This window comes from Vreelandella venusta, from assembly GCF_007989605.1.
GTDB classification, from domain to species: domain Bacteria; phylum Pseudomonadota; class Gammaproteobacteria; order Pseudomonadales; family Halomonadaceae; genus Vreelandella; species Vreelandella venusta.
In genome coordinates, this window is the sequence record NZ_BJUL01000011.1 from 1 (window position 1) to 57,671 (window position 57,671).

Consider the following 57,671-nt stretch of genomic DNA (forward strand, 5'->3'; position numbering starts at 1 on the left):
GAACCTCCGACCCCCTGATTCGTAGTCAGGTACTCTATCCAGCTGAGCTACGGGCGCTTAACAGTTTTTAACATCGTTTTCGCGAACAAAAACATAGTAACATCAATTGCTTACTCATTTCAAGTTGGCGCGCCCGGGAGGATTCGAACCTCCGACCCCCTGATTCGTAGTCAGGTACTCTATCCAGCTGAGCTACGGGCGCTTATCCAAATTGATGTTACTTTATGCAGTTGGCGGAGAGAGAGGGATTCGAACCCTCGATAGGGCTATAAACCCTATACTCCCTTAGCAGGGGAGCGCCTTCAGCCACTCGGCCACCTCTCCTTAACGGCACGGCGCGAATATTACCGATTCTGATGGTAGCTGTCCAGCCCTATGCCGATTTTTTTTCGCACCGCCCCGTAGTTACCGCTTAAACGCCCAGTAGTAGACGCAACACGGATAACCATTTACTCAGATTCACTTTCGCTGTTGCGTTCACGCTGAATGCGCTGGTAAATCTCTTCACGGTGAACCGCGACGTCTTTTGGCGCGTTGACACCAATACGTACTTGATTCCCCTTCACACCTAACACTGTAACGGTGATCTCATCACCTATCATCAGTGTTTCGCCGACACGGCGGGTTAGGATGAGCATGGCTGATCTCCTTCTCAGACGTTTTATACAACGGGATGTGTCCGCTCGAAGCGGCACCACTTTATTATGCGGCATGGTGCCGCCGCCACCAATGGCTCAAGCTCCTATGACACCTTAACCTCCCGTTGAAAGAAAGCTCACCACCACACGGCAGCAAGTACCCTTCAGCGTAGAAGGTTTAGTGCGCAATTGTTATTCGGATTCGATATCAGCTTTATCTAAACCAAATGCCTTGTGTAGGGCATTAACCGCAAGTTCCATATGCTTTTCATCAATAACGACGGAAATTTTAATTTCCGACGTGGAAACCATACGGATATTGACGTTTTCGTCGGCCAAAACACGGAACATTTTAGAGGCAACACCGGCGTGAGAGCGCATACCAACACCCACTAGCGATACTTTGGCAATATTGTCATCGCCACGCAGCTCACCACCACCCAAATCAGGAATTACCGTCTCTTCAAGCAACCTTTTGGTCGCTTTGTAATCACCTTTGGCAACGGTAAAGGTGAAGTCAGTGTAATCCCCAGCAGGTGCCACGTTTTGCACAATCATATCGACTTCGATATTGGCATCGGCAATAGGACCAAGAATACGCGACGCGACACCTGGCACATCAGGCGTATTCAAAAGGGTTAATTTGGCTTCATTTTTAGTAAAAGCGATACCGGAGATTAGCGGTTCTTCCATAGCGTCCTCGTCTTGGTCTGCGTCTGCAACAATTAGGGTGCCGGGGCCGTCTTCAAAGCTCGACAGCACGCGAAGTGGTACGTTGTACTTACCCGCAAATTCGACGGCGCGAATCTGTAGCACTTTGGAGCCCAGGCTTGCGAGTTCAAGCATCTCCTCTACGGTAATAGTCTCAAGGCGCTGAGCCTTGGAACACACGCGAGGGTCTGTGGTGTAAACACCATCAACATCGGTGTATATCTGACACTCATCAGCACCCAGTGCTGCTGCAAGCGCAACGCCCGTTGTATCAGAACCACCACGCCCAAGCGTCGTAATATTGCCGTCTTCATCGACGCCCTGGAAACCAGCCACAACGACCACTTTGCCTGTATCAAGATCAGCTTTTAGATCATCGGTTTCAATACGCCGAATACGCGCCTTGGTGTGGGCGCTATCGGTGTGAATGCCGACTTGGGCACCCGTATGAGAAGTAGCTGAAACACCTATCTGCTGAAGTGCCATTGCCAGCAGTGAAATGGTCACCTGCTCGCCCGTCGAGAGCAGCATATCCATTTCACGCGGCGCTGGGTCATCATTGATTGCGTTTGCCATGTCCGTCAGGCGGTTGGTCTCTCCGCTCATCGCGGACACCACCACTACCACTTGGTGGCCTTGTTCGCGAAAGCCTTTAACCTTTTCCGCCACGGCCTTGATACGGTCGACAGAGCCCACAGAGGTACCGCCGAACTTCTGTACGTATAATGCCATATGCCGTTTTTTCCTATAGGTTCGGGAATGGAGAGTGAGTATTGTTATTGCTATTTAACAAAAAGCCGGTAGCAAATAGTGCCACCGGCCTTTGTAATTAGCTAAGCGTATTTTCCAGCCAAGCCGGCACGCTGCTTAATGCTGCTGGCAAGGCATCGGGTAAACTTCCACCCGCTTGAGCCATATCCGGGCGACCACCACCTTTGCCGCCCACTTGCGAAGCGACATGATTGACTAATTCACCCGCTTTTACGCGGCCAGTTAAGTCTTGGGTAACCCCAGCAATCAGGCTCACCTTACCTGCCGCCGTATCCGCAACTCCCAGCAGGATAACGCCTGAGCCAAGCTTGTTTTTCAATTGGTCAAGCACGCCACGCAACTCTTTACCGGACACCCCCTCAAGCTGAGTGGCCAGTAACTTAACGCCGTTGATTTCTTGCACTTGGCTAAGCATGTCGCTGCCCGCAGCGCTTGCCAGCTTCGCTTTAAGTTGCTCAAGCTCTTTTTCTAGCGCGCGGTTACGCTCAACCAGCGAATCAACTCGAGCTTCCACTTGCTCGGGTTTGGTTTTTAGTCGTTCGCCAAGTCGCTGAACACGAGCTTCCTGCTCACGGAAGTAAGCCAGCGCGTTTTCACCGGTAATCGCTTCAATACGACGCACGCCAGAAGCGATACCCACTTCGCTCACCACATGGCAACAACCAATGTCGCCACTGCGGTTCACGTGAGTACCACCACACAGCTCGATAGAGAAGTCGTCAGCACCAATGGTCAGCACCCGTACGCTATCGGCATACTTAGCTTCAAATAGCGCGGCCGCCCCTTTTGCCTTTGCCTCTGCGAGACTCATCTGCTCAGTTTTGGTCGGCGCATTCGCTAAGATCTGCTCATTTACCAGCCGTTCTACTTCCGCTAATTGCTCTGCGGTCATCGGCTCGAAGTGGCTAAAGTCAAAGCGCAGGCGCTCTGCATTAACCAGCGAGCCTTTCTGCTGAACGTGGTCACCCAGCACCATACGCAGTGCTTTATGCAGCAAGTGAGTCGCCGAGTGATTACGGATGGTGGCACCACGCAAACTGGCATCCACCTCGCCTCGCACGTTAGCGCCGACGCTCAGCGTGCCATCGACCATAATCCCTTGGTGAAGGTGGTGGCCACTCTGCTTCTGCGTGTCGGTCACCTGGAAACGACCGCCATCAACGTATAAGTAGCCGGTATCCCCCACCTGACCGCCCGACTCACCATAGAATGGCGTACGGTCTAGTACAACGGTGCCTTTTTGACCAGCTTCCAGGGCCGCTAACGCATTACCTTCGCTATCCACGATAGCAGTAACCGTCGCTTGGTCGGCCAGATGGTCGTAACCGGTAAACTGGGTTTCACCCTCTAGATCAATAGCAGCGCTGTAGTCAGCGCCAAACTGACTGGCCGCACGCGCACGTTCACGCTGCGCTTCTAACTCGCGCTGGAAGCCGGCTTCATCCAATGTGACTTCGCGTTCACGGCATACATCCGCCGTCAGGTCGAAGGGGAAACCGTAGGTGTCATAAAGCTTAAAGACGGTTTCGCCGGGCAGTACGTCGCCTTGTAGTTCTTCAAGCGCCGCATTCAATAGCCCCATACCGTGGTCCAGCGTGCGCGCAAACTGCTCCTCTTCTTTAAGCAGCACGCGGGCAATTTGTTCACTCGCTTCACGCAATTCAGGATAGGCGTCGCCCATCTCAGTATCTAGTGCGGTTACCAGCTTGTGGAAAAACGGCTCGGCAGCTCCCAGTTTATGCCCGTGGCGAATCGCACGGCGAATAATCCGACGTAGCACATAGCCGCGCCCTTCGTTGGAAGGCAGAACGCCGTCTGCAATCAAGAAGGCACAGGAGCGAATATGGTCGGCAATCACGCGTAATGAAGGCGTAGTAGTGTCACCATGGCCTGTCGCTTCAGCAGCCGCTTTCAGTAGATTTTGGAACAGGTCGATCTCGTAGTTGGAGTGAACGCCCTGCATAACGGCAGCCACCCGCTCCAAGCCCATTCCCGTATCGATGGAAGGCTTAGGCAGCGGGTTCAATGTTCCTGCGGCATCGCGATCGAACTGCATGAACACCAAGTTCCAGATTTCGATGTAGCGATCGCCATCCTCTTCAGGGCTGCCAGGCGGGCCGCCCCATACTTCAGGACCATGATCAAAAAAGATTTCAGAGCTGGGGCCACAAGGACCGGTGTCCCCCATTTGCCAGAAATTATCTTCATCAAGCTTTGAGAAACGTTCAGGGTCAATGCCGATCTCATCTTTCCAGATACGCTCTGCTTCGTCGTCACTGATATGCACCGTTACCCAGAGCTTCTCTTTGGGCAGTCCCAGGGTTTCCGTCAGAAATGTCCAGGCAAAGCGAATGGCATCACGCTTAAAGTAGTCACCAAAGCTGAAGTTACCCAGCATTTCAAAAAACGTGTGGTGACGCGCCGTGTAGCCAACGTTATCTAGATCGTTATGCTTACCGCCAGCACGCACGCAGCGCTGGGCTGACGTAGCGCGCACATAGGGTCGCGGGTCACGGCCAAGAAAAACATCTTTGAAGGGCACCATGCCTGCATTGGTGAAGAGCAGCGTCGGGTCATTGCCCGGCACTAGAGAGCTGGTGGGCACAATAGTATGCCCCTGCTTTTCAAAAAAAGATAAAAAGGCCTGTCTGATCTCTGCGCTTTTCATAGGGTATCCGTGACAAGAAAGCATGATGCCCCAGGGCGCTATCGCCGCCACCCGCTGGGGTCGCAAAAGGAGCATTATAACGCAGTTGTCAAACGACTAAAGCCGCAGTTAGCGACAGAACTAAAACAGAGGGTGAAAAAACACCCGGAGAAGGCTTGTATAAGGGAAGTTACAAGCAAGACAATGCGTAGCGGATTTGCTCAAAATTAAAGCCGCGCGTGGCGAGAAAGCGCTCGCGTTTAGCACGCTCTTTGGGAGTATCACCTGGCGAGGAAAAGCGCCTAGACAAGGTATCGTGAGCTAGCTCAAACCAATCTACGGCTTCGCGCTCTTCTACTGCGGCAAAAGCCGTCGTTAACGTTTCTTGATCTACGCCCCGCTGGCGCAGCTCCCCCTTAATACGAATACCCCCTTGTCCACGAAGAATCCGTGAACGTATAAAGCTTTCGGCAAAACGTTCATCGGACTGTAAATTTTGCTCTTCTAAGCGATCCAGGCAGGCATCAATTTCATCGGGCTGAAATGATTTTTGCTGCAACTTGCGCGCTAGCTCAGCGCGAGAGTACTCACGCCGAGACAGCATTTGAATCGCCACTTCACGCGGCGTTAACTCACTACTGGGGGGGAACATACTGTTCTCTCAACGGTTAGAAGAGTGCGTCTATTCGCTCACTGATCAATGGCCAATTGGCGTCTTTTTCGGACACGACGGTGGGCGACAAAGGCCACTCGATCGCGAGGCGCTCATCATTATAGCGCAAACCGCTTTCAGCCTCGGGATGATAGGCCGCCGACACCAGATAACTGACTTCAACAGCGTCGCTCAGCGTCTGAAAGGAGTGCGCAAAGCCTGGCGGCACATAAAGCTGGTACCGATTGGTCTCGGTCAGCTCGAACAGTTGATGGTGCAGGTAGGTTTCGGAGTCTTCACGAATATCCACAATAACGTCAACAATGCTCCCCCGGAGGCAGCGCACCAGCTTGGCTTCCGCGTGCGGCTTTCGCTGGTAATGCAGCCCCCGCAGAGTACCTCTTTTGGCTGAGAACGAGGTATTCTGCTGTACAAAATCGCCCAGCAAACCATGGCGCTCAAACTCAGCGCGGCACATCGTTCGGGCAAAAAAGCCCCGTTCGTCACCATGAGCCTCAAGCTCTATCAGCTTGGCATCCTTGAAGTTCGTTTGATGAAATAGCATGGCTTACTCCACAGAAGTAGCGGCGGTGCCAGATAGCGGATCCAAGGCAAACATGGCTTCTTGTTCAGCATACAGACGATCGATCAAGCGCAATGGTGGAATAAGCACATCATCGAAGGTTAGTGCCGCGTCCTTTTCGACACGGCCAACCACCTGACACCCCAGCGCTAGACCGATAGGTAGTAGCCGTTCACGCCGTATCACCTCTATGTTTTCAGCCACGCCGTAGACTTCGAAGCCTCCAAGCTCCTCAATTTGATCGCCCGCATGCAAGGTTTTCTTGGCCATCGCGATCACCCCCACCCTTGGGCCACCTAAAGGAGATAAAACCGGGTCACGGAACAACACTGCTCGCGCAACGGACGTGGGCACTTCAAAATGGCAAAGGTGATAAGGCGTTGAAAAGCAGTAATACGGCCCCTCGCCCATTTTATAAAGCTCGAGATAATGCCGTTGACGGGGGTTATCAATGGCGCCCAGCACGAACACCCCCGGCCCCGGCCGTGCCCCAACAACGTAATCCACCAGCCCTGGCCCTGCCGAATCCAGAGAGGATTCAAACGCCGATATCGTCTCCTCGATAGGTACCAAGGGGCCACTAGGCACGCCAGCGGAAAAATCAGGACCGAGCATGCCGCGTTGAGCAACTCGCATACCGGTTCCATTGGCGACAATCGCCTGTTCAAACGAAATTTTGGTGCCATCGGCAAAAGACGCCACCATCGCCGCCTTCTGCCCCCAGCGTTTAGCAAAACTTTCCTGGGTAGCCGGATTGCGATAAGGGTCATGCAGCCCCTTGATGTTGCCACACAGCACAGGCTTGATGCCCAGACCGGCGACGAAGCGATAGAGATTCATCTGCACGCCAGGCTGGTCGCCATCGGCAAAACTATAGATAACGCCTGCCGCATCAGCCTTCGCTTTTAAAATAGGGCCGATCGTCCCGTCGAGTTCCGCGTTCATTTGGATGACGTCTTTACCACTTTCAAGTGCCGCCAGCACAACATGTGCAGCGAACTCCAACGAGCCGGTCACTTCAATGATCGCATCCAACCCTTCCGCGCGAGCAAGAGCCACGGCATTCTCAGTAACTGCCGCTCGCCCCGCAGCAATCGCCATCTCAAGTTCCTGCTGAGTGTCGCAGGCGATTGGTTCAATATCGACTTGTTGATAGACCTTGACCGCTGCATCAAGATGACGATTGGCAATAGCGCAAAGACGCATCCCCACTGTTGCCGTCATAATCTGCAGGCCAATCCCCTTCGCTTGGAACCCCGCCCCTATCATTCCGACTCGAATGGGGTTGCCTTGAGCCTCTCGCTTGGCAAGTGCTGTATCAACAATGATCATCGGTGATTCATTCCTTCCAAATCTTCCAGGGGGCTCCTTCCGACCAAGCAGCCTCAAGCACCATTTTGTCCCTCAAAGTATCCATGCTTTGCCAGTATCCGTTGTGATGGAAGTATCCTAATCTGCCCGCTTTAATCATTTGCTGCATAGGCTCGTTTTCCCATACAGTCTGACTATCGTTAATCGTCTCAAAGACTTCCGGGTCACAGACAAAAAAGCCGCCGTTGATCAGGCCACCATCGATTTCTCCCTTTTCGCGAAAGCCCTCCACCTGATGGTTGCCTTCCTGCAAGCGCAGTGCACCATAGCGGCCCGGCTGCGTGACTGCCGTCAGGGTGCACCAATTTTTTGAGGCCAGATGAGAATCGATCAGCGCGGTAATATTCAGGTCGCTCAGCCCATCGCCATAGGTCAAGCAGAAAGGCTCATCCGCCAGTAAATGCATGGCCTTCTTAAGCCGCCCACCTGTCATGGCATCGGCGCCGGTATCCAATACGGTGACTTTCCAGTCATCATTCACGCTTTGAAGCCAGTCTACTTTGCCTGTTTTCAGGTCGATGGTGTAATCGGTTCGATTACCGCGATAATTGAGAAAGTAGTCGCGAATATACTCAACCTTATAGCCCCCCAGCACGACGAAGTCCTTCAGGCCGTGGTGGGCATACATTTTCATGATGTGCCAAAGAATTGGCCGCCCCCCTACCTCCACCATAGGCTTTGGACGAACCGTCGTTTCTTCACTCAAACGTGTGCCAAACCCTCCCGCAAAAATTGCAACTTTCATGATTTAGCCTCCATTGCAGGCATCTAAGTAACTAAGGAAGAGCCAAGCTAATCAGTGGGGTACTCCATTACGAATTTGCCAATTTAGACTCTCGGACAGGCGACCCTCGTCGATATGCGCTTGTAGCGCATGCAGACGCACATAGCGTGAAGTTCGGAATTGGGCATCAGTAAACTTCATGCCTTTTAGTCCGTTAACTACCCCCATTATCGAATCCAAAAGTGTCATTTTTGGCTGATGTTCAGGTGCTAGCCTAGCGAACAGGCTGAAATCTACTTGATAGGAACGGCTGTCCGCCGGTGCTTGGGTATTGATACTCAGAGTGGTGCCGGGAATTGCTTGGGCAACCGCTGCCGCCAGATCCCGTATCTGGTGGTTACGTTCATTAGAGCCGGTATTGATAGTGAGGATACGTCCCCCATTTTCGGGCTTACGCTGTATCGCCCAACTAATGGCTCTTGCCATATCGGCGACATCGATCAAGGGCCGCCAGGGCGACCCATCGCTAAGCACGGTAATATGCTGCTGGCTAAGCGCGCAGGCGACAAAATCGTTGAGCACTAAATCCAGGCGCAGACGCTGCGACATTCCACAGGCGGTCGCAAAGCGTAAACTAGTAATCACCATGTTCCCTTCGATGCCCGTCAAGGCTTCTTCTGCCGCAATTTTCGAACAGGCATAGGCGGTGACCGGAGCGACAGCATCTGTTTCACAACGCGGCGCACCAACAGCAACGCCATAAATACTGCAACTCGATGCAAACACGAAGTTTTCCACTCCTGCTTGAGCCGCTGCCTTGGCCATGGCTACCGTAGCGTATTGATTGACGTCAGCTGTGACAGCAGAAAAACGATCTCCCATAGGATCATTGGAGATAGCGGCTAGCTGAACCACGGCCGTGTAGCCCGCAAAAAAGTCAGCGGAAATATCCCTAACGTCGCCCAAAAACTGTTGGGCGAGATAACGCTCAGGAAGAAAATCAGCTCCCGTGAGACAGTGCGCGAAATAGGCATTGTCGTAACCATCAAGAGTGGCAGATGGATAGCGTGCGGCTAGTTCTCTTACTAATACAGAGCCGACGTATCCCATATTGCCTACGATTAAAATTTTCAAAGGATCACCTATTATTTAGCATCAGGTCATCAGAGCGCCAAGCGTTACCACGATCCTTGCTTAAAGCTTTTTAAGCTTTCATCCTGTTTTTTTCTTTAAGCTTTCTTTATCTGGAATCAGCTGATCTAACAGCCACGTGGAAGTTTGCTTCTTTTCGATAGGCGTATCTGCGGCCTCAGGCGCAGGATAAAACCACAAACTCTCCAACATTCCATGCAAAACTATATTGGCCTTACGGACTTCGCCTCTAAACAACAATATAAAAAACAACCGAAAAACTCGATAAACCTCCGAAACCATAAGGTATCGATAATGTGGAAAGTGACGATATTTACGGGCGATATAAATTTTATTTCTAATAAAGTGTCGATATAATTTCAAGCGCGCCGGATTATTTTCAGTGAGAATGCTAATAGGACCATTTTCTTGACGTAAATGCTGCACCTTACTCATACCTACAACGTAGCCGGGGTTATCTTGCGTAACTCTTAAGGTAAATTCGCTGTCTTCCCCCCATATGAACATTGCGGTAATTGGTAAACCATGCTCTGCCAAGGTAGCTCGCGGCAGCAGTATTGAAACGAAAGTAGCACGATGCACCGCCACGACACCTAGTTCAAGCAGCTCATGCCAGTCGCGATAACCAATAACATTTTTCAAAGGACTTATAATAGGTGTATTAGTAACCAAACCATTTTCAGTGAAAGCCTGGGAGAGAAGAAAAGCTGGTGTTTTTCCTTTATCTTTAAGCGTTTCATTAGCTAATAGCAAGAAGTGAAGTGCATCCGAATCGGGTATGACATCATCATCCATGGTCCAAATAAAATCAGCACCCTCTTGATAGGCGAGGCGCATACCTGCATTAAATCCCCCAGAGGCGCCAATATTATCCTTCAGAACATGCACCATAAGACCAGGGTAATTACTTTCGGACAACATCTTTTGGGTACCATCACTGCTTGCATTATCAATGACGATGACACGATCACAAGAGCGGCACTGGGAATATACTGCATCGAGACATCGCTTCAGTAGTTCCTTTCGATTATAAGTAAGGATTACCGCGAATACTTTATGCATAGCACATTATCCCCAAAGATGAACTTTTTCTTAGCACGACAAATATTAGCCTTTAAAATTAACCAACAGGCTATCCATCGTATTAAAAGTTTTATCTCATTATTTTTATAATTCTATAAATATCCCCTAACCACAATAATCAAAGTTTCGCCGTAGAAACGTAGCAGTCGTAGAAACTTAGCAGCCGTAGAAACGTAGCAGCAACGGCGACCAGCCACGGTTACACTTTGAAACCTTATGAAATTAAAATTTACATTTAAAAAATAAGCGACGTGTTTTTTTCTGTCAAGCACATGAACGGATCAAAAGTCTAGTTTGCAGTACCATTTTTCTCATTTCAGAAAAGCAAAAGGGGCACCTTTTTAGGCACCCCTTTTTTCATGCTAAAAATATAGGCTAAGCCCATCGCTACGCTTAGCTTGCTACTACTCGGCAGCAATCTCATCAAGCTGAAAAGGTTTTCGCCGCAACTTGCCCGCTAGTTCAGCGCGAGAGTATTCGCCCTGAAATAGCAACTGAATCGCCACTTCTCGTTGCGTCAACTCACCGCTGAAAGAAAACATGTCGTTTAATTAACAGCTTAGAGAACAGCAACATAAAGAGACTTACAGCAAATCATCATCACTCTCAGCGGCGACATCTACCTCTGGGGCTTCTTCTTTTTTTGCATCCGGCGGAGCAAGCAGTTGCGCTCGGATTTGCGCTTCAATTTCTTCCATGGTTTCAGGATGCTCTTCTAAATACTGAGCTGCATTGGCTTTGCCCTGGCCAATTTTTTTGCCTTTGTAGCTATACCACGCGCCCGCCTTGTCTACCAAGCTGCACTGGACGCCTAGGTCAATAACCTCGCCCGCATGGTAGATCCCCTTACCGTAGAGGATTTGGAACTCAGCCTGACGAAATGGCGGCGCCACTTTATTTTTAACTACCTTCACTCGGGTTTCGTTACCAGTGACTTCGTCACCCGATTTTACGGAGCCTGTACGCCGGATATCCAGACGCACGCTGGAATAGAATTTAAGCGCGTTACCGCCGGTCGTGGTTTCGGGCGAACCAAACATCACACCGATCTTCATGCGGATCTGGTTGATAAACATCACTAAACAATTAGCGTTTTTGATATTACCGGTAATTTTACGCAATGCCTGAGACATTAAACGTGCTTGCAGACCAACGTGGGAGTCGCCCATTTCGCCTTCGATTTCAGCACGCGGCGTTAATGCAGCCACTGAGTCGATCACGATCACATCTACCCCGCCGGACCTTACCAACATGTCGGTAATCTCCAGCGCTTGCTCACCAGTATCGGGCTGGGAAACCAGCAAGTCGTCGAGATTAACTCCGAGCTTTTCTGCATAGCTTGGGTCCAGAGCGTGCTCTGCATCGACGAACGCACAGACTTTGCCCTGCTTTTGCGCCTGCGCAATGACTGACAGGGTCAGCGTCGTTTTACCTGATGACTCGGGGCCATAAATTTCACATACGCGCCCAAACGGCAGCCCGCCGATACCAAGCGCAATATCAAGCCCCAATGAACCGGTGGAAACAGACGGCATTATCACGCGCGGGGCATCGCCAAGGCGCATAACGGTTCCCTTACCAAACTGGCGATCAATCTGGCTAAGTGCAGCATTTAGCGCTTTGGTGCGGTTGTCATCCTGAGCCATGCAGAAATTCCTCATCACAAACTGTATAATTAGACAGTAGTATGCCAAAGATTAGCGGCTAAACAAATCCTCAGCACCATATTTAATGGTTATTTCTTTTCACTGTCGCTGGCCTGAGCCATTAAGCGCGCAACTAGGCCTGCCAAGGCTTCACGTACGGCTTGCTCACGTACCGCTTGTCGATCACCATGAAAGTGGAAACACGCTGCCTGTTGGCTTTCTGCACTGCCCCAGGAAAGCCATACGGTACCCACAGGCTTCTCTTGGCTACCACCATCAGGGCCAGCCACGCCGCTGACGGCAACCGCTAAATCAGCCCCGCTTGCTAAACAAGCACCTTTGACCATTGCATTGACTACCTGTTCGCTGACCGCGCCATGGGCTTCGATAAGCGCCTCGGGCACATCCAACATGCGTGTTTTAGCCGTATTGGAGTAGGTTACATAACCCGCTGTAAAATACGCAGAGCTACCTGCCACAGAGGTAATTGCGCTAGCGATGCCACCGCCTGTACAAGACTCCGCAGTAGAAACTTCAACCCCAAGCTGCTGACACAGCCTTCCCAATCGTTGAGCAAGCAGTGATAGGTCAAGATTCTTCAGGCTTGAAACGCTAGGTGCCATGGTGACTCCTTCATGTGAGACCTCAGTTCAGCGTAGAATACCGTGTTTAACTTTCTCAAAGAAATTGCTCAAAGAAATTGCGCAAAGAAGTCGTTTAAAGTAACTGCCAAAGAACATGTCGCAAGCTGAAACTGCTTGCGCAACGCTCAACCAGGACACCCATGTCACAGGCCAGCCCCGCTCATACGCCAATGATGGCGCAGTATCTTAAGATCAAACGCGATCACCCCGAGGTACTTCTGTTTTACCGAATGGGGGATTTTTACGAGTTATTTTTCGATGATGCCAAGCGCGCCGCAATGTTGTTGGATATCACCCTTACCCAGCGCGGTCAGTCAGGCGGCAAACCAATTCCTATGGCAGGTGTGCCCTACCATAGCGCTGAGGGCTATTTAGCCCGTTTGGTATCAGCCGGTGAATCCGTCGCTATTTGCGAGCAAGTCGGCGACCCTGCCACCAGTAAAGGCCCCGTTGATCGACAAGTAGTGCGTATTGTCACCCCAGGCACGCTTCACGATGAAGCCTTGCTGGATGCTCGCCGAGATAACGTACTGGTCGCCGTTGCGCCTGGCAAAGACGGCTGGGGCCTTGCATGGCTGGAGCTCTCCAGTGGGCGCTTCAATGTCCTGGAAGTAGAAAGTGAAGCCGAGATGCTGGCAGAACTGACTCGCCTGTCGCCTGCCGAACTGTTAGTACCCGAAAGCTTAACCCTGCCCGACGCATGGTCACAAAAGCGCAGCCTACGACGCCAAGGAGAGTGGCTGTTTGACTTAGACAGCGCCACGCGCAGCTTATGCGATCAGTTTGAAGTCCAGGATTTACGCGGCTTTGGATGTGCGCACTTAACCAGCGCCCTCATCGCCGCGGGCGTACTGATTGATTACGCCCGAGATACTCAACGTTCACGACTGCCCCACGTAACGGCCATTAGTGTCGAAAATCGTGATGATGCCGTAGTGATTGACGCGGCCAGTCGACGTAACCTGGAAATTGACATTAACCTCGGCGGCAACAGCGATAACACCCTGGCCAGCGTACTAGACACCTGTACCACCGCAATGGGTTCACGGTTACTAAAGCGCTGGCTTAACCGCCCACTGCGCCAACGTAATGTTGTGGAAGGACGTCACGCGGGCGTAGCGCTGCTCTCTATTGAAGCAGCCTACCTACCGCTACGCGATACATTGAGCGATGTAGGCGACGTCGAGCGCATCCTGGCCCGCGTCGCCCTGTATAGCGCGCGCCCCAGAGATTTGGCGCGCCTGCGCGACGCCCTGGCAACGCTACCTGCACTTGAGCAATTACTAAGCGAAATTGATAGTGGTAGCGCTATCGATGGCCTGAAACCTCACATTCGCCCCTACCCGGAAATAGCCGATACCTTAACTCGCGCACTGGTTGAAAACCCGCCGGTAGTCATTCGCGATGGCGGCGTAATTGCGAACGGCTTTGACGCCGAGCTAGATGAACACCGCGGCATGGCTGAAAATGCCGGTGACTACTTAGTGCAGTTAGAGCTTCGCGAGCGCGAACGCACTGGCCTGGCCAATTTGAAAGTCGGCTATAACCGGGTTCATGGCTACTTTATTGAACTACCTCGCTCTCAAGCTCAGCAGGCACCCGCCGACTACATCCGTCGTCAAACACTAAAAAATGCTGAACGCTTTATTATTCCGGAACTTAAAGAGTTTGAAGATAAAGCACTTTCAGCCAAGTCCAGGGCCCTCACGCGAGAGAAATGGCTCTACGAGCGCCTGATGGGCGAACTCAACGCAGTGCTTCACGCCCTGCAAAGCACCTCGCGGGCATTGGCTGAACTTGACGTGCTCTGCGCCTTTGCCGAGCGTGCAGAGGCACTCAATTGGGTAAGGCCCCAGCTACAAGATGCCACTGGCCTTAGAATTACTGCTGGACGGCATCCCGTGGTCGAACATGTCAGCGATACACCGTTTGTACCCAACGATGTCACGCTAACACCTGATCAACACATGTTGATTATCACCGGTCCCAACATGGGCGGTAAATCAACCTATATGCGCCAGACCGCACTCATCGCGCTGTTGGCGCATAGCGGCAGCTTCGTACCCGCTGATAGCGCTGAAATAGGCCCTGTAGATCGTATCTTTACCCGTATAGGCTCGTCAGATGATCTAGCGGGGGGGCGCTCTACATTTATGGTAGAAATGACCGAAACCGCTAATATTCTGCACAATGCTACCGAGCATAGCTTGGTATTAATGGACGAAATTGGTCGTGGCACTAGCACTTTCGACGGCCTTTCACTGGCCTGGGCAAGCGCTGAATACCTAGCCGACGCAAAGGCACTCACCCTGTTTGCCACGCACTATTTTGAAATGACCGCACTACCGGAACAGGCCGAAGGTGTGGCAAACATTCACCTAACAGCCACCGAGCACGGCGACAGCATCGTATTCATGCACCGCATTGAAGCGGGTCCTGCGAGCCAGAGCTATGGCTTACAGGTAGCCCAGTTGGCAGGTGTTCCCAGCCATGTGATCCGTAGAGCCCGTGAGAAGCTAATGGCCCTAGAGCAGCGTGATGTGGATGAGTTACAGCGCCCAAGTGGCGTTTCCGCAACACCGCAACAAAACGATTTGTTCGCCAGCGCTCCGCACCCCGTGGTGGAAGCGTTAGACAAGGCCGATATAGATGATTTAACACCCCGCGAAGCGCTAGCGCTGCTATATCAGTGGCGAGAGCTGCTGTAATGGTATGAAAAGGAAAGCCATGAGCGCTTGCCGCCGCGTAAGGGCACCACTAGAATGTCGCCCATACTGTTTTATATTATAAGAAACGGCCGATTTATAACCATTAACTATTGACCACGACCGGGAAGCTCCCGGTCCCGCAAGAGGGATAGCAAGATGACGTTTGTCGTTACCGAGAACTGCATCCAGTGCAAATACACCGACTGTGTTGAAGTCTGTCCGGTCGACTGCTTCTACGAAGGCCCCAACTTCCTGGTCATTCACCCAGACGAGTGTATTGACTGCGCCCTGTGTGAACCGGAGTGCCCCGCAGAAGCTATCTTCTCAGAAGATGAGCTACCGGATGGCCAAGAACAGTTTATAGAGATTAATGCCGAATTAGCCGATGTATGGCCGAATATTGCTGAGAAAAAAGACCCGCTGCCCGATGCCGAAGAGTGGGATGGCAAAACAGGTAAGCTGGAAAAGCTAGAGCGCTAATCCTATAAGCCGCACATTTCCGGACCAGCGTTCGCGCTGGTTTTTTTTGTGTGCCACGCGCTGGGCGCACAAAAAAAGGCGGCCCGTAGGCCGCCCGCTCCAAGCACTTCCTCTGACCACTCCCTGTGTCAAACTCCTCAGATACAATCCTTGCCAGAGCCCACATCACTGTGTCACCTAGCGTATCTGACCTGCATCCCGTTGCATCCTGCCTGAAGCATCCTTGCCTCCCCTGTCCTGAATGCATTGTGGCAGAAAGCCGTTACAACTCAAGCAGACCAAAACGGCAACAGGCGAACCACTGCGGCTCGCCTGTTATCAAAAAACCAATAAAAATCAAAAATATAACCAAAAAAAGAGAAGGCATTTGAGCGATTGGCACCGGCATTTGTAAGATATCTCTTACAAAATCTTGAGACATCTCTTACACGCCGGCACCCATTTTCGCTTACTGTCCTTTAATGGCTTTCAAGCCGGGGTACGCCACATCGCCCAATTCCGCTTCGATAACAAGCAGGCGGTTATATTTCGCGACGCGGTCGGAACGGCACAGAGAGCCCGTTTTAATTTGGCCAGCACAGGTGCCCACTGCCAAATCGGCAATCGTAGTATCTTCAGTTTCGCCACTACGGTGTGAAATAACCGCAGTAAAACCAGCATCTTGGGCCATTTTGATCGCATCCAGCGTTTCAGATAGCGAACCAATCTGGTTAAATTTGATTAGAATTGAATTACCAATTTGCTCGTCGATACCACGCTTAAGAATCTTGGTATTGGTAACAAACAGATCGTCGCCAACCAGCTGTACTTTATCGCCCAACTTGTCAGTCAATGCCTTCCAGCCTGCCCAATCTGATTCATCCATACCATCTTCGATGGAAACGATCGGATAGTCCGCACAGAGGCCCGCCAGGTAATCGGCAAATCCTTCAGCATCGTAGCTTTTGCCTTCGCCGGAAAGGTTGTACTGGCCATCTTTATAGAACTCGGAAGAGGCACAGTCTAGCGCCAAGGTAACGTCTTTACCCAGTGCATAACCGGCATCAGCAACAGCTTGCTTAATGACCGCTAGGGCATCTGCATTAGATGCTAGATTGGGGGCAAAACCGCCTTCGTCACCCACGGACGTAGAAAGGCCTTTAGCAGACAGTACTTTTTTCAGCGCGTGGAAAATTTCCGCCCCCATTCGCAGGCCTTCGCGGAAGTTTGCCGCGCCTACTGGCTGTACCATGAATTCCTGGATATCAACGTTATTATCGGCGTGCTCACCACCGTTAAGAATGTTCATCATCGGCACCGGCATGCTGTACTGACCCGGCTGGCCATAAAGCTCGGCAATATGCGCATATAGCGGCACACCTTTAGCGTTAGCAGCGGCTTTAGCAGCAGCCAGCGACACCGCTAGAATGGCATTCGCCCCCAGATTCGCCTTATTTTCAGTGCCATCTAGGGCTAGCATTGCGTCGTCCAGCCCACGCTGATCACGCGCATCCATTCCTAACAACGCACCACTGATTTTGCCATTCACGGCCTCAACGGCTTTTAAAACGCCTTTGCCAAGGTAGCGTGTCTTGTCGCCATCGCGCAGCTCGAGCGCTTCGCGGGAGCCTGTAGAAGCACCGCTTGGCGCACATGCTTCACCTACGGCGCCACTTTCCAGACGAACCATGGCCTGAACGGTCGGGTTGCCGCGGGAATCAAGCACTTCTAGTGCGCTGATTTCAACAATTTTGGTCATAACAGTATCCTTTGGTTGTCAGTCTAATGGATGATTGTGGGTCCAATGTATACCATATTTGCTGGCGCGGTTAACGAATGGTCAAAGGCGTAAACCCTTTCACCAAGGCGTCTAACTGCGAAAGCTGAGTCAAAAATGGCTCTAATTGATCTAATGGCAGTGCGCAGGGTCCATCACACTTAGCGTTATCTGGATCAGGGTGAGCTTCTAGGAAGATCCCCGCCAAACCAACGGCCACCCCCGCACGAGCCAACTCTGCCACTTGAGCACGACGACCATCGGCACTGTCCGCACGGCCACCAGGGCGCTGTAAGGCGTGGGTGACATCGAAGAACACCGGGTAACCGGTCTGTTTCATATCCCCAACACCCAGCATATCCACCACTAGGTTGTTGTAGCCGAAGCTGGTACCACGCTCGCATAGCATCAGACGGTCGTTACCAGCTTCCTGAAACTTGGTAAGGATATGACGCATTTCGTGGGGTGCTAGAAACTGTGGTTTCTTGATATTAATCGCCGCACCGGTATTGGCCATCGCCACCACTAGATCGGTCTGACGGGCAAGAAACGCTGGCAGTTGAATAATGTCAGCGACTTCAGCCGCAGGCTCTGCCTGCCAGGGCTCATGAACGTCAGTAATGATGGGCACGCCATAGCGCGCTTTAATATCCGCTAGAATCTGCAAACCTTTTTCTAGCCCAGGCCCACGGTAAGAGTGGATAGAACTACGGTTTGCTTTATCAAAGCTTGCCTTAAAAACATAAGGCATCCCGAGCTTTTGCGTCACATCAACGTAGGCCTGTGCCACCTCATCAGCAAGCGTCGCCGACTCCAGCACATTCATGCCGCCTAATAACATTAGCGGCAAAGAATTGCCGGCGGTTAGGCCGGCAACGTTAATATGACGCTCTGGAAAGGATGATTGAGAAGTCGAAGCCATGTTATTCGCTCTCCCTCTTATTCCTGAGTCGTTGTATGAGCGCGCGTACGTGCCGTTTTGTGCTCTAAGGCAGCATTAACAAACCCAGAGAACAGCGGGTGCCCGTCACGTGGTGTCGAAGTGAATTCCGGATGGAATTGGCACGCCACGTACCAAGGGTGGTCAGCCAACTCAACGACTTCTACCAAGGACTGATCGACGCTCTTGCCAGAAATGACCAGGCCTGCCTGCTCTAACCCATCAACAAACTGGTTATTGACTTCAAAGCGGTGGCGATGACGCTCGACAATCTCATCAGCACCGTAGGCTTCGCGAGCTTTGCTGCCGGATTTCAAGTGACAGACCTGACCGCCTAGACGCATGGTGCCGCCTAAGTCAGACGCGGCGTCACGCAGCTCGATCTTACCTTCAGCGTTAATCCACTCGGTAATCAGGCCCACCACCGGGTGCTTGGTGTCGTGGGTGAATTCTGTTGAGTTAGCGTCTTTCCAACCAGCCACGTTGCGGGCAAATTCGATGACGGCTACCTGCATACCCAAACAAATACCCAGGTAGGGAATGTTGTTTTCACGCGCGAACTGAGCGGTAAGAATTTTGCCTTCCACACCGCGCTCACCAAAGCCGCCAGGTACCAGGATGGCATCTTTGCCAGCTAACCGCTCGGTACCGTGACGCTCGATATCTTCGGAGTCGATATAGTCGACATTGACCTTAATACGCCCTTGAATGCCTGCGTGAATAAGCGCTTCGTTAAGCGACTTATAGGCGTCCAGCAGCTCCATGTATTTACCGACCATGGCAATGCTTACCGACTTCAGCGGATTCAATTTGGAATCCAGCACCTTGACCCATTCGGAAAGGTCGGCAGGCTCTGCTTCCAGGCGCAGCTTATCGCAAACAATATCGTCCAGACCGTGCTCGTGCAGCATCAGCGGAATCCGATAAATAGTATCGGCATCCTGCAACGGCACAACGGCACGCTCTTCCACGTTAGTGAACAGGGCGATTTTACGGCGCTCACTCTCTTCTAACTCTACTTCGCTACGGCAAATCAAAATATCCGGCTGGATACCAATCGAGCGTAGCTCTTTGACACTGTGCTGAGTCGGTTTGGTCTTGGTCTCGCCTGCCGTCTTGATATACGGCACCAGCGTCAGGTGCATGTAAATCGCCCGACTAGCGCCAAGCTCACTACGGATCTGGCGAATAGACTCTAAGAATGGCAGCGATTCAATATCACCCACCGTGCCACCGATTTCTACCAGCGCCACATCAAAGCCTTCACCGCCAGCATAGACGCGCTGTTTGATTTCATCGGTAATATGCGGGATGACCTGAACGGTACCGCCCAAGTAATCACCACGGCGCTCTTTGCGCAGTACATTCTCGTACACGCGCCCCGTCGTGAAGTTATTCCCTTGGGTCATTTTGGTGCGAATAAAACGCTCATAGTGCCCTAAGTCCAAGTCCGTCTCGGCGCCATCTTCGGTGACGAACACCTCGCCGTGCTGGAAAGGACTCATGGTGCCCGGATCCACGTTGATGTAGGGGTCGAGCTTGAGCATGGTGACCTTAAGGCCGCGGGCCTCTAGAATCGCCGCCAGCGAGGCCGACGCGATGCCCTTGCCAAGAGAGGACACAACGCCGCCGGTCACGAAGATATATCGTGTCATGGAAAACCTGTCGAAACGTGATCAAAAGGCGTAACAGAAAGCCACACCAGGATGGGATGACAGAATAGCAGAGTACGCCTAAAGGCTCAATTTGAACTGCAGGTGGCAGAGGGGCGAAGACGCCCCTCACTATCAAAACTAAACGCCTAGGTAATCCAAAATCCCCTCAGCAGCCTGGCGGCCTTCGTAAATCGCGGTGACCACTAGGTCAGAGCCGCGCACCATATCGCCACCAGCAAAAATTTTCTCGTTGCTGGTTTGGTAAGCGTACTGGCCATGCTCTGGCGCTTTTACGCGATCACGCTCATCGACCTGAATGTTGGCGCTATCGAACCACGGTGCAGGGCTTGCCTGAAAACCAAACGCTACCACGACTGCGTCGGCGGCAATAATCTCTTCAGACCCAGGCACGACTTCAGGACGGCGACGGCCATTTTCATCGGGCTCACCCAAACGGGTACGCACGACCTTAACTCCTTCGACCTGCTCTTCTCCCACCACCGCAACCGGCTGACGGTTGAACAGAAACTCAACGCCCTCTTCTCGCGCATTAGCAACTTCACGACGGGAACCGGGCATGTTTTCTTCATCACGGCGATAAGCGCAGATCACGCTGTCGGCGCGCTGGCGAATAGAGGTGCGATTACAATCCATCGCCGTATCACCACCGCCAAGCACTACCACTCGTTTACCTTCCATCGAGATAAAATCGTTAGGATCTTTTTCAAAGCCTAAACGACGATTCACGTTGGCAATTAGGAAGTCGAGCGCTTTATACACGCCAGGTAAATCTTCGCCAGGGAAGCCACCTTCCATGTACTTGTAAGTGCCCATCCCCAGGAAAACAGCATCGTATTCCTGCAGCAGCGTATCGAATTCGATGTCGGTACCAATTTCGGTATTCAGACGAAACTCGACGCCCATCTCTTCAAAAACAGCGCGCCGACGCTCCATGACGTTCTTTTCCAGCTTGAACTCTGGAATACCAAAGGTGAGCAGACCGCCAATCTCGGGATATTTATCAAACACGACGGGCTTGACACCGTTACGTGCCAGAATATCAGCGCAACCAAGGCCCGCAGGCCCCGCACCTACGATGGCGACCTTCTTATCGGTCCACTCCACCTTAGACATATCCGGGCGCCAACCCATCGCAAACGCGGTGTCGGTGATGTACTTCTCTACCGACCCAATGGTCACCGCACCAAAGCCATCGTTCAGCGTACAGTCGCCTTCACACAAACGATCTTGTGGGCACACGCGGCCACACACTTCCGGCAATGAGTTGGTTTTATGCGAAAGCTCGGCTGCTTCAATAATATTGCCTTCCACCACTAGCTGAAGCCAGTTGGGAATGTAGTTATGTACCGGGCACTTCCACTCGCAATACGGATTACCACAGTGCAAGCAACGGTGTGCCTGACTCGCCGCATCGGTGGGCTTAAAGGGTTCATAAATTTCAGCGAACTCTTTTGACCGTGTGTGTGCGGCTTTTTTCTGTGGGTCTTGGCGACCCACATCAACAAACTGGAAATCGTTATTTAAACGGTTAGCCATGATTTCTCTCCTCGAAGCGTAGACTCTGGCGGGTTATTCCGGCTGACGCCGAGATTGATTCAGCAAACTACCCAAACTTGCCGCTTTTGGCTTAACTAGCCAGAAGTGGCGCGCGTAGTCGCCGAAGTCTTCCAGAATCGCCGCACCTCTAGCGGACCCTGTCGCCGCAACGTAGGCTTCGATCATTTCACGCAAATGACGGCGATACGCTTCCATCGCTTCGGTATTGACCCGGTGAATTTCGACCAGCTCGTGGTTGTACTTGTCCACAAAGGTACGGTCTTCATCCAATACGTAAGCAAAACCACCGGTCATGCCCGCGCCAAAGTTAACACCCGTTTCACCCAATACGCAGACCAACCCCCCAGTCATGTATTCACAACAGTGGTCACCTGCACCTTCAATCACAGCAGTCGCGCCAGAGTTGCGCACGGCAAAACGCTCACCCGCAGTACCTGCAGCAAACAGCGTGCCGCCTGTCGCACCATACAGGCAGGTGTTACCGATAATGGCGGTTTTATGGCTTTCAAACTGGCTAACCTTGGGCGGCACAATCACAATGCTGCCGCCGTTCATGCCTTTGCCCACGTAGTCGTTGGCATCGCCCTCGAGATAGAGATTTAAGCCACGGGCGTTCCACACCCCGAAACTTTGCCCAGCCACCCCGGTAAAGCGCGCAGTGACCGGAGCGGATTCCAGGCCATCTTCACCGTAGCGTTTGGCAATTGCGCCAGAGCTCAATGCACCTACGCTGCGGTCGCAGTTAGTAATAGTGAAGTCAAACTCACCTCCAGACTGGCTTTCAATGGCCTCTTTCAGTGCTGCCAACACTTCCTGGTTCTTAGCACCCGGGTCATGGGGCACATTACGACTCACCTTACAAAACTGCGGTGCATCTGCAGGCACAAAATCATTCGAAAGCAGTGGCGCTAGATCCAATTTACGCTGAGCAGCTGTGTTGCCTTCCAACACTTCAAGCAAATCGGTGCGACCAATCAGATCTGTCAGCTGGCGCACCCCTAACATCGCCATCAGTTCACGCACTTCTTCAGCAATAAAGCGGAAGTAGTTTTTCACCATATCGACAGTGCCGCGGAAGTGCTCACCACGCAGGAAGTCATCTTGCGTTGCTACGCCGGTGGCGCAGTTATTCAGGTGGCATATACGCAGGAACTTACAGCCCAATGCCACCATCGGCGCAGTACCAAAGCCAAAGCTTTCAGCCCCCAAAATCGCCGCCTTAACGACATCAAGCCCCGTTTTGAGACCACCATCAGTCTGCAGGCGAATCTTATCGCGCAGGCCGTTAATACGTAGCGCTTGGTGCACTTCAGGTAACCCAAGCTCCCAAGGAGAGCCCGCGTGCTTGATAGAGGTCAATGGGCTTGCCGCGGTACCACCGTCGTAACCAGACACAGTGATCAGATCTGCATAGGCCTTCGCCACACCAGTGGCAATGGTGCCAATGCCTGGCTCAGAGACCAGTTTCACGGAAACCTGGGCATCTGGATTGACTTGTTTGAGATCAAAAATCAGCTGCGCCAAGTCTTCAATCGAGTAAATATCGTGGTGTGGAGGCGGTGAAATCAGCGTCACACCTGGCACCGCGTAGCGTAGCCGGGCAATCAACTGGTTCACTTTACCGCCTGGCAACTGGCCACCTTCACCGGGCTTGGCACCCTGGGCAACTTTGATCTGCAGTACTTCCGCATTGACCAAATAGGCCGGAGTAACACCGAAGCGGCCAGAAGCAATCTGCTTGATTTTCGAACTACGGATGGTGCCGTAGCGGGCAGGGTCTTCACCACCCTCGCCAGAGTTGGAGCGCCCGCCCGCCTCGTTCATCGCTTGGGCCAACGCCTCATGAGCTTCCGGAGACAGCGCGCCTAGCGACATCCCTGCGCTATCAAAGCGCGGAATCAACGCCTCAACCGGCTCAACATCCTCTAATGGAATGGGCGTTGCAGCAGGTTTGAGCTGCAGCAAATCACGAATAGTGGCAACCGGACGCTCGTTGACCAACTGAGCAAATTTTTTCCACTTTGCGTAGCTGCCTTCTTGCACCGCCGCCTGAAGCGACTTCACGACATCAGGGTTGTAGGCATGATATTCGTAGCCATGCACATACTTCAGCATACCGCCTTGAGAAATGCCTTTGCGGGCAATCCAGGCATCCTTGGCCAGTAACTCCTGCTGCATTTGCAGCTCAGCAAAGCCAGCGCCCTTAATCCGGGATGCCATGCCGACAAAGCAGGTCTCCATAATCTCGTCGGATAGCCCCACCGCTTCGAACAGCATAGAGCCACGGTAGGAAGCTAACGTTGAGATACCCATCTTCGAAAGAATTTTGAACAACCCTTTCTGCAGACCTTTGCGGTAATTCTCGCGAGCATCGGCAGGGTTGCCTGTTAGCTCACCAGTGCGATGCATATCGGCCATAACCTGATAAGCGAGCCACGGGTACACTGCCGTCGCGCCCACACCAAACAGCACGGCCATTTGATGGGCATCCCTTGCATAGCCGGTTTCCACCACAATGTTGGCATTCGGCCGCAGCGCCAAACGACCAAGATGAGAGTGAACAGCCCCCACCGCCAACGCTGCCTGAATGGGCAACTGCCCTTTTGGAAGGTCAGCATCGGTCAACACCAAAATCACCTTGCCCGCTTTTACCTGCGCTTCAGCTTCTCGGCAAAGTAAAGTCACTGCCTGCTGCAGACTAGTGTGCTCCGGGTCGTAGCCGAGCGACAGCGTGTGGCTAGCGAAGGCAGGGTCATCCTGACTGACCAGCGCCGTAAATTTACGAGGAGATAGGACAGGCGTTGTCAAAATCAAACGGTGGGCATGCTCAGGCGTTGCCTTAAAGACGTTCAGCTCCGCACCACAGCAGGTCTCCAGCGACATAACAATCGCTTCACGAAGAGGGTCGATCGGCGGATTGGTCACCTGGGCAAACTTTTGACGGAAGAAATCAGTTAATAGACGTGGGCGACTAGACAGCACCGCCATGGGGGTATCATCACCCATCGAGCCAACCGCCTCCTGACCACTTTCTGCCAGCGGGCGCAGCACCTGATCACGCTCTTCAAAGCTCACCTGGAACATTTTCTGCTGAACATTAAGTGCGTCAGTGTCCATTGTCTGGAAACGCGCAAGCTCAGTCAGCGCTGACTCTAGGTAATTAGCTTCCTGCTTGAGCCAGCGCTTGTAGGGGTAAGCCGACTTCAGGCGATTATCAATATCCTGGGTGTGCAGCACTTCACCGGTCTGAGTGTCTACCGCCAGCATCTGGCCTGGGCCAACGCGGCCCTTAGCGACAACGTCCTCAGGGCGATAACCATAAGTGCCAATCTCAGACGCTAGCGTAATGTAGCCATTCTTGGTAATCACCCAGCGTGCTGGGCGAAGGCCGTTGCGATCCAGCATACAAACAGCTTGGCGACCGTCAGTCATTACCACACCGGCCGGACCATCCCAAGGTTCCATGTGCATGGAGTTGTATTCATAGAACGCGCGCAATTCGGCGTCCATGGTCTCAACGTTTTGCCAAGCAGGCGGCACCATCATGCGCACCGCACGATGTAGCTCCATACCGCCAGTCAACAGTACTTCCAGCATGTTATCCATGCTTGAGGAGTCTGACCCGGTGGTATTAACAATTTCCTCAAGCTCAGCAATATCAGGCAGGCGCTCATTAACAAAGTTGGCTTTACGCGAGTTTGCCCAGCCGCGGTTGGCCTCAATCGTATTGATCTCGCCATTATGCGCCAATAGACGGAATGGCTGAGCCAACGGCCAGCGCGGCGCAGTGTTCGTAGAGAAACGCTGGTGGAACACGCAAATGGCGGTTTCCAGACTTGGGTCATTTAAATCTTTATAGAATGCCGGCAAGTCTTCCGGCATAACTAAGCCTTTATAGGAAACAACTTCCGATGAGAGCGAAGCAACATAAAAGTCTTCATCGCTACGTAGCGCTTGCTCTGCATAACGGCGCGCCATAAACAGATCGACGTCGAAGCGATCACTGCTTAAATTTCCGTTACTAGCCGGCTGAACAAACAGCTGCTCAATTCGCGGTAGACAGTCCAGCGCCATCGGACCACATACGCTCGAATCAGTGGGCACTTCGCGCCAGCCCAATACCTCTAAGCCACGGCTGCTTAGTTCGCGCTCAAGGGTTTCTTTAGCATGAGCGGCACGTGCATCGTCATCTGGCAAAAAGATAACGCCTACAGCAAAACGCTCGCCAAGCTCCTTATCAAGCGCTTGCTTCGCGGCAGCGCGCATGAATTGCACCGGCATTTTCAGCAGCAAGCCGCAACCGTCACCGGTTTTACCGTCGGCCGCAATACCGCCGCGATGGGTCATGCAGGTAAGTGATTCAATAGCAGTTTTCAGCAAGTCGTGACTGGCCTGCCCTTCCATATGGGCAATAAGGCCAAAGCCACAGTTATCGCGAAACTCGCCAGGCTGGTGAAGACCTCTATTCATGGGCGTGCCCCTAGTCAACGTATATTTATTTAGCAGCTTTTTCATGTTATGGTAGCGGGTTTTTCTTATTTTTTTATCCATTACAGCCCATCAAAAACAGGGCATTTCCCGCTTTCACTGCATCAAGAAAAGGTCACTCAGCATAGCGATTTGCCTGCGTGTAGCGCAATCACTCAAAACCCGCCAACCCTTAAAAAACCTTGTCAAATCGTGCATTTGCATTCGAAGACAATTAAAAAACATATTAACTTCAACCACTTGCAAACCAGCTAAACGATATTTAAACGATAAAATTTAATAATTAGACTTTAGTCTCGATTTGTCGAAAAAACCCATGCCGATAGCGCATAAGGCATGCTGATTACATACAGAATGATCATCACTTAACGCCAGACAACAAAAAACCCACGCGATGGTGGGTTTTACGTGCAGCTTTGTTTGTTAAAACTATTTAGCCATGCGGCCCCTCAAGACTGCTTATCCATACGGGCTGCCATATAGGCTGCCGATTGTTTATCTATATGGCCTATACGCCTATATGGCCTATACGTTTCGATATTTAGATTTAGCCGCGCGGATAGTGGTGAAGTAGCTCACGCAGCACATCAGGCGGCGTAGCATCACTGACGCAGGCATCACCCAGGGCATTGAGCAGCACCAAACGTAGACGAGTATCGATATTCTTCTTGTCCAACTTCATGCGGGCTAAAAAGTCTTCTACCGACATTCCGGCAGGCGCGGCTAGTGGTAGTCCAGCACTTTCGACAACCGCTTTAGCACGCGCGAGTGCATTGCTATCAATCCAGCCAAGCTGATGCGAGAGCGTTGCTGCCATCGCCATGCCTGCCCCAACGGCTTCACCATGCAACCAATTGCCATAACCTTGATGAGCTTCAATCGCGTGGCCAAACGTGTGCCCCAAGTTCAGCAGCGCACGAACGCCCTGCTCAGTCTCATCATCCGCCACAATGTCGGCTTTAATCTGGCAACTTTGAGCAATCGCTTCAGCAATCACCGCAGGTTCAACACTTCGCAGCGCCTGCATATGCTCTTCTAACCAACTTAGGAAGCGTTCATCACGGATTAATCCATACTTGATCACTTCAGCCAGACCTGCAGACAGCTCCCGGCTAGGCAGTGTGGCCAAGGTGTCGATATCTACGATCACGGCTTTTGGCTGCCAAAAAGCGCCAATCATATTTTTACCCAGCGGGTGATTAACGCCGGTCTTCCCGCCCACCGAAGAGTCTACCTGGGATAGTAACGTAGTCGGCACCTGAACAAAGGCAACGCCACGTTGATAAGCTGCTGCCGCATAACCAACCATATCGCCAATCACACCGCCCCCTAAGGCAATCAGCGTACAGCGACGATTGAAGCCTGCCTCTAACAGCGCATCCCAGATCCGGCTTACCTGCTCGATGGTTTTATATTGCTCCCCGTCAGGCAGCACTACCGTGCGAATATCTAAATGACTAGGCAGACCAGCACAAAGCGTTTCTAAATAAAGCGGTGCGATAGTCTCATTGGTGACGACCATCACCTGCTGACCCGCGAGATAAGGCTCCAGCATATTGGCGCGCTTTAGCAGCCCAACACCAATATGAATCGGGTAACTACGCTCCCCCAATGCGACGGTTAACGTACGCTGAGCACTTGTCATTTCAGTCATTGTGATACCTTTTTACTTTGAGCCCGCGCAATTTCCAGAGGGTCCACCATGCGATGGACACGACGCAGAATTTCGTTAACCACCGCACGAGGGCTGCGCCGATCCGTGCGCACCGTAATATCCGATGTCGCTCGATACAGCGGATCTCGTGTGGCGAACATGTCGTTTAGCACCTGTTCACGATTATCACACTGTAATAGCGGTCGATTTCGATCTTTGGCGGTGCGCTTCAGTTGCTGGTCAACGGTGGTCAGTAAATAAACCACGGCGCCTCGCTCCCGCAGAGCCCGTCGATTCTCTTCGCGCAGCACCGCGCCACCGCCGGTAGCTACTACCACGCCGGACAGCTGAGTGAGCTCGTCAATCATCTGACTTTCGCGCTGACGAAAGCCGGGTTCACCTTCAACGTCAAAAATCCAGGGGATATCCGCACCACAGCGGTCTTGTATAGCGTGATCGCTATCAAAGAACGAGCGTGACAACTCAGCCGCGAGTAAGCGGCCTATTGTGCTCTTGCCAGCCCCCATGGGGCCAATTAAAAAAATATTGGGTAACTCTTGCATCAGCGAACCGCCAAACCATCATCAAGTAGTCGTGGAGTAATAAAGACCAATAACTCTACCTTTTCATTGCTCTCTTCGGTATAGCGGAACAGCCGCCCCAGCCAAGGAATATCTCCTAGCAGCGGTGTTTTCGCTATTTGACTCAACTGCTCTGTTGTCAAAATACCGCCTAATACCACCGTTTGCCCATTATCGACCAGTACTTGGGTCTCTATCTGGTTGGTATCAATCGGCGGTTCACCGCCAAATTCCCTTTCCCGGAAGCTATCGTTTTTAATCACTAAATCCATAATGATGCGGTTATCCGGAGTAATTTGTGGCGTCACCTCCAAGGAAAGCTCGGCCTCCTTGAACTCTGTATCTGGGTTTCCCTCTGTATCTACACTCTGAAAAGCACGCTCTTCACCTTGCCGAATAATAGCGGTTCGTTGGTTAGCTGTGATCACTCGGGGCTGAGATATCGTCTGGCTTTTGCCCTCACTCTCCAACGCGCGCAGCTCAAGGTCTAGCAGAACATCCCCCGATAGATAACCAAAACTAACCCCTGTGCTGGCGGCCGCCGTTGAGCCTAGGTCTACAGCAAGACCACCCTGGGCACGATTAATGCCGTTAGGGTTAATGTTACGTCGAGAAAACGTACCATCATCATTTTCTAAAAAGCCGCGAGTGCTCGACACACCCCAGTTAATCCCCAGCTCCTGGGACGCCGTATCCCGGGCAATGACAATTCTTGCCTCAATTTGCACCTGACGGACGGCGACATCCAAGCGATCCAAAGTAGCGATAATAGCGCGCACCTGCTCTGCCGTATCTTGTACCAGTAGCATGTTAGTACGCTGATCAATACTAATTCGCCCCCGGTCGGTTAACAGCCCAAAGCCGTCGCCGCCACGCAACAGTTGAGCTAGGTCTTCGGCGCGGGCATATTTTATTTCAACAAACTCAGTGACCAACGGTGCAAGCGTTTGGCGCTGGTTGCGAGCTTCTATCTCTTGTCGTTCAAGAGCCGCTAGCTCGCTGGCAGGCGCCACAACGATCACATTACCCTGCTCTCGGCTTGCCAGCCCTTGGCTTTGCAAGATCAGCGCTAGCGCTTGATCCCAGGGAACATCGTTTAAGTTAAGCGTAATGCGTCCGGAAACGCTATCACTGGCTACTAGGTTCAGGCCAGTAAACTCTGCCAGGGTAGTCAGCACTGCACGCACTTCAATATCTTGAAAATTCAGGCTTAGCCGCTCTCCAGTGAAAGACATTCCCTGCTGTTCTGGCTGTTGTGTAACTTGGCTTACTGGCTGCACTTCAATCGTTAACGTACGCCCATTTTGCGATGAAACCATCGCGAAAGGGCCGTTAGTGTGCAGCTCCAGCCGCACATCACGGTCCCCAAGATAAGGGGTAATACGGCTAACCGGCGTCGCAAAATCGGTGACATCGTAAACCTGGTTAAACGCATTAGGCAGCACCACATTACGCAGCTCCGCTATAACGCTCCCCCCACTGCCTTCACGCACATGAGTAACCACACCGGCACGATCAAATGTAACCTCTAGACGTCCGGCACCATCGCCTCCACGCCGAAAATCAAGATTTTCAACACGCGGCCCCTGGAGAGACTCGGAAGTCTGGATAGCGTTAGCCGCTTGAGGTGTCGACGATACAGAACCACCTGATGCTAGGGTGACTATTAACTGTTCACCAATCGCTCGCGCCGTATAACCAAGGGGCGCATTCGAATCAACCACGAGACGCGTCCGCCCACTGCCTTCTAACACCGTCACTTGTTCAACAATACCACTACTAACGACGATACGGCGTTGGGCAATCGCACTTTGTGTCTCTGCCAAATCCAGCGCTAAACGAGGAGGTGCATCTAGTCGATAGCCGCTTAGCTGGGCTACGCCGCCACTGAACTGCAGCACTAGCTCTACGTCACCATTATTGGTGTGGCGCACATCGACATTAGTAAGCAGCGATGCCATACAGACCGATGGCACGACCATAATTAATAACAGCAAGGTTCGACAACATATAGCAGCCATAAGCGATATCCATATCTGATAGCGAGTGAACAAGCTATTCTTCAAGGGTGAGCGTTATCTGGCGCTGTTGCCACCCTTGCTGAGGGCTAAAAACACGTTCAACAATAGTGATTCCCTGGGGGCCAATCTGGTTAATAAGACCGTGGTTAGTGCCTAAATAATCACCCTCTCGAACGCTAATCACCTCCCCCTCGGGAGGCTCGATCAATGCAACCTGCTGCTCCCCCATACGCAGCGTACCCACTAAACGCAATGACTGGAGTTGGAAACGTTCCAAAGGCTCTTGAGCGCGCGGCTGATCAGGAGCAAGCTCGCCCATTGCCTGCGCCACTGCTAATACGTTTTCGCGCACTTCCTGAGGCGCCAAGAAGGGACTGCGCGAATCACTAAAGCGATATTCAAGCGACTGATGCGCTGGCAACGTCTCCATCACCTCGGGCGCTTTCCCATCAGCAGCATGACGTATGTCTGCAAGGGTTTGATCTAACTGCCCTAGCTGAGGGTCGCTGCAGCCAGCCAGGCCAGCAATACATAGCAGGACGACCAAACGCTTCATGGCGCAGCCTTGTTGCTGTAGGTGCGTGCAAGCAGCGACATCCGTAACATGTTGCCACCCTGAGCAGCAGGCACTAGGGTTAAATCATGCTGGGTAATAATCCGCGCCAAATCGCTGATATCCGCAACAAAGTGTGCCAAAGCATGGTAATCACCGCGCACCTGTATATCCAAAGGGTGCTCAATATAGTGCGTGTTAATCACCGTAGGCCGCAAACGGATAGTTTCAATGGTAAGTCGATTCTCAATAGCAGCGTCACTGATACTATCTAGTAAAGAAGGAATTTCTGCGCTGGTAGGCAGCATCGCCTGCATTTGCACCATTTGATCTTCAAGGATAATCAACTGGCTGCGAATGTCCGACAGAGAAGCTGCTTCAGAAGCCTTACGTCGATACTCACCCAACAGACGCTCCTCTTGTCGCTGCTCTGCTGCCAGCGAATCGCGAACCTCACTCACCAGCCACCAGTTGATACCCAGTAGAGCAACTAAAAAAACAAGTAATGCTATTAGGGCTTTAAGCAGCCAGGGCCACCCACCCGCTTCTTTGATATCCAACGTCTGCCATTCAACGTTTCGCAAGTGCAGCCAGCTATTTTTAATGCTGTCACGAATAGACGTCATGGCGCTTTCTCCATGGAAACAGCTTCTTCAGGAGACAGTTGTCTTACCTCAAACTGAAAAACACGCAGACTGCCATCTTGGCCACTAGCAACTTCAGAAAATAGCGGTACGTCCAACCCTGGAATAGCTGCAATTTGGCGTAGTTGCTCAGAGACCTGGCGTTCATTGATGGCAACTGCTGAAAGTCTAACTCGCTGACCGCTACGAGACAGGCGCTGATAGACAACCCCATCCGCGACGCTAGCGGCAATATCGTTAAACAGCCTTACTGTACTTATGCGTTCGTTGTTAAGCATGTGAAACAGCGTCAGCTGCTCTTCCAAACGCTCAATATCGCCTTGGTAGCGTCGTACATCAGCGATTTCATTGCCTAGCTGCTCAATACGAGTAGAGATATGGGCATTACGCTGTTGCTGGGCAGCTAACTGCTGCTGGTAGAAGTGCAACACCACAACACCAGATGCCACGCCCAGCAGCAACACAAACAACATAACGCTATAAAACTGTCGCGTCTGTCTCGCTCGCCACCCCTCGCGCCAGGGTAAAAGATTAATATTAATGCTCATTGGCTAACTCGCATCGCTAACCCACCCGCCGTTAGCATCGCTGGGGCATCATTATTTAACGCTTCTTCACTTAGCCGTTTGTTAATGCGCAAACGTTGAAATGGGTTAGCAATACTTACCGACATGCCACTATCATCAGCAATACGCTCAGCGAGGCCTGGAATGACACTTGAACCACCCGCGAGTACCGTATGTTGTACTTCATGCTGACGACCGACAGTGTAATAAAGCTGCAGCGAGCGTCTCCCATGCTGTACCAGCGTGTCTAGAAAAGGAGTGAGCACTTTCTCTTGGTAGTCGTCTGGAAGACCGCCACGCTTTTTAGCAACTCCGGCCTCAGCGATGTTCATGTGATAATAGTCGCGGATGGCCTCTGTTAGCTGGCGTCCACCAAACGCCGTATCACGGCTATAAACAATGTGCCCACCCCGCACGACATGGAAAGCGCTCATATTGGCCCCGATATCGAATAGCCCTACACAAGCAGCTGGATCATTTTCCACACTTGATTGCCTGCGCAGTTCGGCCAATACGCGCTCTAGAGCGAACGTCTCTACATCGACAGCGACAGGCTCTAGTCCCGCACGCTCTAGCGTTTCGGTCAACAGAGTCACGTCTTGCTGACGACACGCGACTAAAACAACTTCTTGCTGGCCTTCATCGAAAGGAGCAGGACCTAGGCACTGAAAATCAAACGCCACCTCACTGAACGGAAAGGGAATATAGCGGTCAGATTCGGCGATTATGCGCTCTTCGATTTCCTCTTCGCTTAACGAAGCAGGAAAAATAAGCGTTTTCGCAATAGCAGCGCTCGCCGGAACGGCCACTGCTGTTTTACGCGTAAGGGGCTTTGCGCGCTCGACCGTACGCCGGAGCACATTCGCCACTTCATTGATGTCGCGGATGCGGCGCTCAACAACGGCACCTTCGCGCAGCGGTTGAACAGCGTAGCTGTCTACTTGGTAGTTATCGTTATACTGTTTGAGCTCTAACAGCTTGACGGTTGCCGATGTGATATCGACGCCAATCAACCCTTTACCAGGCTTGAGTAATCGCATGTTTAGTTCGGCTCCGCCTGCCTATCGTGCGAATTTTGAGGTTACATGATTTTTAGTGAAGTCACACGCGAATGACATTACGGCATATCAACACTGGTGACTGCTGCCTCGCCTTCCTATAATGGCAACCAATTGCGTGATACGGTCGTTTAGTTACCGTGTCTGTTCTCCTTTTCACGGGTGCACTCTGTTCATGATGTTTTTTCGAACCCTCATCCTGTCACTTTTTTCGCTAATCGTTGCGCTCATTGGCGCCACCGTGTTGGCAGTGGTGGGTGCCGCTATCTATTTTTCCCCAGGCCTGCCTGATGTCCGTCAGTTGCAAGATTTCGAGCTACATACACCGCTTCGCATCTTCACCAATGATGGCAAACTCATTGGTGAATTTGGCGAAGAGCGCCGCATGCCCGTCGACTTTGCTGATATCCCACAGGATATGATCAACGCGCTGATCGCAGCGGAAGATGCCAGTTACTTTGATCATGCAGGCGTTGATCCTCGGGGTATCGCCAGGGCAGCGGTTGAACTGGTTCAGAGTGGCGGCTCCATTCAGTCAGGTGGCTCGACCATTACCATGCAGGTTGCGCGTAACTATATGCTGACGCTTGACCAGACGTTCACGCGTAAAATTCGCGAGATTCTGCTAGCCCTGCAAATGGAGCAGATTCTTGATAAAGACGAAATCTTCGAGCTCTACGTTAATAAGATATTTCTCGGTCATCGCGCCTATGGCATCGCAGCCGCATCAGAAACGTATTATGACAAGCCATTGGCTGAATTAACGCTGGCTCAAACGGCAATGATCGCGGGACTTCCTAAAGCCCCCTCAGCCTTTAACCCACTGGCTAATTCTGAACGCTCGCTGATTCGCCGCAACTGGATTCTATTCCGCATGCGCGAGCTAGGGCATATCGATAATGAGGCTTACCTAGCGGCTGTACAGGAACCGGTGACAGCTCGTCGGCACTACACCCAAACCGAAGTCGACGCGGCTTATGTTTCAGAAATGGCTCGCCAATATGCCATCGAACGATTTGGAGATAAGGCGTATACCGGTGGCTACCGGATTTACACCACGATTGATAGCGAAATACAGCCCTATGCGCACCAAGCATTAGCAAATGGTCTGCTGGCTTACGACCTTCGCCATGGCTGGCGCGGCTCAGAACAGCAAGATATCGCAGCAAGCTTGGTAGAAGCTCAAGAGCAAACTGCTACTCAAGGGCTCGAAGAGGAACTTGCAGAATCACCGGAAATTCGTCAAACGGCCCGCCAAGCAGCTGAGCGCAGCCAAACACAAGTTGAGGGTGTCGATGGCGACGTCAGCAACTGGTTACAAGTATTAGAGCGCACACCCAACTATGGCCTACTTCAGCCGGCGATTGTGGTTGAGAGCAGTGGCCGTGAAATGCAGGTACTTACGCGCGGTGGCGAACTGCAAACGATTGCCTGGAGCGGCCTGAACTGGGCACGCCCCTATTTGAGCCCACGCAGTCGTGGTGCCGAACCAAGTAGCGCAGATCAAATTGCGGTTCGCGGCGACTTAGTCCGCGTGATTGAAAACGAAGATGGATCGCTACGCTTGTCGCAGCGCCCCGACGCCGAAGGTTCCTTGGTTGCACAAGATCCGCGCACTGGCGCTATTTTAGCCTTACAAGGCGGGTTTGATTTTAATGCCAGTAAGTTCAACCGTGCCATCCAGGCCCAACGTCAATCTGGTTCCATCTTTAAACCGTTCATCTATCTTGCAGCCTTAGAAGATGGCGGTATGAATGCAGCAAGCGTGGTCAATGATTCCCCCGTCGTACTAGACGACGGTAGTAATTCATTATGGCGTCCAGTCAATTCAAGCCGTGATTTCCTAGGCCCGATGCGCTTGAGAACAGCGCTTGCTCGTTCGCGTAACTTGGTTACCATTCGTGTGCTTCAAGCGACGGGATTGGATCATACTATTCGCTATCTAGAAGGATTTGGCTTCTCCCCCGACCGCCTGCCACGCGGGCTGTCTCTCGCCTTGGGCAGCGCCAGTTTAACGCCACTGGAAATGACCAACGCGTATTCCGTTCTTGCCAACGGTGGTTTTCAGGTCGCGCCATGGTTTATCGAACGCGTAACGCGTAACGATGATGAGGAACTTGTCGATGAAGCAACGCCTCAGGTTGCCTGCCCTAGCTGCGCAGAGGGGCAGGAAACAGTTGAAATCGACGGCAAAGAGTACCCTGTAGCTGCTCGGGTCGCTGACCCTGCTGCTGTCTATATTCTGCGCGACATGCTGCGTGACGTCATTACGTCTGGCACCGGTCGTGGTGCTCTTAGCCTGAACCGCGACGATATCGTCGGCAAAACGGGCACCACCAATAACCAGCGTGATGCTTGGTTCGCAGGCTTTAACAGCGACTTAGTCACCACCGTATGGGTAGGCAAAGATAGCAACGAGTCCACCGCTGAATATGGCTCTAACGCAGCACTACCTATCTGGGTTGACTTTATGGGCGATGCACTTGAAGGCACCCCCTCAGCGATCCCCGAACGCCCGGATACTGTTGTTAGCGCACGGGTAGACCCCTCCACCGGATATCGCTTGGCGGATGGTCAGTCAGGCGGCATTTCGGAGATTTTCCACCGTGACCATCTTCCCGGCTACCAGCAACGTCGCATTAGTCGTGAACTGGAAGAAGCGAGTGGCTCGCAGGGGTCTGGTACCGCAGAGTCCATTTTCTAAGCCGTACCTGCACAAAGCAAAAGCCCGGAAACCTAATGGTCTCCGGGCTTTTTTATGGCGTACATTAATGTCCTACGATTAGCCATTCATCGACAGACGTTCTCGCTTGCTGGCAAACCAGTTAGCACTAATCGCGGCAATCATCACCACTACCCCAGCCATTTCAGTTAGCAGATTCGGATAAAATACGCCAACGATAGCGCCGCCAATCGCCAAACGCGGTAGCCAAGACATTCTGGTAAACAGATAACCTTCAAGCGCGGCAGCAAACGCACACAGTGCCAGAATAGCAATCAGCGCATTCCAAACCACCACTGGCACGGGGCCACCGACAATGATTTCTGGATTAAACACCATAAATAGCGGAATCAAATAGAGACCTTTAGCAAATTTCCAAGCTTGGAAGCCAGTCTCCATGGGTTTACTGCCTGCAATTGCTGCCCCTGCAAAACCGGCCAGGGCGATAGGTGGCGTCACGTTAGAGTCCTGGGAGTACCAGAACACCACTAAGTGAGCAATCAGTAGCGGCACCCCAAATTCAGCGGTCAACGCCGGACCCACCAGTACAATCAAGACAATATAGCTCGCGGTAACCGGCAGCCCCATCCCCAAAATCAAGCTTGCCAGCAGTACCATCACTAACGCCAACACTAGGTTGCCGCCGGAAAAAGCCAGCATCATTGAGGAAAACTTCAATCCTAGCCCTGTCAGGCCCACAACGCCGACAATAATGCCAGCCACGGCACAAGCCATAGAAACCGCAACAGCATTCCGCGCCCCCAACTCCAGCCCCTGAGCCAGCTTAACCAGCCCCGCCCACACCACATCTTTGGTGCGACTCATGGTGACCGGCTGGCCTTGCTTGGGAGCAATAAAGAAGTACCAAAGCGCATAGCGCAGCACCGCCACAGCGATGATAGTGACCACGGCGTAATAGCCAACGCGCATTGGCGACATACTCATCGCTAGCAGCCACACTAGCACCGCGAGAGGAAGCAGAAAGTGCCAGCCATCTTTCATAACTTGGCGCATTTGCGGCAGCTCGCTTTTCGCCAATCCCTGCATCCCCTGCTTCAATGCAATGATATGGACAAATAGATACACCGTTGCAAAGTACATAATCGCCGGCAAAATGCTGACTTTAACGATTTCCAAATAGGGCGTGTTGGTATATTCAGCAATTAAAAACGCCCCTGCCCCCATTAAAGGCGGCATAATTTGTCCACCGGTAGAAGCGGCTGCTTCTATTCCTCCCGCCTGCTTTGGCTGATAGCCCAGCTTTTTCATCAGCGGAATGGTAAATGCCCCGGTGGTCACCACGTTGGCAATCGCACTACCCGAAATAGAGCCCATACCCGCCGAAGCCAGCACGGCGGCTTTCGCAGGGCCGCCCCGCTGGCGACCAGTGGCCGCATAGGCCATATCAATAAAAAACTTGCCCGCGCCAGTGCTTTCCAAAAAGGCACCAAAGAGCACAAATATAAAGATGTAGGTCGCTGCAACTCCTAAAGGCAAACCAAAAATGCCTTCTTGTCCTAAATAGAGCTGCCCTGCGACGCGCTCCAAGGTATAGCCACGATGCTCTAAAATGCCGGGCATCCATTCGCCTAGCCATGGCAGTTCGCCCCTAGGCCCTGCAAATGCGTAAATAATGGCAAGCAGGCCAATCACCGTCATGCCAAACCCAACGGCTCGCCGACTTGCTTCCAACACAGTAACCGTCGCAATACAGGCCACTAAAATATCGGTGTCACTCCAGAAGCCGGCTCGATTGATAATCTCATCTAAAAAGAGCACCAGATAGCCACCGGTGGTTAAAGCCCCAGCAAAGAAAATTAGATCAATGCCCCACCCCAGTACTCCGCGTTTGCGCGTTGGCCCAAACACAGGAAACATCAAAAATGCCAGCAACATAATCAACGCTAAGTGAATACTGCGCTGATAGAAAAGCCCAAGGGGCTGGATACCAGCAGAATATAGCTGGAAGAGTGAAAGCCCCACCGCAACCACGGTGATACACCACAGAACCATGCGGGGCTGCATCGCATTCGCGCCGGGCATCACGACCGGCGGCGGAGTGGATTCGTTCATGAGCGTCCTCGGAAGCGTTAACTACTATCGTTTTTATTCACGCGGAGCAGTGCTAGGTGATAATAATTGGATAATCACACGTTGCCCGGCTGCGTACTCACTTAAACTCACCGGTGAATGCTCACCATTCGGCCACACCACTTGGTGATTGACGGCAGAAGAACCAACTCTTAATGCATAACGGTTATTTGCTACTGGCTCATGAATAGCATTAATCCAATAACCGCCCTCACCGTCTGAGACCTGCTCCCCACGACCAAATATATGACCAAGCCCTGCGGCAAAGTCTGGTTGATGACTACGTTCAAGTTGCATAACGCCTGCCGCATTGCGATAACAATCCAGTACCGTAAAGTGCTCAACAGAGTGCCGCCACTGGATACACCAGCGCCCTTCTGAAGGCACCAGCTCATCCACCAGAACATCGCCTTGTTCAGTCACTACAGCTAACCGCATAGACGCATTCGCCGAAGCGGGGGAAGCCCCCACTTCGGCGAGCGGTAGACATGCAAAAAGTAGCGCCATCAGTCGTTGTTGCCACTGCATGGCAATATCCTTATGGCAATGTCTTATGGCAAGACCCTTTAATCGTTAAGGGCGCAGACGATCAGGAATATCCGCTCCTACTTCTTCAAAGTAGCGAATCGCACCCGGGTGCAACGGCACAGGCGTAGAGTTCATGGTGAACTCAATGGTGGTGTCGTTGGCGGCAGGATGAACAGCAATTAACTCATCGGTGTTTTCAAACAGCAGTTGAGTCAGTTGGTAGGCGAGCTCTTCGTCCATATCAGAATTCACCACCAAGACGTTAGGAATACCGATAGTCTGAACAGACTCGTCCATACCGTCATACATACCCGCTGCCAGCTCGTAGGGCGCGAACACCGCCTCCGCCTCCTGTGCGTTGGCAACCTCTTCATCCGAGAGGCCGATCAAGCGGATATCACGGGTAGCGGCAAGGTTAAGAATAGAACTGGTGGGAGGGCCAACGCTCCAAAAGCCGGCGTCGATATCACCATCACGAATGGCATCTGCAGTTTCGTTAAAATTGAGCCGCTGAGGGGTAAAATCTTCATAACTAATGCCATTGGCTTCCAATAAGGCACGCGCATTTAGCTCAGTGCCACTACCTGGTGCACCAACAGACACCCGCTTCCCGGCCAAGTCAGCAATAGTCTCGATATCCGACTCAGCCAGCGTTACCAACTGCACTGCATTCGGGTAAACAGAGGCCAGTGCACGGGTGTTTTCAATCTGACGACCGTCAAAATCGCCACTGCCGTTATAAGCCTGATAAACCGTATCAGCCAGCGCTAGCGCCAAATCGGCGTCGCCGCGCATGATCAGCCCCATATTTTCGACGGAGGCACCGGTAACCTCAGCCGTCGCCTGAGCGCCTTCAATATGGTTATTAATCATCTCAGCAAAGCCGCCGCCGATCGGGTAATAAACCCCGCCGGTACCGCCGGTCGCGATTGAAAGCTGTTGCGCACTGGCTGGCAGTGCAACAGCCAACATGGATGCTGCCACTGTATATTTGAGAGTTCGCATAAGCGGTTCCTCCGTCCTGTTGGACTTATAAGTATGGTTGACGATAAGGCGCTGTGAAGTCCCTGCCTCTGGTTACCGTAAACGGCAAGCAAACGCGGTGCAATGACGTTAGCACGGCATTAGCGTGAGATGCTAATGCAACGCTATGCGCTGATAAACCCTGTATAAATATCGTTACCTATGCCAAATGTCTAAAATTTATTGATAATAGTGATTAGTTAATGCAGATCGCCACGTCCAACGTTGGCCTAAGGAGATACCATGGAGCACGATGCGCCGCGCCCGAACCTAGCCATCAGTGCCTATCGCGCCCTGAAGCACGACATTATTCGCGGCCGTTATGCACCTGAAGAGAAGCTGCTAATGAGCCGCCTAAAGGAGTATTACGGCGCCAGTACCGGTCCACTACGCGAAGCGCTTTCCCAACTAGTTGCCGACCGCTTGGTGATTGCGATTAGCCAGCGTGGTTATCGCGTTGCCCCCATGTCGCTGGCCGAGCTGAATGATATTTACGACGCACGCGCTCAGTTAGAAGGTCTGATTTTGCGCCTGGCCATTGAGCGCGGTGACGACGACTGGGAAGCCAATGTCCTCGCCACTGCTCATCGGCTAGCTAAAGTGACTGAAGTAAGCTCCCCTGATGAGCTGCTCGATGGCTGGGATTTGCGCCATAAGGCATTTCATACCGCTATTGCTAGCGGCTGCAACTCGCCACACCTGTTACAGATGCGCGACACACTGTTTGATCAGGTAGAACGCTACCGCCACCTGTGGCTGCAGGAAACGGTGATGTCTCCCCAGGCACTTGAAATCAAAAGACAAGAGCATGCCGCCTTGGTAGACGTCATCCTGGCTCGTGATACAGAACAAGCGGCTAACCTCATGCGTGATCACTTAATGACGCCCGTGCCGATCATTACCCGTGTTCTCAAGGAACGTGGGATTAATTAAATTGTTTATTTTAAAATGTAGATATTTCAACAAAACGACGATACATTGAATCGTATCAAAATGACTATGTAGGAGTTCACGCCATGACCCGCTTCAACTGGGACGACCCGCTGCTGCTCGAACACCAACTCACCGATGAAGAGCGTCAAATTCGTGATGCCGCTCACGACTACTGCCAGGAAAACCTGCAGCCACGTGTGCTGAGTGCTTTTCGTGAAGAGCGCTTTGATCGTGAGATCATGAGCGAGATGGGCGAGCTTGGCCTGCTGGGTGCAACCGTCGCTCCTGAATATGGTGGCTCAGGCGTGAACCATGTGGCCTACGGACTGATTGCCCGTGAAGTAGAGCGCGTTGATTCAGGCTATCGCTCAGCGATGAGCGTGCAGTCATCATTAGTGATGTATCCGATTGAAGCCTATGGCTCTGAAGAGCAGAAGCATAAATACTTACCTAAGCTCGCCAGCGGAGAAATGGTCGGCTGTTTTGGCTTAACCGAACCTGACCATGGCTCAGACCCTGGCTCAATGATCACGCGGGCAGAAAAAGTCGACGGCGGCTACCGCTTAACCGGAGCCAAAATGTGGATTACCAACAGCCCGATTGCCGATATTGCAGTGGTTTGGGCAAAGTCCGCCGCCCACGATAATCAAATCAAAGGCTTTATTGTTGAGCGCGGTACCGAAGGCTTCAGCACCCCTAAAATTGAAGGCAAAGTGTCACTTCGTGCCTCCATCACCGGTGAAATCGTACTCGACAATGCCTTTGTCCCTGAAGAAAACCTATTACCTAACGTTAGCGGTTTAAAAGGACCTTTCGGTTGTTTGAATAAAGCGCGTTTTGGCATTGCCTGGGGCGTTATGGGCACCGCTGAGTTCTGTTGGCATGCCGCACGCCAATACACCTTAGACCGCAAACAGTTTGGCCGCCCGCTGGCTGCAAATCAGTTGATCCAGAAGAAACTGGCAGATATGCAAACCGAAATTACTCTTGGCTTGCAAGCAGCGCTTCAAGTTGCACGCCTGATGGATAGTGGCAATTGGGCACCGGAGATGATCTCACTCATCAAACGCAACAACTGTGGTAAAGCGCTGGATATCGCTCGCCAGTCTCGCGACATGCACGGCGGCAACGGCGTTTCCGATGAGTACGGCGTTATTCGCCATATGGTGAACTTGGAATCGGTAAACACCTACGAAGGTACTCACGATGTCCACGCCTTAATCTTGGGCCGTGCCCAGACCGGCATTCAGGCATTTTTCTAAACGGCGAGCAACAAGTGAGGCACCTAATGAGCACAACAGCCAAGCCACTAGCAGGCATCAAAGTACTCGACATTTCACGCGTACTGGCTGGCCCGTGGTGCGGGCAAATGCTCGCAGACATGGGGGCTGATGTGATCAAGGTAGAGCGCCCCGTCAGCGGCGATGATACTCGCCACTGGGGCCCTCCATGGCTCTCTGGCAGTTCAGAGTCGGCCTACTATCTATGCGCCAATCGAGGCAAGCGCTCGGTCACCGTCGATATAGCCAAGCCGGAAGGCCAGGCATTGATTAAACAGCTCGTCGCCACCTCCGATGTGTTGCTTGAAAACTTCAAAGTGGGCGGTTTGAAAAAGTACGGCCTGGACTACGAGAGCCTGAAGATACTGAATCCTCGGCTTATCTACTGCTCAATCACCGGCTTTGGCCAGGAAAGCCCTTACGCACACCGCGCCGGTTACGACTTCATGATTCAGGCAATGGGCGGCATTATGAGCTTAACCGGCAAGCCTGATCATGAGCCCGGTGGTGGCCCCGTCAAAATCGGCGTTGCCTTTACCGATATTTTTACCGGCCTATATGCCGCCAACGCCGTGCTGGCAGCGCTTTATCAGCGCCGCGATAGCAACGTTGGATGCCATATTGATATGGCATTGATGGACGTGCAGGTGGGCGTACTGGCGAACCAAGCCCTTAACTACTTAACCTCCGGCCAAATACCTCAGCGGCTGGGGAATGCACATCCCAATATCGTTCCCTACCAAGCGTTTGCCACTGCCGATGGCCATATGATTGTTGCCGTCGGTAATGACGAGCAGTTTAAGCGCTTCTGCCAGGTAATTGATCAGCCAACGTTGCCGCTGGACCCAAGATTCGCCACCAACGGCGCACGGGTGCAGCACCGCACTGTATTGGCTCCTCTACTGGAAGCCGTATTACTAACGCAGAAAACCGATGAATGGCTGGCTGCCTTTGAAGCCGCCGGAGTTCCTAGTGGGCCAATCAACACCTTGGATCGCGTTTTTGACGACCCCCATGTTAAAGCACGTGGCTTGAAACAAACGCTCCCCCACAGCCAAGCAGGCCATGTCGACTTAGTCGCGAACCCTATCCGTATCAACGGCGAGTCCATCAGCGCCCAGACTCCCCCCCCTTCATTGGGTGAGCACACGCAACAGGTACTTGACGAGCTTGGCATTACCAGCGAACAGCGTCACGCTCTGCAACAAGCAGGCATTATTTAACGCTCGTCCGTCTCCCACTTTGCGTATCTACTATCTACTTAGCGATTGATCTTAGCGCCCGCTCGGGCGCTTTTTTCGTCTCAGCCTTCCCATAAGCTTCTATACAAAACCTATATACAAAGTTAGCAAGCGACTAAACGCCTTTCCGCTATGATTAGATAGTTAAAAACTTTAAATTGACCGACAATGGCTAACGTAAATTGGTCAGAAGGTAACTTGGCGCGCTGCTATAGGGGGATTTCATGGGTCACTGCGCACGGGTAGACGGTAGCTGTAAGCGATGCGAGGGGGACCTTCCTTTTAATTTTACAATGGCTTTTCAACCGATTGTGGACGTGTCACTTGCTCGTGTGGTGACACATGAGGCACTTGTCCGAGGGCCTAATGGCGAATCTGCCTGGAGCGTTATTTCTCAGGTGACTGACGGTCTACTGTATCGATTTGATCAAGCTTGTCGCGTTAAAGCGATAGAGATGGCAAGCGCTTTGAATATGCCAACGGCGTTATCAATCAACTTCTTACCCAATGCTGTTTACGAACCGGAAGCCTGCATTCAAGCAACGCTTGATATTTCTCGACGCGTTGGATGGCCAATGGAGCGGCTAATTTTTGAAATCACTGAAACCGAACGCGTGCGTGACCGCCAGCACCTGCGCAATATCATCGAAGTCTATCGCGAGATGGGCTTTAAAACAACCCTTGATGACTTTGGCAATGGCTATGCCAACTTAGATTTATTGACTGACCTAACACCGGATAAGCTCAAAATCGACCGTGAGCTGGTGATGAACTGTGATCATGATACGCGTCGCCAAGCGCTGCTCAATTCCATCATTTTGCTGGCGAAAGAGTTGAACATAACGCTTATTGCTGAAGGGGTAGAAACACGCGAAGAAGCATTATGGCTAGCGCGGGCGGGCATTGTTCGCCAACAGGGCTTTTTTTACGCCAAGCCGGCTATTAATTCCTTAGGCCCCGACCTAACCTTTCGATTATTAGACTTACGAGAAGAGGTGTGTGCAGACTTAAAAGCATCAAGCTACTGATGCAAACCGATTACCTGCTGCCTATTACCGATTATCTTTTAACTACTCTCCATTAACTACTATCTTTTAATCAGCGTCTTTTAACGACTGTCTGTCACCTGCTGTCTGTCATCTACCACCCATTACCTCCGTTTTATCGTCTATATAACGAATCTGAAGCAATGAAGATCGAACCTGTCACATAAGCAAGTGACACTGCACATTTCTCACAGGCAACATCCAACACCCAAAGGAGTTGAGCCATGAGCAACGCCGAGCTAAACGAACTGAAACAGAAGTATGTCGCCGCGGGTGCCGCCAGCCCCGCCACTGCTTTTGCGGATCGCGCTGAGAATGCTGAGATCTGGGACGCCGACGGCAACCGCTTTATCGATTTCGCGGGGGGGATTGGCGTTTTGAACGTAGGGCATCGTCACCCTAAAGTGGTTGCTGCGGTGAAAGCCCAGCTGGATAAGCTCATGCACACCTGCCAAACCGTGATGCCCTATGAAGGCTATGTAAAAGTTGCTGAAAAACTTAGCCACCTCGTACCAGTTCGCGGCCACGCCAAAGTAATGCTGGCTAACTCTGGTGCAGAGGCGTTGGAAAATGCCGTTAAAATTGCCCGCGCAGCCACCGGCCGCTCTAACGTCATTTGTTTTGACGGTGGTTATCACGGCCGAACGTTCTACACCATGGCCATGAACGGCAAAGTAGCTCCCTATCAAAGCGATTTTGGCCCGATGCCGGGCACGGTATTCCGCGCGCCTTATCCGGTGCCCTACCACGGCGTCAGCGAAGACGAAGCTATCCGCGGCCTGAAAATGACCCTGAAAACCGACGCCAACCCAAAAGATACCGCCGCGATTGTCTTGGAGCCGGTGCTTGGCGAAGGCGGTTTCTATCCTGCATCTAAAAGCTTCCTGGAGAAGATCCGCGAAATTTGTGATGAACATGGCATGCTAATGATCATCGACGAAGTGCAGTCTGGCTTTGGCCGCACCGGCAAAATGTTTGCCATTGAGCACAGCGGCGTTGAGCCGGACATCATGACCATGGCGAAAAGTATGGCTGACGGCATGCCAATCTCTGCGGTTGTCGGCACCGATAAGGTTATGGACGCCTCAGGCCCTAATTCTCTGGGTGGCACCTATACCGGTAGCCCTACTGCCTGCGCCGCGGCACTTGCGGTAATGGAAGTATTCGCGGAAGAAAACATTCTTGAGAAAAGCCGAGCGCTGGGTGAAAAATTAGCGGCGCGTTTTGGCGAGTGGCAAACCAAGTTCGACTGCATTGATAATGTGCGCAACATGGGCGCGATGGCGGCATTTGAACTGGTCTCGAACAAAACGGACCGTACGCCCAATCCAGAACTGGCCGCAGCGCTGTGTAAGAAAGCCCGTGAAGAAGGGTTGATCCTACTTTCCTGCGGCATGTACGGCAATACGATTCGCTTTTTGATGCCCGTCACCATTGAAGACAGCGTGCTCAACGAAGGGCTGGATATTATTGAATCCTGTTTGGAGTCGCTGATTTAAGGGACCCTGATTCAAAAGGCCTATAACAGCTCGTAGCGGGGGTCTTTTGCCATTGCCAGAAAACAGTTTCCGACTTTTCCGGCATTCCCACCATACTTGGTGGTCAGATGGCAAAAATAGCGCCCAAGAATGGGTTTACAGCGCCCCCGCCTACAGCTGTTTCGGCCATGCCAGCTCTCTACTTACCGAGGGCGTCGGTCGCCTTCGAGGAAGTTAGCTGTAAAGACCGCTTTACCGTGAGTCTCGAACGACCACTTCATCACATCGCTTAAAGCGGTCATCACCGCATCGAATTCCCCGAACACTTGAGTACTCATTCGATTAGGGTGAACTTCTAATCCCGTGGCTTCCAAACGTTTTACCACGTCTTTCACCACTGGCTTAAAATCATCGGCCAGGGGGTAATAGCTTAGCTGTACGGAAAGATACATCCTGCCTCCTTATGCGCGTTATGCGCGCTTACTGGCTCCTTGTGAAAAGCTCTGCCAGGCCGCCAATATAGCCGCCCGTGTCTCATCAGGATGCTCCATAGGGAACATGTGGGTGCCGGGAACTTCGCTAGTAGCTAACCCACGACGCTGAAGCCGCTTGACCCGTGTAGGGGTGAGTAAGTGCGACTCCTGCCCTACTACCAAGTGGACCGGCACACCGACTCGCCGTGGCAATCCCGACAGGTGATCCGGTAGGTGGCGAAAAATCTCTACCTCAATACCTGGGTCAAAGGTTAGCTCAGCGCTACCGTCATCCAGTAAGCGCGTACCTGCTTCAATGTAGTCGTTCAATGCCTCTGGGGTAAAGCGGCGAAATAGCCCTCGGCGTCGCAGCGAGTCAGCCATGGCTTCTCGGCTAGGCCACACACTGCGCCGCCCCTGGGTTTTACCAGCAGGGGTGATGCGATCCATAAAACCAAATCGCTTCGCCGCTTTCATCACCCAGGCATCCGGCCCCAGCATCAACGGCGGGTCAAGCATAATGACGCCGCAGAAGCGTTCTGGCTGCTTATCTGCCGCCATGGCCATCAGCGTACCACCTAATGAGTGACCAACGCCCAGTAATGGTGCATCAGTAACCGGTAAATAGCTCAACAGCTCATCGACTAAATTGCCCCAGTTATGGTTCACCGGGTAGTCTGGGTGATGACCCAATCGATCTAGCGGATGGAGGTCAAACGACTCTGCCAGTGGTTCCAGCAGCGTGCGATAGCTTAAGCCAGGAAAGCCATTCGCATGGGCAAACACTAAACGAGGGCGTTGGGTGGCATGGGCAGACATGGTTAGCTCGCAGGATAAGAAGACAGAAATGCTACGTGGGGCACGCCACGCTAGCTAGTAAGCATACAAACTATCATACGTCTGTTTTAACGCGCCTTTGTATGAGCGTCAATCGACATAAGTATTAACAGGCTAATTAAAACAGCGAGAGTTGCTGAACGGCGGCTTCTTCTGCCAAGCGGTAGCCCACACCTAGTAGCCGAACTGGCTTCTCCCCTCGCGCCCAACCAATAGCCAGCAGGGATTCGAATTGCTCCTGGTTGGGTGCGGGGTCGGCGTGCTCCACTGTCGTTTGGGTAAAGTCATTGAATTTTATCTTTACCATTAACCCGCGCACGGCGGGCGCGGGGTCTAGTCTGGCATAGCGCTGCTCTAAGTCGTTGAGCAGATCCGGTATCTGTTGGCGACAGGTTTCCAGGGTAGGTAAGTCCTGGGAGTAGGTTTGCTCGGTGCTGATCGATTTCCGCTCACGATGGGTTTTCACCGGTCGCTCGTCGCGCCCAAAGCTAAGCTCGAACAGCCGATGCCCGAAGCGGCCAAACTGTTCGACCAGCTCGGTGAGCGGGCGAGCCCGCAAATCCGCACAGGTTTGAATACCCAACCCCGCCAATTTTTCAGCCGTGCGCGGCCCTACCCCGTGGATTTTCTTGACCGGCAGTTGCTGCACAAAGCCATCGATATCGTTCGGCGTGATCACAAACAGACCATCGGGTTTACGCCAGTCGCTGGCAATTTTGGCAAGAAACTTGTTGGGCGCGACGCCTGCCGAGACGGTAATGCCTACTTCCTGCTTAACCCGTTGGCGAATCGCTTCGGCCATGCGGGTGGCGCTGCCGTTGCACAGGGAAACATCAGTAACGTCTAAAAAGGCTTCATCTAGCGAGAGCGGTTCAATCAGTTCGGTCACATCGCGATAAATCGCAAACACTTGACGCGCCACCGCTTTGTATTTGGCCATATCACCGCGGATCACGGTCAAATGTGGGCAGCGTTTGAGTGCCTGCGCCATGGGCATGGCCGAGTGGATGCCAAATTCGCGGGCGGGGTAGTTACAGGTAGCAACAACCCCGCGCTGCTCAACGCTGCCACCAATCGCAATAGGCACATCGTTAAGCGCTGGGTTGTCGCGCATTTCAACCGCTGCGTAGAAGCAGTCACAGTCGCAATGAATAATTTTGCGCACAGGTTGCCCTTGCCTCCGCCCCTACCTGTAAATAATCACAGTTTACCACAAGAGCGATGTGAGCAATGACATCACTGATGTGCTAGGCGGAACAGCTCTTCGCGGGGGCGCTGTGACCCCGTCCGTGGGCGCTACTTTCGCCATCTGACCGCCAAGGATGGCGGGAATGCCGGAAAAGTCGGGAACTGTTTTCCGGCCATGGCGAAAGACCCCCGCTATGAGCTATTACCGCCGTGATGGCTTACTTTTCAGCTTGGGTAAATCAAGTACCGCAAAACGTTCTTAGTACCTGCTCGTTTTCCGTTGCGGGGGCTGCAAGGCGGCGTGCTTCTGCGGATTCATCAAAGGGCTGGGTGACCACCGCAAGTAAGCTGTGAAACGGCGTAAAATCTCCTTCATAAGCCGCATCAATAACTTCCTGAATGCGGTGATTGCGGGGAATAACAACCGGATTAGCACGCCGCATAGCAGCTAAGCGCTCGCTGTCTTGGCTGGCAACCTGTACGGCTTGCCACTTATCTAGCCATGCCGCCAACTCATTGGGCTGAGTCGTCAGCGCCAGCAGTGCTTCCTTGTGCGTTTCACTTGCAGTGCTGGCGTAATGCGTCAGCGCATCAAAGGTAGCGGTCATATCCATCTGCCCCTGGTGCATCTGACTTTCCAGCGCCGCCATTAGCGTTACCTCTTGGTCACTGTCCGCTGCAAGGCCAAGCTTATCCGCATGCAGGCGGCGTTGCTCGGCATCAAACAGTGACCCAAAGCGGCGGATGATATCAGTGGCCTGCTCAACGACGGTATCGCCCTCTTCGCGCATCAGCGGCAGCAGCGTTTCGGCAAAGCGGGCTAGGTTCCATTGAGCAATGGCGGGCTGGTTATCAAAGGCATAGCGCTTGCCTTGATCAATCGAGCTGTAGACTTTTTGCGGGTCAAACTGCTCCATAAAGGCACACGGGCCGTAATCAATGGTCTCTCCAGCAATGCTGCAGTTATCGGTATTCATCACGCCATGAATAAACCCAAGGCTCATCCACCGCGCCACTAGCGCTGCTTGGCGAGCAACCACCGCTTCTAACAAGGCTAAATAAGGATCGTCTGCACTAGCGGCTTCGGGATAGTGGCGCTCAATCACATGATCAGCCAACGCTTTCAGGGCAGCTTCGTCTCTACGTACCGCTGCAAATTGAAAAGTGCCTACACGAATATGACTGCTTGCCACGCGGGTAAAGACTGCGCCTGGCTCAGGCAGTTGGCGCACGACTCGCTCACCGGTCAAAACGGCGGCTAACGCGCGGGTGGTGGGTACGCCCATTGCAGCCATAAACTCACTGACCAGATACTCCCGTAGCACTGGGCCTAATGGAGAACGGCCATCACCGCTACGGGAAAATGGTGTGCGGCCGCTACCCTTGAGCTGCACATCGCGCCGTATCCCAGCCTTATCGACGACCTCGCCCAGCAACAGTGCGCGACCATCGCCCAACTGCGGTACAAAATTACCAAACTGATGCCCAGCGTAACCAAGCGCCCGTGGTTCTGCGCCCGGTGGCAATTGGTTACCACTAAACCATTGGGCAAGGGTGGCATCATCAGGCTTATTCTTCAGCTCTGACTCAATCCCCAGCGTTTCTGCCAGGCGCTGATTAAATACAATCAGCGTGGGCTGGCTCACTGGCGTTGGCTGGCAGGCAACCCACAGTGGCTCGGGAAGCGTTGCAAACTGGTGTTCAAATGACAGCACGGGTGACTCCGCTGTTGGTGACAATCGTTACTTAGTACCCTAGCACTTTAGTCAAGTAAACGCTGCCGCAAACAGCTGACAGCGTGCTCTAACACTGGCGTTAACGGCGCACGCCACTGATGGGTTAATAGCGCATCAGCCCGCGTGACGCCCAACGACAGCGAGGCCACCGGTAAGCCCATGGCGTGGGCATCGCGGCACAAGCGGTAGCCGGAATACACCATCAACGAGGTGCCCACAGCCAGCACGGCATCAGCGTTTTGTAGCCCCGCTTGGGCAGCCAATCGCCGTGCTGGCGGCACCACATCACCGTAATAAACAACCTGGGGCTTTAAGATGCCTTGGCAGCGCGGGCAATCCAGCACCCTAAATGTTGAAAAATCAGTCTCTAAATCCGCATCGCCATCGGGCGCATAGTGAGCATCTAGCGCTGCAAAACTTGGGTTCATCCTGGCCATTTCGCTGTGCATGGCGTGGCGCATAAGTTGATAACCGCATGCCATGCACGCCACCACGTCTGCTCGCCCATGCAGATCAATGACCTTGCTGGAACCAGCCCGCTGATGCAGACGATCCACGTTCTGTGTTACCAGCAGTTCCACGTAGTCCATGCTTTCAAGCGCCGCTAACGCCTTATGCGCACCGCTCACTTGGGCTTCTCGCATAGCTTTGAAGCCGATCAATGCCCGCGCCCAATAACGCTGGCGCACGGCAAGTGAGGCCATAAAATCGCCATGCTGTACCGGCGGCGGTCGCTTCCACTGCCCGTCGGCATCGCGGTAATCAGGAATGCCGCTATCGGTGCTTACTCCCGCACCAGTAATCACCCACAGTTTAGGGTGGCGCTCGATAAACCCTGCCAGCGCCTCTCCCGCCTGCACGATGCTATTTGTCATTTCCACGGCCTGCGTCAATGGATCACCCTATGCAACACTGCGACAAGTAACCGATACTGTATGACAATAAAGGGTCATGCAATATGCCCTCGTTATTCAACGTAAGGAGTGTCTCATGCAGTGGGATCACGAGATTATCATTGTCGGCGGTGGCATGGTGGGTGCCGCTCTAGCGGCTCGTTTAGGCCATACCGGCATGTCGGTTGGGCTGGTAGAACGCGGCAGCGCCCCCACCCCGCTCAGCGGCGATTATGACCTGCGTATCTCCTCACTCAATGCCCGTTCATTGGCGTTTGTAAAAGCGAGCGGCACCGTGCTTCCCGAAGAGCGCTGCTGCCCGTTTCGTCATATTGATGTCGCCAACCAGGATGGCTCCGGCCACTCGCTGTTTTCTGCCCAAGACAGCGGTATGGACGACTTCGGCATTTTTATCGAAAACCGCACCCTGCAATATGCGTTGTGGCAACGTTTAGAGAATCTTCCCAGCGTGACCTGCTACACCCAGTGCGCACCGCTCAGCACCATGGCGGCCAGCACCGGCCGCATGCTAGAGCTAGATAACGGCAAAACCTTAAGTGCCCGTTTGATTGTTGGCGCAGATGGCGCGCATTCAACATTACGAGAACTTGCGGGCATTGCCGTTAGTAGCTACGACTACCATCAGCGGGCGATGATTATTAATGTAGAAACCGAGCTACCCCAACAGGATATTAGCTGGCAGTGCTTCACCCCAACCGGCCCGGTTGCCATGCTTCCCTTACCAGGCCATCGTGCATCGCTGGTGTGGTATGACAGCGACGAAGCCACCAAAGCTCGTGAACAGCTCTCCAACGACGCCCTAAAAACGACCATTGAAACAGCCTTTCCCAAGCGGCTAGGCAAGCTAACGCGAGTGGTCGCAAAGGCGAGCTTTCCAATTAGACGTCAGCACGCCAAACGCTATATCGGCAAGCGCTTAGCATTGATCGGCGATGCCGCCCATGTGGTGCATCCGCTGGCCGGACAAGGGCTGAATATTGGTCTGCACGATGCCGATACCCTGGCAGAGCTGATCATCAAAAGCCGAGACCCAGGTGACTCTATCAACCTGCACCGCTTCGAATGCCAGCGCCGCTTGGCCAACCAAGCAATGATTGCCGCCACCGATAGCTTCCATCACTTGTTTACCGGTGCAAAACCGCTACGCCAGTTGGGCGACCTCAGCCTGCACTTAGCCGAACGCGTACCGCTCGCCAAACGCATGATGATGCAACAAGCTAACGGGCTAAACCCATTTAAAATGCGCTAAAGCCGACTAAACTAGGGGGTGGCAACGCAGCATTGCCAACAACAATCATAACAACCCCTCATTTAAGGAAGGCGAATGGTTCTCACGCAACGACACTCTTTATGGACCGTGGTGACAGTTACCAGCCTCGGATTACTCGCAGCATCACCACTACTAGCCTGGGATGGCGTCGTCGAAAAACAAACCTTCGAGATGCAAGACTTCACCACTCAAGGCGGCGAGATGATTCCCGAACTTGCGGTGGGCTGGGAAGCCTACGGTGAATTAAACGACGCCCGTGACAATGCCATTTTAATTACCCATTTCTTTTCTGGCACCAGCAACGCAGCAGGTCGTTATGACCCAGATGGCGAGCCAACCGGCTACTGGGATGCCATCATTGGGCCCGGCAAACCACTGGATACCGACGAGTACTACATTATTGCGTCCGATACGCTGGTGAACCTCAACGCCCACGACCCCAATGTCATCACCACTGGCCCCGCCTCAATCAATCCAGACACCGGCGAACCGTGGGGAATGGACTTTCCTGTGGTAACGATTCGCGACTTTGTCGAAGTACAGCGTGCGCTGTTAGAGAGCCTGGGCATTGAGTCGCTACACGCAGTCATGGGCGCCTCCATGGGGTCGCTGCAAGCGTTTGAATGGGCCAGTGCTTACCCTGACAAAGTGGATAGGTTGATTCCCGTTATCGGTGGCGGCGTTGCCGACCCCTGGTTGCTGGCAACGCTTAGCGCTTGGGCAGCGCCCATCCGCTTAGATGCCAACTGGAATGAAGGCGACTACTACGATGGCGAGCCACCCACCGATGGCCTAAAAGAAGCGCTCAAGATCGTCACACTTAACGCCAATCACTGGCAGTGGGCCAACGAAACCTTCAACCGCGATTGGGCCGATGAAGAGCGCGACCCCGCTCAAGATATCAACGCCCGCTACGCCATTGAGCAAACGCTAGATGACGTCGCCGCCGCCCGCGCCGAACTTTCCGATGCCAACCATCTGCTGTATTTGGTTCGTGCCAACCAGCTCTTTATGACTGGCCACGGTGATTCGTTAGAAGAAGGACTGGCCGCCATCGACGCCCCGACGCTAATGCTCTACAGCGAAGACGATCTCGTTTTCGCCCCCGAAGGCGTGCGTCGCACTGCCGAGCTGATAGAAGCCGACGGCACCGAAGTAACGCTTGAAACCCTGGAAGGCAACCGCGGTCATTTAGATGGCGTTGTCTCTATCGACCAAGCCAGCGATACCTTGCGGGAGTTTTTGAAATAGTGTTCTTGAGACAGCGTTTGAAATAGGTTTTGAGACAGCATTTAAGACAGCTTTTGGAAAAACCTGTGGGATAACGAAGTGAGCACTGGCTTCCTTAGAAGCCAGTGCTTGAAGACTACGAAGCGCTGCTGATCGCCCAGCTTCGGTATCACTACTGATACACGCGCGGAAAAACTACTCGCTCACCACCTCAGAAAAGTGGCCCGTTTTTTCCAAGATGTATTCGCCAAAATCCTTCGCCAAGAAAAGAGAGCCTGAATAGACGCACTCAGCTTCTTTGCGGATGTCCTCGATAGATGGCGACGCATGGGGGCTGAGCTGATAACGAGGGCTGAAGTGCGTCAGCACCAAATTAGGTAGCTTTATCGATTCGGCAAAAGCAGCAACAAGTTTGGCGTAGCTATGTCCCACATCGCCAGCCTTCTCAGCCATCTCTTCGGTATAGGTAGCTTCATGCACCAACACCTGCGCTTCAGCACACGCCTCATTTAATAAGTCAGGTTGATCATTATCCCCAGCGACCACCACTTTCCTAGGCGTGTTCTTGACGATTAAGTAGTCCTGGCTTCTTAACGGCTCACCTGCAAACTCAATATCAATCCCTTGCTTCAACTGTCCCCACAGCGGCCCTCTTGGAATCCCCTTTTGCGCTAGCTTAGCCACGTCCAGGGCAGCATCAACCTTGCGCTCCGTAAACGCATAAGCATAAGACGCCACCCGGTGCGAAAGACTGAATGTCTCAACGGCGATGTTCTCAAACTCAACGCTAGGCAGGTCGTCCGAGTCGATAAATTCCAAAGCGAAAGGTAAGCATAGCTGCGTCACCTCACAGGTTGCCGCCAACCAAGTTTTGATACCTGCGGGCGCAACAATGGTCAGTGGCGCTTTCCGGCCACCCATGGCGGCACTCGCCAAAATGCCCGGCAGCCCGTAGCAGTGGTCGCCGTGCACATGAGTAATCAAGATAGCCTTCAACGAATGGAACGACAGCTTGGTACGCAAGACCTGATGCTGGGTGCCCTCACCACAATCAACCAGGTACCAGCACTTCCCTTTGCTTTCACGCAAAGCGATCCCGGAGACATTTCTTTGTTTGGTGGGCACACCAGCGGAGGTGCCGAGGAAGAGTAGGTTCATCGCTTATTTTGAATGGTCTTTGAGGTGGTCTGTGGAAGGGCCGAATCTAATAGTGATAACGACACGAAATGATCGTAATCGCATTATCATCAACGGCGTAGACTAATCGATTCGTATCATCTATACGTCGCGACCAAAAACCAGCTAAGTTTTCCTTTAACGGCTCTGGTTTACCAATACCTTCAAAGGGTGAACGCCTAGCGTCGTTTATAAGCTTGTTTATTCGTTTCAGCGTTTTTTTGTCCTGGGTTTGCCAATACAGGTAATCGCTCCAGGATTCGTCAGTCCATGACAGTAAACGACTACTCATCAATCAAGTCTCTGTGGGTTACCTTACCTGCTTTGAATTGTTCTATTGAACGATTCAAATGCTCAGCATTCGCTGGTGAGCGCAGTAAGTGCACCGTTTCCATCAGACTGTTGTAGTAGTCTAGCGACATAACAACAGCATCTTCCGAATCACGGCGAGTAATCACCGCTGTATCCGCGTCATTAACAACGGAATCTAATACCGTTTTCAAACTATTTCTTGCTTCTGTAAAAGACACAATTTTCATAGAGCCTCCACATGTACGCTTTACAGAACAAGTATAGCTCCACACCTCAACATGTACAATATAACGAACATGTCAACCATGACAGCTAATGCCGCCAACACGCACAGTTTTGTAGTAAAGGGGAAGCCACAGTTAAATGGGCATCGCCGTGGCGAGCTTGGTTATACTTCAGGCTCCTCTGGAATCTGAACCATAAGGTCAGTAACCCCGATATCCACACCCGCCTGAGATAGCAAAGTAGAAACTTGCCCACGATGGTGAGTTTGATGATTAAAGAAATGAAGAACCAGGCTCGAGTATCGTTTATTTGCAGGAATCCCCTTGCTATTGCGATAGCTGAGAACGACATCCAGGTCACCGTCGGATAGTTCGGCTACCCAATCGATAATCCTCTGATCCAACCAGCGTCGGTGTTCAGACAGACGACCAACATCGTCAAAGACAATCTGATCCAACGTAGTCGGCTTTGGAAGATCAGCAACCTCGCGCAAAGAGACCACACAGGAGGGATGTGTAGCAAACCGTTTAAGCCAGATAGTGTCAGCCACTAGGATATGATTCAGGGTTCCTAAGATGGAACCGAAGAATGCCCCACGGTCTTTGGCTAAATCAGTGGCAGAGAGTTGGCCTGCAGCCTCATAAACCTTTGAGTTCATCCACTGATTGTAGGAAGCCAGCATTGCAAAGTGATCTTTAAGGCCCATCCGAGGTTCCTCTCAGGTATAACGCCCAACTCAGCGGACGATGAAAGCGAAGTGTAAATTGTTCCACTGTAGCTGATTGTTTAGTATCACACCCTATTCATCGCTGCTGTGTTTATCCTTGTTTTTGCGCATATTCTTGAAGCAATTCGGGGAACTTTTCCTGCGGTGGAAACTTACAAAAACTATGCTCTGCGCCAGTGATCGCCCACTCCAGTTTTTCATCTGTGTAAGTTTCAATAAATGGTTTGTAGGTTCGAGAATCCTCTAGCAACGTTGAGCGAACATTGACAAAGTTATCCATGCCTTCGGGTCGAGTGAACAGCCAGCTCATACAATGCCCGCAGAAATAGTGGCGAGTGTTCCCATGCAGCCCACCGATAACAGGCTCTCCGGATTTAATTGAGAATGCCTCGCTCGGATAAAGCGAACTCAAGCTAAACGCGCTAGATGTCATTTGCTGACATCCTGTGCAGTGACATGCCATGGTGATCATTGGCTTAGCGCTAACCTCAAATTCTACCTGTCCGCAACGGCAATGGCCTTTAACCTTACTTGATGTACTGTCCACTGAACTTTACCTCTAAGTTGGATATGGTTAGCACTCTCTCCCTTCCTCAGTCCAGAGGTTGGGAAAATGGCTATATGACTCATAACGCCGCGTTCTGCGGAAAATTTTGAGCCGCTAAGCGGTGGCAAAATTTTCCGCCAACAGTGAATTGTTAGAGGGTATGTATACACTGCAAAATGAACGCAACACGCTCATTAATATTGCCTCGTGGGACTTCTAGTGTTTCGTACCCCCACTGCGAATACCACCTTTTCATACCGTCAAACACCGCTACGGACTCCTCAAACGTTTGATCACGCTCTGAATCAGTACCGTAAATTTCTTTCCATGGCGGCAGAAGAAAGACAACGCTGTTATATGGAAATTTTTGAACGTAGTGCGCTATTTCATCTCGCGTTAATGCGCTCTCCGCATCGAGCATATACAGCGCATCCAGTACTCCGCGATCAAACAACATGACACGGTCGCAGGAGGCTGCATTCTGATACTTTTCGATATCCGCACTAAGTATCTCTTGGGCAAAAGAGACAGGGTCCGGTCGAGGCGATAACCCCGCTGCTAACCGCTCTTTGATTATTTTCCTAGCGGACTCCGGTGCGAAGCTATATCCACGCTCCGCTAGAGCACTCAGAATGGTCGTTTTTCCACCACCAGGGCCGCCGGTGACTACGAATCGATGGTTCATCTCACTCCTAATGAGGCTGTAGAAAATCTGAGTTCGAGCTGTCTCCACTGCTTAGTAGAAGTCGGCTTACCCCATCACCCGCTCATCCGATTTCAAAAGACGCCACGCCAAATAGACGAGCTAACGGCAGAGTTGGCGCCTCACCCCGGTACATTCGGGCGGTTTCAAATGACGCCCTCATGCCATGCTGCTCGGCCAATGACACCGCCGCTGGGTTGATGGCTGGCACATCAAGGAAAATCGGGTCCGATGGCGTCGTGCGGGCCCTCAAGGCGAGAAGAAGCGACTCGGCCAATGCCGGGCTATCCGCCAACAGGGGGCCGACCTTGTAACCGTTGCGGCATTTCCGGATGACCCCATAGCCAGACAGCCTGTCATGCTGCATCACGCCCAGTGCATGAGCATCGGGCTGGCTGATCCAGGCACGGGTGAACTGTTCCCTGTTGGCAGGAAAAAAGGGCCGGTCATAGGCGTCAATGATCTCAAAAGGCAGGCTGGATAGCTCGACGACCTCAGCGTGTTGAGGCGCCTTTCCGCCACCCCTTCCCTCATAGCGAATGTTGCGATAGGCCAGCGTAAAACCGGATTTCCGGTAATTTTCCTGCTGATCGACGACACCATCGAGTCCGATGTGAAGGCCTTGAAGGTAGTTCATTCCGGCCTGCCACAGTTGAAGCCCATACCCTTGTCCCCGGTATTCCGGCT

General features: G+C 52.4%; 49 protein-coding genes and 2 tRNA genes (1 of these 51 running past the window's edge). 10 read left to right on the plus strand and 41 right to left on the minus strand.

Annotation, left to right across the window (positions count from 1 at the left end; all coding sequences use genetic code 11):
* Positions 1 to 125: 125 nt before the first annotated feature.
* The 14 genes from HVE01_RS13200 to HVE01_RS13265 all read right to left on the minus strand — a co-directional run bounded on the left by HVE01_RS13200 (position 126) and on the right by HVE01_RS13265 (position 12,601).
* Positions 126 to 202 (minus strand) — tRNA-Arg (locus tag HVE01_RS13200).
* A gap of 29 nt (positions 203 to 231) precedes the next feature.
* Positions 232 to 324: transfer RNA gene (locus tag HVE01_RS13205), tRNA-Ser, on the minus strand.
* Between the two features lie 125 nt (positions 325 to 449).
* A complete protein-coding gene (csrA, locus tag HVE01_RS13210) occupies positions 450 to 638 on the minus strand; it encodes a carbon storage regulator CsrA (RefSeq protein WP_009722197.1) in 189 nt (62 codons plus the stop codon).
* A 192-nt stretch (positions 639 to 830) separates the two neighbouring features.
* Positions 831 to 2,081, minus strand: a complete 1,251-nt coding sequence (locus tag HVE01_RS13215) for an aspartate kinase (protein ID WP_125745782.1) — start codon at positions 2,079 to 2,081, stop codon at positions 831 to 833.
* 97 nt (positions 2,082 to 2,178) lie between these two features.
* Complete coding sequence (gene alaS / locus HVE01_RS13220; protein WP_146944672.1) at positions 2,179 to 4,788, minus strand: alanine--tRNA ligase; 2,610 nt, start codon at positions 4,786 to 4,788, stop codon at positions 2,179 to 2,181.
* A gap of 169 nt (positions 4,789 to 4,957) precedes the next feature.
* Positions 4,958 to 5,419, minus strand: a complete 462-nt coding sequence (locus tag HVE01_RS13225) for a regulatory protein RecX (RefSeq protein ID WP_125745779.1) — start codon at positions 5,417 to 5,419, stop codon at positions 4,958 to 4,960.
* A 16-nt stretch (positions 5,420 to 5,435) separates the two neighbouring features.
* Positions 5,436 to 5,984, minus strand: coding sequence for a dTDP-4-dehydrorhamnose 3,5-epimerase (gene rfbC, locus HVE01_RS13230; protein WP_125745777.1), 549 nt, complete (start codon positions 5,982 to 5,984; stop codon positions 5,436 to 5,438).
* A 3-nt stretch (positions 5,985 to 5,987) separates the two neighbouring features.
* Positions 5,988 to 7,334, minus strand: a complete 1,347-nt coding sequence (locus HVE01_RS13235; protein ID WP_146944674.1) for an NAD(P)H-dependent oxidoreductase — start codon at positions 7,332 to 7,334, stop codon at positions 5,988 to 5,990.
* Between the two features lie 7 nt (positions 7,335 to 7,341).
* Complete coding sequence (rfbF, locus tag HVE01_RS13240) at positions 7,342 to 8,118, minus strand: glucose-1-phosphate cytidylyltransferase (protein WP_146944676.1); 777 nt, start codon at positions 8,116 to 8,118, stop codon at positions 7,342 to 7,344.
* 51 nt (positions 8,119 to 8,169) lie between these two features.
* A complete protein-coding gene (locus HVE01_RS13245; RefSeq protein WP_146944677.1) occupies positions 8,170 to 9,231 on the minus strand; it encodes an NAD-dependent epimerase/dehydratase family protein in 1,062 nt (353 codons plus the stop codon).
* A 78-nt stretch (positions 9,232 to 9,309) separates the two neighbouring features.
* The gene (locus HVE01_RS13250) at positions 9,310 to 10,311 is read right to left on the minus strand and encodes a glycosyltransferase family 2 protein (RefSeq protein ID WP_146944678.1); all 1,002 of its coding nucleotides are present in this window, start codon (positions 10,309 to 10,311) and stop codon (positions 9,310 to 9,312) included.
* A 425-nt stretch (positions 10,312 to 10,736) separates the two neighbouring features.
* Positions 10,737 to 10,874, minus strand: a complete 138-nt coding sequence (locus HVE01_RS13255) for a regulatory protein RecX (protein WP_186808847.1) — start codon at positions 10,872 to 10,874, stop codon at positions 10,737 to 10,739.
* 42 nt (positions 10,875 to 10,916) lie between these two features.
* Complete coding sequence (gene recA, locus HVE01_RS13260) at positions 10,917 to 11,978, minus strand: recombinase RecA (RefSeq protein ID WP_125745767.1); 1,062 nt, start codon at positions 11,976 to 11,978, stop codon at positions 10,917 to 10,919.
* Between the two features lie 89 nt (positions 11,979 to 12,067).
* The gene (locus HVE01_RS13265) at positions 12,068 to 12,601 is read right to left on the minus strand and encodes a CinA family protein (RefSeq protein WP_125745765.1); all 534 of its coding nucleotides are present in this window, start codon (positions 12,599 to 12,601) and stop codon (positions 12,068 to 12,070) included.
* A gap of 161 nt (positions 12,602 to 12,762) precedes the next feature.
* On the opposite strand from HVE01_RS13265, the gene mutS reads away from it, so the two are divergent.
* Together mutS and fdxA are read left to right on the plus strand one after the other, a co-directional pair.
* Entirely contained in the window at positions 12,763 to 15,330 is a 2,568-nt protein-coding gene (gene mutS / locus HVE01_RS13270; RefSeq protein WP_146944679.1) for a DNA mismatch repair protein MutS, read from the plus strand.
* A 156-nt stretch (positions 15,331 to 15,486) separates the two neighbouring features.
* Positions 15,487 to 15,810, plus strand: coding sequence for a ferredoxin FdxA (gene fdxA / locus HVE01_RS13275; protein ID WP_009722190.1), 324 nt, complete (start codon positions 15,487 to 15,489; stop codon positions 15,808 to 15,810).
* Between the two features lie 448 nt (positions 15,811 to 16,258).
* Here fdxA and eno read toward each other — a convergent pair whose 3' ends face one another.
* The 12 genes from eno to pilM form a co-directional block, all read right to left on the minus strand.
* The gene (gene eno / locus HVE01_RS13280) at positions 16,259 to 17,548 is read right to left on the minus strand and encodes a phosphopyruvate hydratase (RefSeq protein WP_146944680.1); all 1,290 of its coding nucleotides are present in this window, start codon (positions 17,546 to 17,548) and stop codon (positions 16,259 to 16,261) included.
* A gap of 70 nt (positions 17,549 to 17,618) precedes the next feature.
* On the minus strand, positions 17,619 to 18,488 hold the full coding sequence (kdsA, locus tag HVE01_RS13285; RefSeq protein WP_146944681.1) for a 3-deoxy-8-phosphooctulonate synthase: 870 nt from the start codon (positions 18,486 to 18,488) through the stop codon (positions 17,619 to 17,621).
* A gap of 17 nt (positions 18,489 to 18,505) precedes the next feature.
* Positions 18,506 to 20,161 carry a CTP synthase gene (locus HVE01_RS13290; protein WP_146944682.1) on the minus strand — a complete coding sequence of 552 codons (1,656 nt, stop codon included), beginning with the start codon at positions 20,159 to 20,161 and terminating at the stop codon, positions 18,506 to 18,508.
* Positions 20,162 to 20,299: 138 nt separating this feature from the next.
* Positions 20,300 to 21,718: an FAD-dependent oxidoreductase gene (locus HVE01_RS13295; RefSeq protein WP_125745755.1), complete on the minus strand. Its 1,419-nt coding sequence runs from the start codon at positions 21,716 to 21,718 to the stop codon at positions 20,300 to 20,302.
* Between the two features lie 33 nt (positions 21,719 to 21,751).
* Complete coding sequence (gene gltB / locus HVE01_RS13300; RefSeq protein WP_146944683.1) at positions 21,752 to 26,209, minus strand: glutamate synthase large subunit; 4,458 nt, start codon at positions 26,207 to 26,209, stop codon at positions 21,752 to 21,754.
* A 565-nt stretch (positions 26,210 to 26,774) separates the two neighbouring features.
* Positions 26,775 to 27,881: a 3-dehydroquinate synthase gene (gene aroB, locus HVE01_RS13305; RefSeq protein ID WP_146944684.1), complete on the minus strand. Its 1,107-nt coding sequence runs from the start codon at positions 27,879 to 27,881 to the stop codon at positions 26,775 to 26,777.
* Positions 27,878 to 28,444, minus strand: a complete 567-nt coding sequence (gene aroK, locus HVE01_RS13310) for a shikimate kinase AroK (protein ID WP_038481630.1) — start codon at positions 28,442 to 28,444, stop codon at positions 27,878 to 27,880. The genes aroB and aroK overlap by 4 nt, the downstream gene beginning before the upstream one ends.
* Positions 28,444 to 30,483: a type IV pilus secretin PilQ gene (locus HVE01_RS13315; protein ID WP_146944685.1), complete on the minus strand. Its 2,040-nt coding sequence runs from the start codon at positions 30,481 to 30,483 to the stop codon at positions 28,444 to 28,446. Before HVE01_RS13315 ends, aroK begins: the two co-directional genes overlap by 1 nt.
* 34 nt (positions 30,484 to 30,517) lie before the next feature.
* A complete protein-coding gene (locus tag HVE01_RS13320) occupies positions 30,518 to 31,039 on the minus strand; it encodes a pilus assembly protein PilP (protein ID WP_146944686.1) in 522 nt (173 codons plus the stop codon).
* Positions 31,036 to 31,662 (minus strand): type IV pilus inner membrane component PilO, encoded by a 627-nt coding sequence (locus HVE01_RS13325; protein ID WP_146944687.1) that lies wholly within the window; start codon positions 31,660 to 31,662, stop codon positions 31,036 to 31,038. Before HVE01_RS13325 ends, HVE01_RS13320 begins: the two co-directional genes overlap by 4 nt.
* Positions 31,659 to 32,228: a PilN domain-containing protein gene (locus HVE01_RS13330; protein ID WP_146944688.1), complete on the minus strand. Its 570-nt coding sequence runs from the start codon at positions 32,226 to 32,228 to the stop codon at positions 31,659 to 31,661. Before HVE01_RS13330 ends, HVE01_RS13325 begins: the two co-directional genes overlap by 4 nt.
* A complete protein-coding gene (pilM, locus tag HVE01_RS13335; protein ID WP_146944690.1) occupies positions 32,225 to 33,286 on the minus strand; it encodes a type IV pilus assembly protein PilM in 1,062 nt (353 codons plus the stop codon). Before pilM ends, HVE01_RS13330 begins: the two co-directional genes overlap by 4 nt.
* 193 nt (positions 33,287 to 33,479) lie before the next feature.
* Between pilM and HVE01_RS13340 the strand changes: the two genes are divergently transcribed.
* Complete coding sequence (locus tag HVE01_RS13340) at positions 33,480 to 36,008, plus strand: penicillin-binding protein 1A (protein ID WP_125745739.1); 2,529 nt, start codon at positions 33,480 to 33,482, stop codon at positions 36,006 to 36,008.
* A 78-nt stretch (positions 36,009 to 36,086) separates the two neighbouring features.
* Here the strand turns inward: HVE01_RS13340 and HVE01_RS13345 are convergent, their stop codons facing one another.
* Genes HVE01_RS13345 through HVE01_RS13355 form a run of 3 tightly spaced genes read right to left on the minus strand, consistent with a single transcriptional unit; the run spans position 36,087 to position 39,650 of the window.
* Positions 36,087 to 38,099: a TRAP transporter permease gene (locus HVE01_RS13345; RefSeq protein WP_125745737.1), complete on the minus strand. Its 2,013-nt coding sequence runs from the start codon at positions 38,097 to 38,099 to the stop codon at positions 36,087 to 36,089.
* A 33-nt stretch (positions 38,100 to 38,132) separates the two neighbouring features.
* Positions 38,133 to 38,645, minus strand: a complete 513-nt coding sequence (locus HVE01_RS13350; RefSeq protein ID WP_125745735.1) for a DUF1850 domain-containing protein — start codon at positions 38,643 to 38,645, stop codon at positions 38,133 to 38,135.
* Positions 38,646 to 38,690: 45 nt separating this feature from the next.
* Positions 38,691 to 39,650: a TAXI family TRAP transporter solute-binding subunit gene (locus tag HVE01_RS13355; protein WP_125745733.1), complete on the minus strand. Its 960-nt coding sequence runs from the start codon at positions 39,648 to 39,650 to the stop codon at positions 38,691 to 38,693.
* A gap of 261 nt (positions 39,651 to 39,911) precedes the next feature.
* Between HVE01_RS13355 and csiR the strand changes: the two genes are divergently transcribed.
* From csiR to gabT, 5 genes are all read left to right on the plus strand, one after another.
* A complete protein-coding gene (gene csiR / locus HVE01_RS13360; RefSeq protein WP_038481603.1) occupies positions 39,912 to 40,601 on the plus strand; it encodes a DNA-binding transcriptional regulator CsiR in 690 nt (229 codons plus the stop codon).
* Between the two features lie 83 nt (positions 40,602 to 40,684).
* Positions 40,685 to 41,863, plus strand: coding sequence for an acyl-CoA dehydrogenase (locus tag HVE01_RS13365; RefSeq protein WP_125745731.1), 1,179 nt, complete (start codon positions 40,685 to 40,687; stop codon positions 41,861 to 41,863).
* 26 nt (positions 41,864 to 41,889) lie between these two features.
* Complete coding sequence (locus HVE01_RS13370) at positions 41,890 to 43,104, plus strand: CaiB/BaiF CoA transferase family protein (RefSeq protein ID WP_146944692.1); 1,215 nt, start codon at positions 41,890 to 41,892, stop codon at positions 43,102 to 43,104.
* Between the two features lie 242 nt (positions 43,105 to 43,346).
* Complete coding sequence (locus HVE01_RS13375; protein ID WP_146944694.1) at positions 43,347 to 44,150, plus strand: EAL domain-containing protein; 804 nt, start codon at positions 43,347 to 43,349, stop codon at positions 44,148 to 44,150.
* A 242-nt stretch (positions 44,151 to 44,392) separates the two neighbouring features.
* A complete protein-coding gene (gene gabT, locus HVE01_RS13380) occupies positions 44,393 to 45,667 on the plus strand; it encodes a 4-aminobutyrate--2-oxoglutarate transaminase (protein ID WP_146944696.1) in 1,275 nt (424 codons plus the stop codon).
* A 182-nt stretch (positions 45,668 to 45,849) separates the two neighbouring features.
* On the opposite strand, the gene HVE01_RS13385 is transcribed toward gabT, so the two are convergent.
* From HVE01_RS13385 to HVE01_RS13405, 5 genes are all read right to left on the minus strand, one after another.
* Complete coding sequence (locus HVE01_RS13385) at positions 45,850 to 46,098, minus strand: YkoF family thiamine/hydroxymethylpyrimidine-binding protein (protein ID WP_125745725.1); 249 nt, start codon at positions 46,096 to 46,098, stop codon at positions 45,850 to 45,852.
* Between the two features lie 18 nt (positions 46,099 to 46,116).
* The gene (locus tag HVE01_RS13390; RefSeq protein ID WP_146944698.1) at positions 46,117 to 46,938 is read right to left on the minus strand and encodes an alpha/beta fold hydrolase; all 822 of its coding nucleotides are present in this window, start codon (positions 46,936 to 46,938) and stop codon (positions 46,117 to 46,119) included.
* Positions 46,939 to 47,074: 136 nt separating this feature from the next.
* A complete protein-coding gene (gene dinB, locus HVE01_RS13395) occupies positions 47,075 to 48,121 on the minus strand; it encodes a DNA polymerase IV (protein ID WP_125745722.1) in 1,047 nt (348 codons plus the stop codon).
* A gap of 262 nt (positions 48,122 to 48,383) precedes the next feature.
* Positions 48,384 to 49,859, minus strand: coding sequence for a protein adenylyltransferase SelO (locus HVE01_RS13400; RefSeq protein ID WP_186808848.1), 1,476 nt, complete (start codon positions 49,857 to 49,859; stop codon positions 48,384 to 48,386).
* Between the two features lie 47 nt (positions 49,860 to 49,906).
* Entirely contained in the window at positions 49,907 to 50,755 is an 849-nt protein-coding gene (locus tag HVE01_RS13405; protein WP_146944702.1) for an NAD-dependent protein deacetylase, read from the minus strand.
* 115 nt (positions 50,756 to 50,870) lie between these two features.
* Here HVE01_RS13405 and HVE01_RS13410 point away from each other — a divergent pair, with 115 nt between their 5' ends.
* Both HVE01_RS13410 and HVE01_RS13415 read left to right on the plus strand, forming a co-directional pair.
* A complete protein-coding gene (locus HVE01_RS13410; protein WP_146944704.1) occupies positions 50,871 to 52,043 on the plus strand; it encodes a UbiH/UbiF/VisC/COQ6 family ubiquinone biosynthesis hydroxylase in 1,173 nt (390 codons plus the stop codon).
* A 75-nt stretch (positions 52,044 to 52,118) separates the two neighbouring features.
* The gene (locus HVE01_RS13415) at positions 52,119 to 53,315 is read left to right on the plus strand and encodes an E22 family MetX-like putative esterase (protein WP_146944706.1); all 1,197 of its coding nucleotides are present in this window, start codon (positions 52,119 to 52,121) and stop codon (positions 53,313 to 53,315) included.
* A 174-nt stretch (positions 53,316 to 53,489) separates the two neighbouring features.
* On the opposite strand, the gene HVE01_RS13420 is transcribed toward HVE01_RS13415, so the two are convergent.
* The 7 genes from HVE01_RS13420 to HVE01_RS13450 all read right to left on the minus strand — a co-directional run.
* The gene (locus HVE01_RS13420; RefSeq protein ID WP_125745712.1) at positions 53,490 to 54,452 is read right to left on the minus strand and encodes a ribonuclease Z; all 963 of its coding nucleotides are present in this window, start codon (positions 54,450 to 54,452) and stop codon (positions 53,490 to 53,492) included.
* 46 nt (positions 54,453 to 54,498) lie between these two features.
* Positions 54,499 to 54,762 carry a Txe/YoeB family addiction module toxin gene (locus tag HVE01_RS13425; RefSeq protein WP_030069596.1) on the minus strand — a complete coding sequence of 88 codons (264 nt, stop codon included), beginning with the start codon at positions 54,760 to 54,762 and terminating at the stop codon, positions 54,499 to 54,501.
* Positions 54,755 to 55,009, minus strand: a complete 255-nt coding sequence (locus tag HVE01_RS13430; protein WP_125745710.1) for a type II toxin-antitoxin system Phd/YefM family antitoxin — start codon at positions 55,007 to 55,009, stop codon at positions 54,755 to 54,757. The genes HVE01_RS13425 and HVE01_RS13430 overlap by 8 nt, the downstream gene beginning before the upstream one ends.
* A gap of 161 nt (positions 55,010 to 55,170) precedes the next feature.
* Positions 55,171 to 55,713: a DinB family protein gene (locus HVE01_RS13435; protein ID WP_125745708.1), complete on the minus strand. Its 543-nt coding sequence runs from the start codon at positions 55,711 to 55,713 to the stop codon at positions 55,171 to 55,173.
* A 112-nt stretch (positions 55,714 to 55,825) separates the two neighbouring features.
* Positions 55,826 to 56,281, minus strand: a complete 456-nt coding sequence (locus HVE01_RS13440; protein WP_479715068.1) for a GFA family protein — start codon at positions 56,279 to 56,281, stop codon at positions 55,826 to 55,828.
* A 151-nt stretch (positions 56,282 to 56,432) separates the two neighbouring features.
* Positions 56,433 to 56,966: an AAA family ATPase gene (locus tag HVE01_RS13445; RefSeq protein WP_125745706.1), complete on the minus strand. Its 534-nt coding sequence runs from the start codon at positions 56,964 to 56,966 to the stop codon at positions 56,433 to 56,435.
* A gap of 82 nt (positions 56,967 to 57,048) precedes the next feature.
* On the minus strand, positions 57,049 to 57,671 hold the 3' portion of the coding sequence (locus HVE01_RS13450) for a GNAT family N-acetyltransferase (RefSeq protein ID WP_240645138.1). The gene runs 199 nt beyond the window's last position; only the last 623 of its 822 coding nucleotides appear in the window; its start codon lies beyond the right edge, outside the window; it ends in the stop codon at positions 57,049 to 57,051.

What these genes read in the sequence shown, in the direction of transcription:
- csrA (WP_009722197.1), bottom strand. Translation starts at nt 638, where the DNA reads ATGCTCATCCTAACCCGCCGTGTCGGCGAAACACTGATGATAGGTGAT.
- HVE01_RS13215 (WP_125745782.1), bottom strand. Translation starts at nt 2,081, where the DNA reads ATGGCATTATACGTACAGAAGTTCGGCGGTACCTCTGTGGGCTCTGTC.
- alaS (WP_146944672.1), bottom strand. Translation starts at nt 4,788, where the DNA reads ATGAAAAGCGCAGAGATCAGACAGGCCTTTTTATCTTTTTTTGAAAAG.
- HVE01_RS13225 (WP_125745779.1), bottom strand. Translation starts at nt 5,419, where the DNA reads ATGTTCCCCCCCAGTAGTGAGTTAACGCCGCGTGAAGTGGCGATTCAA.
- rfbC (WP_125745777.1), bottom strand. Translation starts at nt 5,984, where the DNA reads ATGCTATTTCATCAAACGAACTTCAAGGATGCCAAGCTGATAGAGCTT.
- HVE01_RS13235 (WP_146944674.1), bottom strand. Translation starts at nt 7,334, where the DNA reads ATGATCATTGTTGATACAGCACTTGCCAAGCGAGAGGCTCAAGGCAAC.
- rfbF (WP_146944676.1), bottom strand. Translation starts at nt 8,118, where the DNA reads ATGAAAGTTGCAATTTTTGCGGGAGGGTTTGGCACACGTTTGAGTGAA.
- HVE01_RS13250 (WP_146944678.1), bottom strand. Translation starts at nt 10,311, where the DNA reads ATGCATAAAGTATTCGCGGTAATCCTTACTTATAATCGAAAGGAACTA.
- HVE01_RS13255 (WP_186808847.1), bottom strand. Translation starts at nt 10,874, where the DNA reads ATGTTTTCTTTCAGCGGTGAGTTGACGCAACGAGAAGTGGCGATTCAG.
- recA (WP_125745767.1), bottom strand. Translation starts at nt 11,978, where the DNA reads ATGGCTCAGGATGACAACCGCACCAAAGCGCTAAATGCTGCACTTAGC.
- HVE01_RS13265 (WP_125745765.1), bottom strand. Translation starts at nt 12,601, where the DNA reads ATGGCACCTAGCGTTTCAAGCCTGAAGAATCTTGACCTATCACTGCTT.
- mutS (WP_146944679.1), top strand. Translation starts at nt 12,763, where the DNA reads ATGTCACAGGCCAGCCCCGCTCATACGCCAATGATGGCGCAGTATCTT.
- fdxA (WP_009722190.1), top strand. Translation starts at nt 15,487, where the DNA reads ATGACGTTTGTCGTTACCGAGAACTGCATCCAGTGCAAATACACCGAC.
- eno (WP_146944680.1), bottom strand. Translation starts at nt 17,548, where the DNA reads ATGACCAAAATTGTTGAAATCAGCGCACTAGAAGTGCTTGATTCCCGC.
- kdsA (WP_146944681.1), bottom strand. Translation starts at nt 18,488, where the DNA reads ATGGCTTCGACTTCTCAATCATCCTTTCCAGAGCGTCATATTAACGTT.
- HVE01_RS13290 (WP_146944682.1), bottom strand. Translation starts at nt 20,161, where the DNA reads ATGACACGATATATCTTCGTGACCGGCGGCGTTGTGTCCTCTCTTGGC.
- HVE01_RS13295 (WP_125745755.1), bottom strand. Translation starts at nt 21,718, where the DNA reads ATGGCTAACCGTTTAAATAACGATTTCCAGTTTGTTGATGTGGGTCGC.
- gltB (WP_146944683.1), bottom strand. Translation starts at nt 26,209, where the DNA reads ATGAATAGAGGTCTTCACCAGCCTGGCGAGTTTCGCGATAACTGTGGC.
- aroB (WP_146944684.1), bottom strand. Translation starts at nt 27,881, where the DNA reads ATGACTGAAATGACAAGTGCTCAGCGTACGTTAACCGTCGCATTGGGG.
- aroK (WP_038481630.1), bottom strand. Translation starts at nt 28,444, where the DNA reads ATGCAAGAGTTACCCAATATTTTTTTAATTGGCCCCATGGGGGCTGGC.
- HVE01_RS13315 (WP_146944685.1), bottom strand. Translation starts at nt 30,483, where the DNA reads ATGGCTGCTATATGTTGTCGAACCTTGCTGTTATTAATTATGGTCGTG.
- HVE01_RS13320 (WP_146944686.1), bottom strand. Translation starts at nt 31,039, where the DNA reads ATGAAGCGTTTGGTCGTCCTGCTATGTATTGCTGGCCTGGCTGGCTGC.
- HVE01_RS13325 (WP_146944687.1), bottom strand. Translation starts at nt 31,662, where the DNA reads ATGACGTCTATTCGTGACAGCATTAAAAATAGCTGGCTGCACTTGCGA.
- HVE01_RS13330 (WP_146944688.1), bottom strand. Translation starts at nt 32,228, where the DNA reads ATGAGCATTAATATTAATCTTTTACCCTGGCGCGAGGGGTGGCGAGCG.
- pilM (WP_146944690.1), bottom strand. Translation starts at nt 33,286, where the DNA reads ATGCGATTACTCAAGCCTGGTAAAGGGTTGATTGGCGTCGATATCACA.
- HVE01_RS13340 (WP_125745739.1), top strand. Translation starts at nt 33,480, where the DNA reads ATGATGTTTTTTCGAACCCTCATCCTGTCACTTTTTTCGCTAATCGTT.
- HVE01_RS13345 (WP_125745737.1), bottom strand. Translation starts at nt 38,099, where the DNA reads ATGAACGAATCCACTCCGCCGCCGGTCGTGATGCCCGGCGCGAATGCG.
- HVE01_RS13350 (WP_125745735.1), bottom strand. Translation starts at nt 38,645, where the DNA reads ATGCAGTGGCAACAACGACTGATGGCGCTACTTTTTGCATGTCTACCG.
- HVE01_RS13355 (WP_125745733.1), bottom strand. Translation starts at nt 39,650, where the DNA reads ATGCGAACTCTCAAATATACAGTGGCAGCATCCATGTTGGCTGTTGCA.
- csiR (WP_038481603.1), top strand. Translation starts at nt 39,912, where the DNA reads ATGGAGCACGATGCGCCGCGCCCGAACCTAGCCATCAGTGCCTATCGC.
- HVE01_RS13365 (WP_125745731.1), top strand. Translation starts at nt 40,685, where the DNA reads ATGACCCGCTTCAACTGGGACGACCCGCTGCTGCTCGAACACCAACTC.
- HVE01_RS13370 (WP_146944692.1), top strand. Translation starts at nt 41,890, where the DNA reads ATGAGCACAACAGCCAAGCCACTAGCAGGCATCAAAGTACTCGACATT.
- HVE01_RS13375 (WP_146944694.1), top strand. Translation starts at nt 43,347, where the DNA reads ATGGGTCACTGCGCACGGGTAGACGGTAGCTGTAAGCGATGCGAGGGG.
- gabT (WP_146944696.1), top strand. Translation starts at nt 44,393, where the DNA reads ATGAGCAACGCCGAGCTAAACGAACTGAAACAGAAGTATGTCGCCGCG.
- HVE01_RS13385 (WP_125745725.1), bottom strand. Translation starts at nt 46,098, where the DNA reads ATGTATCTTTCCGTACAGCTAAGCTATTACCCCCTGGCCGATGATTTT.
- HVE01_RS13390 (WP_146944698.1), bottom strand. Translation starts at nt 46,938, where the DNA reads ATGTCTGCCCATGCCACCCAACGCCCTCGTTTAGTGTTTGCCCATGCG.
- HVE01_RS13405 (WP_146944702.1), bottom strand. Translation starts at nt 50,755, where the DNA reads ATGACAAATAGCATCGTGCAGGCGGGAGAGGCGCTGGCAGGGTTTATC.
- HVE01_RS13410 (WP_146944704.1), top strand. Translation starts at nt 50,871, where the DNA reads ATGCAGTGGGATCACGAGATTATCATTGTCGGCGGTGGCATGGTGGGT.
- HVE01_RS13415 (WP_146944706.1), top strand. Translation starts at nt 52,119, where the DNA reads ATGGTTCTCACGCAACGACACTCTTTATGGACCGTGGTGACAGTTACC.
- HVE01_RS13420 (WP_125745712.1), bottom strand. Translation starts at nt 54,452, where the DNA reads ATGAACCTACTCTTCCTCGGCACCTCCGCTGGTGTGCCCACCAAACAA.
- HVE01_RS13425 (WP_030069596.1), bottom strand. Translation starts at nt 54,762, where the DNA reads ATGAGTAGTCGTTTACTGTCATGGACTGACGAATCCTGGAGCGATTAC.
- HVE01_RS13430 (WP_125745710.1), bottom strand. Translation starts at nt 55,009, where the DNA reads ATGAAAATTGTGTCTTTTACAGAAGCAAGAAATAGTTTGAAAACGGTA.
- HVE01_RS13435 (WP_125745708.1), bottom strand. Translation starts at nt 55,713, where the DNA reads ATGGGCCTTAAAGATCACTTTGCAATGCTGGCTTCCTACAATCAGTGG.
- HVE01_RS13445 (WP_125745706.1), bottom strand. Translation starts at nt 56,966, where the DNA reads ATGAACCATCGATTCGTAGTCACCGGCGGCCCTGGTGGTGGAAAAACG.